At 73.3% G+C, this 57,402-nt stretch carries 44 protein-coding genes (2 of these 44 cut by a window edge); 16 read left to right on the top strand and 28 right to left on the bottom strand.

Features of this window, described 5'->3' with window-relative positions; translation table 11 throughout:
- Positions 1-146 carry the start of a neocarzinostatin apoprotein domain-containing protein gene (locus ACH34Q_RS01435; RefSeq protein ID WP_395980826.1) on the bottom strand. It extends 475 nt beyond the left edge of the window, so only the first 146 of its 621 coding nucleotides appear in the window; the start codon lies at positions 144-146; its stop codon lies beyond the left edge, outside the window.
- Positions 147-269: 123 nt separating this feature from the next.
- Between ACH34Q_RS01435 and ACH34Q_RS01440 the strand changes: the two genes are divergently transcribed.
- Complete coding sequence (locus ACH34Q_RS01440) at positions 270-995, top strand: VIT1/CCC1 transporter family protein (RefSeq protein WP_395980827.1); 726 nt, start codon at positions 270-272, stop codon at positions 993-995.
- Positions 996-1,027: 32 nt separating this feature from the next.
- On the opposite strand, the gene ACH34Q_RS01445 is transcribed toward ACH34Q_RS01440, so the two are convergent.
- Positions 1,028-1,834 carry an IclR family transcriptional regulator gene (locus ACH34Q_RS01445; protein WP_395980828.1) on the bottom strand — a complete coding sequence of 269 codons (807 nt, stop codon included), beginning with the start codon at positions 1,832-1,834 and terminating at the stop codon, positions 1,028-1,030.
- A gap of 195 nt (positions 1,835-2,029) precedes the next feature.
- Positions 2,030-2,680, bottom strand: coding sequence for a response regulator (locus ACH34Q_RS01450; RefSeq protein ID WP_395980829.1), 651 nt, complete (start codon positions 2,678-2,680; stop codon positions 2,030-2,032).
- Between the two features lie 176 nt (positions 2,681-2,856).
- On the opposite strand from ACH34Q_RS01450, the gene ACH34Q_RS01455 reads away from it, so the two are divergent.
- Both ACH34Q_RS01455 and ACH34Q_RS01460 read left to right on the top strand, forming a co-directional pair.
- On the top strand, positions 2,857-3,642 hold the full coding sequence (locus ACH34Q_RS01455) for an SAM-dependent methyltransferase (RefSeq protein WP_395980830.1): 786 nt from the start codon (positions 2,857-2,859) through the stop codon (positions 3,640-3,642).
- Between the two features lie 41 nt (positions 3,643-3,683).
- Positions 3,684-4,490: an SAM-dependent methyltransferase gene (locus ACH34Q_RS01460; RefSeq protein WP_395980831.1), complete on the top strand. Its 807-nt coding sequence runs from the start codon at positions 3,684-3,686 to the stop codon at positions 4,488-4,490.
- A 64-nt stretch (positions 4,491-4,554) separates the two neighbouring features.
- On the opposite strand, the gene ACH34Q_RS01465 is transcribed toward ACH34Q_RS01460, so the two are convergent.
- Both ACH34Q_RS01465 and ACH34Q_RS01470 read right to left on the bottom strand, forming a co-directional pair.
- A complete protein-coding gene (locus ACH34Q_RS01465; protein ID WP_395980832.1) occupies positions 4,555-7,581 on the bottom strand; it encodes an AAA family ATPase in 3,027 nt (1,008 codons plus the stop codon).
- On the bottom strand, positions 7,578-8,735 hold the full coding sequence (locus ACH34Q_RS01470) for an exonuclease SbcCD subunit D (protein ID WP_395980833.1): 1,158 nt from the start codon (positions 8,733-8,735) through the stop codon (positions 7,578-7,580). The genes ACH34Q_RS01465 and ACH34Q_RS01470 overlap by 4 nt, the downstream gene beginning before the upstream one ends.
- A 295-nt stretch (positions 8,736-9,030) precedes the next feature.
- Between ACH34Q_RS01470 and ACH34Q_RS01475 the strand changes: the two genes are divergently transcribed.
- Together ACH34Q_RS01475 and ACH34Q_RS01480 are read left to right on the top strand one after the other, a co-directional pair.
- On the top strand, positions 9,031-9,717 hold the full coding sequence (locus tag ACH34Q_RS01475; protein ID WP_395980834.1) for a RibD family protein: 687 nt from the start codon (positions 9,031-9,033) through the stop codon (positions 9,715-9,717).
- Between the two features lie 7 nt (positions 9,718-9,724).
- Complete coding sequence (locus ACH34Q_RS01480) at positions 9,725-10,177, top strand: dCMP deaminase (RefSeq protein WP_395980835.1); 453 nt, start codon at positions 9,725-9,727, stop codon at positions 10,175-10,177.
- Positions 10,178-10,183: 6 nt separating this feature from the next.
- Here the strand turns inward: ACH34Q_RS01480 and ACH34Q_RS01485 are convergent, their stop codons facing one another.
- The gene (locus ACH34Q_RS01485) at positions 10,184-10,801 is read right to left on the bottom strand and encodes a disulfide bond formation protein DsbA (RefSeq protein WP_395980837.1); all 618 of its coding nucleotides are present in this window, start codon (positions 10,799-10,801) and stop codon (positions 10,184-10,186) included.
- A gap of 150 nt (positions 10,802-10,951) precedes the next feature.
- Between ACH34Q_RS01485 and ACH34Q_RS01490 the strand changes: the two genes are divergently transcribed.
- Positions 10,952-12,385, top strand: a complete 1,434-nt coding sequence (locus ACH34Q_RS01490) for an aldehyde dehydrogenase (RefSeq protein WP_395980838.1) — start codon at positions 10,952-10,954, stop codon at positions 12,383-12,385.
- A gap of 29 nt (positions 12,386-12,414) precedes the next feature.
- On the opposite strand, the gene ACH34Q_RS01495 is transcribed toward ACH34Q_RS01490, so the two are convergent.
- Positions 12,415-13,071, bottom strand: coding sequence for a PleD family two-component system response regulator (locus tag ACH34Q_RS01495; RefSeq protein WP_395980839.1), 657 nt, complete (start codon positions 13,069-13,071; stop codon positions 12,415-12,417).
- Positions 13,061-17,896, bottom strand: a complete 4,836-nt coding sequence (locus ACH34Q_RS01500) for a HAMP domain-containing protein (protein ID WP_395980840.1) — start codon at positions 17,894-17,896, stop codon at positions 13,061-13,063. The genes ACH34Q_RS01495 and ACH34Q_RS01500 overlap by 11 nt, the downstream gene beginning before the upstream one ends.
- A 100-nt stretch (positions 17,897-17,996) precedes the next feature.
- On the opposite strand from ACH34Q_RS01500, the gene ACH34Q_RS01505 reads away from it, so the two are divergent.
- Positions 17,997-19,865: a SpoIIE family protein phosphatase gene (locus ACH34Q_RS01505; RefSeq protein ID WP_395980841.1), complete on the top strand. Its 1,869-nt coding sequence runs from the start codon at positions 17,997-17,999 to the stop codon at positions 19,863-19,865.
- Here ACH34Q_RS01505 and ACH34Q_RS01510 read toward each other — a convergent pair.
- From ACH34Q_RS01510 to ACH34Q_RS01525, 4 genes are all read right to left on the bottom strand, one after another.
- Complete coding sequence (locus tag ACH34Q_RS01510; RefSeq protein WP_395980842.1) at positions 19,843-20,556, bottom strand: long-chain fatty acid--CoA ligase; 714 nt, start codon at positions 20,554-20,556, stop codon at positions 19,843-19,845. The genes ACH34Q_RS01505 and ACH34Q_RS01510 overlap by 23 nt on opposite strands.
- Positions 20,557-20,559: 3 nt before the next feature.
- Positions 20,560-20,796, bottom strand: coding sequence for a hypothetical protein (locus ACH34Q_RS01515; RefSeq protein WP_395980843.1), 237 nt, complete (start codon positions 20,794-20,796; stop codon positions 20,560-20,562).
- Between the two features lie 66 nt (positions 20,797-20,862).
- On the bottom strand, positions 20,863-22,374 hold the full coding sequence (locus tag ACH34Q_RS01520) for a class I adenylate-forming enzyme family protein (RefSeq protein WP_395980844.1): 1,512 nt from the start codon (positions 22,372-22,374) through the stop codon (positions 20,863-20,865).
- A gap of 115 nt (positions 22,375-22,489) precedes the next feature.
- Positions 22,490-24,946, bottom strand: coding sequence for a LuxR C-terminal-related transcriptional regulator (locus ACH34Q_RS01525; protein WP_395980845.1), 2,457 nt, complete (start codon positions 24,944-24,946; stop codon positions 22,490-22,492).
- 330 nt (positions 24,947-25,276) lie between these two features.
- Here ACH34Q_RS01525 and ACH34Q_RS01530 point away from each other — a divergent pair, with 330 nt between their 5' ends.
- From ACH34Q_RS01530 to ACH34Q_RS01550, 5 genes are all read left to right on the top strand, one after another.
- A complete protein-coding gene (locus tag ACH34Q_RS01530) occupies positions 25,277-26,491 on the top strand; it encodes a hypothetical protein (protein WP_395980846.1) in 1,215 nt (404 codons plus the stop codon).
- Positions 26,488-27,777 (top strand): hypothetical protein, encoded by a 1,290-nt coding sequence (locus tag ACH34Q_RS01535; RefSeq protein WP_395980847.1) that lies wholly within the window; start codon positions 26,488-26,490, stop codon positions 27,775-27,777. The genes ACH34Q_RS01530 and ACH34Q_RS01535 overlap by 4 nt, the downstream gene beginning before the upstream one ends.
- The gene (locus ACH34Q_RS01540) at positions 27,774-30,878 is read left to right on the top strand and encodes a chromosome partitioning protein ParA (protein ID WP_395980848.1); all 3,105 of its coding nucleotides are present in this window, start codon (positions 27,774-27,776) and stop codon (positions 30,876-30,878) included. Before ACH34Q_RS01535 ends, ACH34Q_RS01540 begins: the two co-directional genes overlap by 4 nt.
- Positions 30,879-30,903: 25 nt before the next feature.
- Positions 30,904-34,218: a hypothetical protein gene (locus ACH34Q_RS01545; protein WP_395980849.1), complete on the top strand. Its 3,315-nt coding sequence runs from the start codon at positions 30,904-30,906 to the stop codon at positions 34,216-34,218.
- Between the two features lie 204 nt (positions 34,219-34,422).
- On the top strand, positions 34,423-36,078 hold the full coding sequence (locus ACH34Q_RS01550) for a serine/threonine-protein kinase (RefSeq protein ID WP_395980850.1): 1,656 nt from the start codon (positions 34,423-34,425) through the stop codon (positions 36,076-36,078).
- On the opposite strand, the gene ACH34Q_RS01555 is transcribed toward ACH34Q_RS01550, so the two are convergent.
- The 8 genes from ACH34Q_RS01555 to ACH34Q_RS01590 are packed head-to-tail and all read right to left on the bottom strand — an operon-like array spanning position 36,079 to position 44,523.
- Positions 36,079-36,852 (bottom strand): ATP-binding cassette domain-containing protein, encoded by a 774-nt coding sequence (locus tag ACH34Q_RS01555; RefSeq protein WP_395980851.1) that lies wholly within the window; start codon positions 36,850-36,852, stop codon positions 36,079-36,081.
- Entirely contained in the window at positions 36,849-37,883 is a 1,035-nt protein-coding gene (locus ACH34Q_RS01560) for an ABC transporter permease (RefSeq protein ID WP_395980852.1), read from the bottom strand. The genes ACH34Q_RS01555 and ACH34Q_RS01560 overlap by 4 nt, the downstream gene beginning before the upstream one ends.
- The gene (locus tag ACH34Q_RS01565; RefSeq protein ID WP_395980853.1) at positions 37,880-38,869 is read right to left on the bottom strand and encodes a sugar ABC transporter substrate-binding protein; all 990 of its coding nucleotides are present in this window, start codon (positions 38,867-38,869) and stop codon (positions 37,880-37,882) included. Before ACH34Q_RS01565 ends, ACH34Q_RS01560 begins: the two co-directional genes overlap by 4 nt.
- Positions 38,870-38,914: 45 nt before the next feature.
- Positions 38,915-40,780, bottom strand: a complete 1,866-nt coding sequence (gene iolD / locus ACH34Q_RS01570) for a 3D-(3,5/4)-trihydroxycyclohexane-1,2-dione acylhydrolase (decyclizing) (RefSeq protein WP_395980854.1) — start codon at positions 40,778-40,780, stop codon at positions 38,915-38,917.
- Entirely contained in the window at positions 40,777-41,649 is an 873-nt protein-coding gene (gene iolB / locus ACH34Q_RS01575) for a 5-deoxy-glucuronate isomerase (RefSeq protein ID WP_395980855.1), read from the bottom strand. The genes iolD and iolB overlap by 4 nt, the downstream gene beginning before the upstream one ends.
- The gene (gene iolC / locus ACH34Q_RS01580; protein WP_395981069.1) at positions 41,646-42,548 is read right to left on the bottom strand and encodes a 5-dehydro-2-deoxygluconokinase; all 903 of its coding nucleotides are present in this window, start codon (positions 42,546-42,548) and stop codon (positions 41,646-41,648) included. Before iolC ends, iolB begins: the two co-directional genes overlap by 4 nt.
- Positions 42,549-42,580: 32 nt before the next feature.
- A complete protein-coding gene (locus tag ACH34Q_RS01585) occupies positions 42,581-43,480 on the bottom strand; it encodes a TIM barrel protein (RefSeq protein WP_395980856.1) in 900 nt (299 codons plus the stop codon).
- Complete coding sequence (locus tag ACH34Q_RS01590) at positions 43,477-44,523, bottom strand: Gfo/Idh/MocA family oxidoreductase (RefSeq protein ID WP_395980857.1); 1,047 nt, start codon at positions 44,521-44,523, stop codon at positions 43,477-43,479. The genes ACH34Q_RS01585 and ACH34Q_RS01590 overlap by 4 nt, the downstream gene beginning before the upstream one ends.
- Before the next feature lie 246 nt (positions 44,524-44,769).
- Here ACH34Q_RS01590 and ACH34Q_RS01595 point away from each other — a divergent pair, with 246 nt between their 5' ends.
- Entirely contained in the window at positions 44,770-46,350 is a 1,581-nt protein-coding gene (locus tag ACH34Q_RS01595) for a nitroreductase/quinone reductase family protein (protein WP_395980858.1), read from the top strand.
- A gap of 25 nt (positions 46,351-46,375) precedes the next feature.
- Here ACH34Q_RS01595 and ACH34Q_RS01600 read toward each other — a convergent pair whose 3' ends face one another.
- The 3 genes from ACH34Q_RS01600 to lon form a co-directional block, all read right to left on the bottom strand.
- A complete protein-coding gene (locus tag ACH34Q_RS01600) occupies positions 46,376-46,846 on the bottom strand; it encodes a VanZ family protein (protein WP_395980859.1) in 471 nt (156 codons plus the stop codon).
- Positions 46,847-46,882: 36 nt separating this feature from the next.
- Positions 46,883-47,710, bottom strand: a complete 828-nt coding sequence (locus ACH34Q_RS01605; RefSeq protein WP_395980860.1) for a TIGR03619 family F420-dependent LLM class oxidoreductase — start codon at positions 47,708-47,710, stop codon at positions 46,883-46,885.
- A 105-nt stretch (positions 47,711-47,815) separates the two neighbouring features.
- Positions 47,816-50,218: an endopeptidase La gene (gene lon / locus ACH34Q_RS01610; RefSeq protein WP_395980861.1), complete on the bottom strand. Its 2,403-nt coding sequence runs from the start codon at positions 50,216-50,218 to the stop codon at positions 47,816-47,818.
- 266 nt (positions 50,219-50,484) lie between these two features.
- On the opposite strand from lon, the gene ACH34Q_RS01615 reads away from it, so the two are divergent.
- Complete coding sequence (locus ACH34Q_RS01615) at positions 50,485-50,964, top strand: YybH family protein (RefSeq protein ID WP_395980862.1); 480 nt, start codon at positions 50,485-50,487, stop codon at positions 50,962-50,964.
- A 172-nt stretch (positions 50,965-51,136) separates the two neighbouring features.
- Here ACH34Q_RS01615 and ACH34Q_RS01620 read toward each other — a convergent pair whose 3' ends face one another.
- The 5 genes from ACH34Q_RS01620 to ACH34Q_RS01640 form a co-directional block, all read right to left on the bottom strand.
- Positions 51,137-51,673, bottom strand: a complete 537-nt coding sequence (locus tag ACH34Q_RS01620; RefSeq protein ID WP_395980863.1) for a TetR/AcrR family transcriptional regulator — start codon at positions 51,671-51,673, stop codon at positions 51,137-51,139.
- Complete coding sequence (locus tag ACH34Q_RS01625; protein WP_395980864.1) at positions 51,670-52,182, bottom strand: SRPBCC family protein; 513 nt, start codon at positions 52,180-52,182, stop codon at positions 51,670-51,672. The genes ACH34Q_RS01620 and ACH34Q_RS01625 overlap by 4 nt, the downstream gene beginning before the upstream one ends.
- Positions 52,183-52,787: 605 nt before the next feature.
- Positions 52,788-53,126: a DUF3817 domain-containing protein gene (locus tag ACH34Q_RS01630; protein WP_395980865.1), complete on the bottom strand. Its 339-nt coding sequence runs from the start codon at positions 53,124-53,126 to the stop codon at positions 52,788-52,790.
- Between the two features lie 43 nt (positions 53,127-53,169).
- Positions 53,170-53,532 (bottom strand): hypothetical protein, encoded by a 363-nt coding sequence (locus tag ACH34Q_RS01635; RefSeq protein ID WP_395980866.1) that lies wholly within the window; start codon positions 53,530-53,532, stop codon positions 53,170-53,172.
- Positions 53,533-53,580: 48 nt separating this feature from the next.
- Positions 53,581-54,795, bottom strand: a complete 1,215-nt coding sequence (locus ACH34Q_RS01640) for a citrate/2-methylcitrate synthase (protein ID WP_395980867.1) — start codon at positions 54,793-54,795, stop codon at positions 53,581-53,583.
- Between the two features lie 65 nt (positions 54,796-54,860).
- On the opposite strand from ACH34Q_RS01640, the gene ACH34Q_RS01645 reads away from it, so the two are divergent.
- On the top strand, positions 54,861-56,087 hold the full coding sequence (locus tag ACH34Q_RS01645; protein WP_395980868.1) for a hypothetical protein: 1,227 nt from the start codon (positions 54,861-54,863) through the stop codon (positions 56,085-56,087).
- Positions 56,088-56,140: 53 nt separating this feature from the next.
- Positions 56,141-57,402: the 5' portion of an SWIM zinc finger family protein gene (locus ACH34Q_RS01650; RefSeq protein WP_395980869.1), read on the top strand. It continues 109 nt past the right edge of the window; the window shows 1,262 of its 1,371 coding nt (coding positions 1-1,262); its start codon is at positions 56,141-56,143; its stop codon lies off the right edge, out of view.

Consider the following 57,402-nt stretch of genomic DNA (forward strand, 5'->3'; position numbering starts at 1 on the left):
TCGCCGGACGGGGTGACGGTGAGCTCCGGCTTGGCCGCCGAGGCGGACGCGGTGGTGGTGGCGAGCGTGGCCGGCGCCAGGGCGGCGGCGAGCAGGGACGCGGCCAGCGGCCTGGCCCAGGCCGGTACGGGACGAATCGCGGGCATCAGGGGCCTCCCTCGGGGTTCTGCCGCAGGCTCCGAAGGAACCTCGGCAGTGACTTGCGGAACACTGTTTCACGACATAGTGTCGTAAAACAAGACCGGCCGGCGAGCCCCGAGAGGACCTCCATGAGCACCGAGGCACCGCCCTCGTCCCCGCCCGCCGAGCACCATCGCGGGCACCGCGACGTGACCGGCGGCTGGCTCCGCCCGGCGGTGTTCGGCGCGATGGACGGGCTGGTGTCCAACTTCGCCCTGATCAGCGGGGTGGTCGGCGGCGGCGCCTCGTCCGCCACGGTGGTGATCACCGGGCTGGCCGGGCTGGCCGCCGGGGCCTGCTCGATGGCCGCCGGCGAGTACACCTCGGTGGCCTCGCAGACCGAGCTGATGCGGGCCGAGATCGAGGTGGAGCGCACCGAGCTCGCCCGCGACCCCGACGGCGAGCTCGCCGAGCTGACCGCCCTCTACCGGGCCCGCGGGCTGGACGAGAGGACGGCGGGCTCGGTGGCCCGGCAGCTGTCCGAGCGACCCGAGGTGGCCTGGCGCGTGCACGTCCGCGAGGAGCTCGGTGTGGACCCCGACGATCTGCCCTCGCCGTACGTGGCCGCCGGCTCCTCGTTCACCGCCTTCGCGCTCGGCGCGATCATCCCGGTGCTGCCGTTCATGCTCGGCGCCGACGGCCTGCTCGTCGCGGCGGTCGCGAGCACGCTGGCCCTGCTCGCCGCCGGGGCGGTCGTGGCGCGGCTGACCGCCCGCCCCTGGTGGCGCGGCGCGCTGCGGCAGCTCGTCCTCGGCGGCCTGGCCGCCGCCGCCACGTTCGGCATCGGCGGCCTGGTCGGCGCCGGCCTGTCATGAACCTCCCGGCGTCCCACTCGCGACCCGGTCCGTCAGCCGCTGTAGCCGATCTCCGCCGACAGCTTGCGCGTCACTTCGAGCAGGGCCTCGGCGCATTTCTTGGCCTCGCCGCGGAAGCGCTCGGCCGGGCCGCAGACGCTGATGACGCCCGCCGGCCTGCCGTGATGGTCGAGCACCGGCGCGGCGACCGAGGCCGAGCCGGGCTGGCGCTCGGCGATCGACTGGGCGTAGCCGCGCCTGCGGATGGTCTTCAGCTCCCTGCGCAGGGCCTTCTCGTCGACGACGGTGCGCTCGGTCAGCCGGACGAGCGGCGTGCCGGCGAAGTAGGCGTCGATCTCCTCCTCGTCCAGGAACGCCAGGAACGCCTTGGACGAGCCGCCCGCGTGCAGCGGATAGGGGAACCCGAGGTTCACCGACATCATGACCTCGCGGCTCGGGGTCACCTGGTCCACGTACACCCGGGAATCGCCCGTACGGATCGACAGCGTCGCGGTCTCCGACAGCGAGCGGGACAGGCCCTCCAGCTCGGGGGCCGCGATCCGCCGGATGTCGATGCGATCGAGATAGGCCAGCCCGAGCCGCATCGTGGTGACGCCCAGCGCGTAGCGGCGGGTGTACTCGTCCAGCTGGATCAGCCCGCGCACCCGGAGTGACGCGAGGATGCGGTGCACCGCGGCCTTGGACAGGCTCAGCCGCTCGGCGATCTCGGTCACGCCGAGGGTGGTCGAACCGGGCTCGGCGAACAGCACGAGCACGTCCACGGCACGTTCCACGGTGGCGACCGTCTTGCTCGACGACTCGCCGCGGCGGCGGACCGGCTTGGATGTGTCCATGGGCATGGGAGTCCCTACTGGTCGGGCGCCGTGTTCAGCCGGCGATCTCAGCCTTCAGGCCCTGGCGCGCCCGCTCCGGCGACCGCATCCGGTACCCAAGGTAGATCACACTCCCATCCTGGAACAATATTCCAGATGATGGAACACGCTCGGGTGGAGCGAGGAAGCACGGAAGGACCCGAGGCCGGTACGGGGGCTCGTTCAGGAGGGGCGGATCAGGCCGCGACGCGTGGCGGCGGCGACCGCGGCCGTGCGGGAATCGACCTCGAGCTTGGCGTAGATGTGCACCAGATGGGTCTTGATCGTGGTTTCGCTGAGGAACAGGCGCTTGCCGATCCGCCGGTTCGACAGCCCTTCGGCGACCAGGGCCAGCACCTCCAGCTCCCGGCCGGTCAGCGTGGCGGCGGGGGCCCGCAGCCGGCCGAGCAGCCGGGAGGCGACGCTGGGCGCGAGCGCGCTGTCCCCGGCGGCCGCCGACCGGATCGCGGCGTACAGCCGCTCGGGCGGCGCGTCCTTCAGCAGGTAGCCGATGGCGCCCGCCTCGATGGCGGCGAGGATGTCGGAGTCGCCGTCGAACGTGGTCAGCACCAGGACCCGGGGAGCACCGGCACCGGACGCGGTGATCCGCCGGGCCGCCTCGCTCCCGTGCATCCCGGCGCCGAGCCGCAGGTCCATCAGCACGACGGCGGGCCGCAGCCGGCGCGCCTCGGCGACGCCCTGCTCCCCCGTCGCCGCCTCGCCGACCAGCTCGAAGTCGGGCCGGCCGAGCAGCATGGCGCGGATGCCGGAGCGCACGACGGGGTGATCGTCCACCAGCAGGATACGGATCGGCCGCCCCGGGTCCTTCCTCATCTCGCGCTCAACGTAAGCGGCGGGGGACGCGGGCCACATCGATCGAAAGGTTGATTCCGGGCGTCCGGTCGAGCCGGACGAGTATGAAAAATCCAGAAAACGCCGTGCGTAGAGTACTGATTTCGTCGCGCTCCGATGCCAGGATATGACTTCGTGGTCAGTGGACAGGTGATGGAATGACGACGCGCGACCCCCACGGCCTCACCGGCCCGGCAAGCTCCCGTATCTACGACTTCTCGATCGGTGGCAAGGACAACTACACCCCCGATCGCGATGTCGCCTTGCAGGCCTTCGAATCGCTCCCCGCCGCCCGCCTCCTCCCCCGGGAGAACCGCAAGTTCATGCGGCGGGCGGTGCGGTTCCTGCTGGACGAGGGCGTCCGGCAGTTCATCGACATCGGCTGCGGCCTTCCCGGCAACGGCAACGTCCACGAGGTCGTCCACGGCACCGCCCCGGACGCGCCCGTGGTGTACGTCGACAACGATCCGGTCGCCATCGTGCACTACCAGTCGCGGCTGCACTCGGTGCCGGCGGCGACCGCCGTGCACGCCGACGCGCGCGAGCCGGCGGCCATCCTGAAGCATCCCGAGGTCACCGGGCTGATCGACTTCGACCGTCCGGTCGGCGTGCTGATGTGCAGCGTGCTGAGCCATCTGCTGGACGAGGACGATCCCGCCGCCACGGCCCGCGCGTTCCGGGAGGCCATGGCGCCCGGCAGCCGGCTCGCCCTGTGCGACCTCACCGACGAGAACCTCACCCCCGAGGAGGCCGCCATCCGGGACGAGCTGGTCGAGCGCACCGGGGTGATGATCACGCTGCGGCCCCGGGCGTACATCGCCGGCTACTTCGACGGGCTGGAGCTGGCCGATCCGGGCCTGGTCGACGCGCCGGACTGGCGTCCCGACCGGGCGCACGAGGCCGCCACCGGCTGGCTCATCGGCGGTGTCGCACGCAAACCCTGACGTGGTCCCCCGCCTGGCCGCGCCGCCCCTGAGGAACAGCGATGACCGATCCAGACCCGCCCGCCCCCCGCCGCGCCCCGCTCGACTTCACCGTCCCGACCAGTACCCGGATGAGCGACTTCGCGCTGGGCGGCAAGGACAACTTCAAACCGGACCGCGCCATCGCGCAGCGGCTGCTGGAAACGCTGCCCGCGCTGAGCCTGCTGCCCAGGGAGAACCGCAAGTTCATGCGGCGCGCCGTACGCCACCTGCTCGCCGCCGGGGTCCGGCAGTTCGTCGATGTCGGCTGCGGGCTGCCCGGCAAGGGCAACGTGCACCAGATCGTGCACGGCACCGATCCGGACGGCACCGTCGTCTACGTCGACCACGATCCGGTCGCGGTCGTCCACTTCCAGGCGCTGCTGCACCAGGTGCGCGGAGCCACCGCCGTACGGGGCGACGCCCGCGACCCGGCGGCCATCCTGCGGCTTCCCGAGGTCACCGCGCTGATCGACTTCGACCGGCCGGTGGGCGTGCTGATGTGCGGCGTGCTGTCGCAGATCCGCGACGAGGAGGACCCGGAAGGGGTCGTGGCCGCGTTCCGCGACGCGATGGCGCCCGGCGGCCATCTGGCGCTGTGCGACATCACCGCCGACGGCATGCCCGCCGAGGACCTGGCGCGGACCGAGAGCCTGCTCCAGGAGGCCGGGCTGGTGAGCCTGTTCCGGGGGCGCGAACGGATCACCGGGTTCTTCGACGGCTTCGAGCTGCTGGAACCCGGCGTGGTGCCCTCGCCCGACTGGCGTCCCGACCGCCCGTACGACCCGCCCTCGGGCCGGCTGCTCGCCGCCGTCGCCCGCAAGCCCTGAGGACGCCCCGGGATCGGGCGACGCCCGGGGCGGACGGCGGCCGTGATCGGACGGCGCCCCGGGCTCAGACGGCGACGGTGGCGGTGGATCCGGCCCGGCGCTTGGTGATGCGCAGCTGGGCGGGGACCCGGGTGCGCAGCTCGGCGACATGGCTGACGATGCCGACCGCGCGGCCGCCGTCGCGGAGCCCGTCCAGGACGTCCATGACCTCGTCGAGGGTCTCCTCGTCCAGGGTCCCGAAGCCCTCGTCCACGAACAGCGTGTTGATCTCGGTGCCGCCGGCCTCGGCCGTGACCACGTCGGCCAAGCCCAGCGCCAGCGCCAGCGAGGTGATGAACGACTCGCCGCCCGACAGCGTGACCGGGTCGCGCCGCACGCCCGTCCAGCCGTCCACCACGAGCAGGCCGAGCCCGCCGCCGCTCCTGGACCGGTCGCCGGCCGACTTGCCGACCGTGTGCAGCAGCGCGTAGCGGCCCGCCGACATCCGGCCGAGCCGCTCGTTGGCCGCCGCGACGACCTGCTCGAGCCGGGCCGCCAGCACGTACGCCGACAGCGACATGCCGAGCCGGTTGGACGGCGACTTGCCCGAGGCCAGGCCCGCGAGCCGTTCGGCCACGCGGTGCCGCTCGGCGGCGGGCCGCCAGAGGTGGACCGCGCCGGCCAGCTCGCCGCGCAGCACGTCGAGCCGGTCGCAGCGGCGCCGGGCCCGCTCGGCGGCCGTGGCCGCCTCGGAATGCGCCGACTCGGCGGCCTCGACGGCCGCCTCCAGCGTGGCCAGGTCGGGTGCGGGCTCGCGGGCGGCCGCGGCCAGCTCGGGGTCCTTGAGCGCGGACTTGACCGCGGCCTCCTGGTCCTCGAACCGGCGCACCTGGTCGCGCAGCCCGGCCTGCTCCTCGTCGGACAGCGCGGCGGCGCCGACCTCGTCGGGTGACCGGAACCCCTCGTTGGTGGCGGCGGCCCTGGCCTCGGCGCGGGCGGCGGCCAGCTCCCCGGCGGCACGGTCGGCGTCCTGCAGGGTGCGGACGGCCTCGCCCAGCGCGTCGGCCTCGGCGCGCAGGCGCTCGACCCGGGCCTCCAGGGACGGGTCGTCACCGCGCGCCTCGTCCAACTCGGTGCGCATCAGCTCCTGCTGCGCAGCCAGCTCCCCATCGCGCGCCCGGTTGGTGACGAGCGTCCGCGCGATCTCGTCGCGCTGGTCGCGGGCCTGCTCCAGCTCCCGCTCGGCCCGGTGCAGCAGCGCCTCCATGCGCTCGGCCTCGGCCGCCGCCGCCTCCGCGCCGGCCAGCGCCCGCTCGGCGCCGTCGAGCTCGGCGGCCAGGTCGGCGGCGGGCGTCTCGCCGACGCTCTCCAGGGCCGCGTCGCGCTGCGCCCGCAGCGACTCCACCTGCTTGGACGCGTCGTCGCGCCGCTCCTGCGCCTGCTCGTACGCCGACTGGGCGCGGTCCTCGTCCTCCTCGCCGGGGATGAGGCCGAGGGCCGCGGCGGGCTCGGGATGCTCGGCCGAACCGCACACCCGGCACGGCTCCCCGTCGCGCAGATCGGCCGCGAGCGTCGCGGCCATGCCCTCCAGGCGCGCCTGCCGCAGCTCCTGCAGCCGGTCGCGGGCCGCCTGGGCCGCGTCGACCGCCTGCCGCTGCGCGTCCTCGGCGTCGCCGAGCAGGCCGGCCAGCCGATCGCGCCGCTCCGCGTCGTCGAGCCGGCGCCGGACGTCCTGGACGGCGGCCACCGCACCGGGACGGCCCGCCGCGGTGATCCGGGCGTCCTCGTAGAGTCCCCGCTGCGCCTCCACCAGCCCGGGCAGCTCGCCGAGGGTCGCGGCGAGCTCGGCCTCCTTGGGCTCCAGCCGCTCGCGCTCGCCGGCCAGGCCGTGCCGTTCGCCGGTGACCTGCACGAGCCGCCGGGACGTCTCGCGCTTGGCGTCGAGCGCGGCGATGTCGTCGCGCCGCGTCCGCTCGGCCTTGGCCAGAACGTCCTCGGCGGCGTTGGGCCCGGTGAGCACCGCGACCCGGGAACGGGCGAGGGCCGCGCGGTCGTGCGCGGACTTGGCGCGGTGCGTCCGGTCGGTGAGGTTGCGCACCAGCGGCACCACGCGGTCGGCGCGGGCCGCCGCGTCCAGCCGCGAGGTCAGCTCGGCGCGATCGGCGGCCCGCTCCTGGAGCGCGTCGCGGCGGCGCAGCGCCTCGGCGTGCCGCCGCTGCCGGTCGGCGAGGGCGTGCGCCTCGTTCAGCGCGGAACGGGCGGCCTGCTCGCCGTCGGCGGCACGGACGCGCAGCTCCTCGGCGGACGCGCGGATCGCCTCGTGCTGTCCCGCCAGCTCGGCGGCCCAGGCGGGCAGCACCTCGATCTCGTCGAACGGCTCGGCCGGCGGCTCGCCCTGGCGGGGCTTGGGCACCTGGGCCGCGGCCTTGCCACCCGGCGGCGGTGCCCCGGTCGCCTCGGCGACGCGCTCGGCGATGGACTCGGCGCCGGTACGCAGCGCGATCGCGTCGCGGCCGGTGTCCGCGCGCCGGTCGGCCAGCCACTTCTCGACATGCGTGAACACCTCGGCGGCGAAGAGCCGTTCGAGGACCTTGCGGCGATCCTCGGCGCCCGCCCGCAGGAAGCTCGCGAACTCGCCCTGCGGCAGCATCGCCACCTGGCAGAACTGCGGGGCCGTCATGCCGAGCAGCTGACCGATCTGGTCGCTCGCCTCGTCGATCCGGTTGGTCAGCCCGACCCACTCGCCGTGCTCCAGCTCCTCGAGGAGGGCCTTGGGCTTCTCCGAGGTGGTGCCGGTGCCGCGCAGCTTGGGCCGCTCCCAGCCGGGGGAACGGGAGATGCGCAGCCGGCGGCCGCGAATGGTGGTCTCCAGCACGACGCGCGGTGCCGTCTCGGCGGCGGCATGGTCGCTGCGCAGGCCCTTCACCGCGTTGCGCGCCCCGGGCACCTGCCCGTACAGCGCGAAGCAGACGGCGTCGAGCACGCTGGTCTTGCCCGCGCCCGTCTGGCCCTGGATCAGGAACAGCCCGGCCTCCGACAGCGCGTCGAAGTCGATCTCCTCCGTACCCGAGAAGGGCCCGAACGCGGTGACCCCCAGCCGGTGCAGCCTCATGCGAGCGCTTCCTTCCGCCGGCAGCCCTCGAAGGCCTCGTGCAGCAGCTCGCGCTCGGGCCCGGCGGCCGGGGCGTCGCTCATCTCGGTGACGAAGTCGCCCGCGATGTCCAGCTCCGAACGCTCCCTGATCCGCTCGGACCAGGTGCGGCCGCCGTCGCCGGTGCCGCCGTCGGGCTCGAACGCGAGCACCAGCGCGTGCGGGAACCGGCGGCGCAGGCGCTCCATCGCGGCGGACGGACGGCGGGGGTCGGTGAGCGTGACCTGGAGCCAGCACTCCTCGTACGGCTCGAAGCGCGGATGCGACAGCAGCTCGTCGATGCGGCCCGAAACGCGCGCGACGCGGCGCGGCACCGGCGACTCCACGAACGCGGCATCGAGCCCGCCGTCGTGCAGGTCGACCAGCCACGAGCCCTTGACGTGGTGCTCCTCGGAGAACGAGTAGGCCAGCGGCGAGCCGGAGTAGCGCACCCGATCGGTGATCCGCTGCCTGCCGTGCAGGTGGCCCAGCGCCACGTAGTCGATGCCCTCGAACAGGCCCGCCGGGACGCTGGAGGCACCGCCGACGGAGATGTCGCGCTCGCTGTCGCTGGTCTCCGGCTCCCCGCCCGTGCCTCCGGTGACGAACGCGTGCGCCATCACCACCGAGCGCGTGCCCGGCCGCTCGACCTGGTCGGCCCGTACGCGGCGGACGGCCTCGGACAGCACGGCGGAATGGCTGCGCTCGTCGAGGGTCCAGGTGTTCCGGACGATCTCGGGCTCCAGATACGGGATGCCGTAGATCGCGGTGTCGCCGATGACGACCGGCTCCCCCACCCGGGCCGGGTCGGTGCGGATGTGCACGCCGCCGGCGTCCATCAGCGACGAGCCGAAGCCGAGCCGCTGGACCGAGTCATGGTTGCCCGCGATCAGCACCACCCGGGTCAGCTCCGCCAGCCGCTCCAGTGCCTCGTTGCACAGCCGGACGGCGTCCACCGCGGGCAGTGCCCGGTCGTAGACGTCGCCGGAGATGAGGACGGCGTCGACCCGCCGGCCATCGGGCGGAGACCGTACGGTCTCGACCAGGTGGTCGACGAAGCGGCCCTGGGCGCCGAGCAGGTCCTCGCGGTGGAACGATCGGCCCAGATGCCAGTCGGAGGTATGGAGAAGTCGCATGTCGCAGCCACCCTAGGCACCACCCCCGACACTTCCGGCACAGAAACGCCGACGAACCCCGAACGATCACCGATATCTCCGGGCAAACGGGGTCACCGCGGGCCCAATCCCCGAACGGACCGCCTAAGCCACCGCGCGAGCGCGCTACCTGGCCGGGGAGGCGAAGCCGGAGGCGAGCCTCCCCGGCCAGATCGCGAAGCGATGTCGCGCTCGCACAAGGCACGGTCACGGTGGCGAGCCGCCAGGCGAGTCACCGTGGGCCGGGACTTTAAAAACAGGCCCTAGGCTGACGGGCGTGAGCGAGCGTCCTTACGTGCTGCTGAGCTGCGCGATGTCGGTCGACGGGTACATCGACGACGCGAGCCCGGACCGGCTGCGGCTGTCCACCCCTGCCGACTTCGACCGGGTGGACGGCGTGCGCGCGACCTGCGACGCGATCCTGGTCGGCGCCGGAACGATCCGGGCCGACGACCCCAAGCTGCTCGTCCGCTCGGCGTCCCGGCGGCACCGGCGGGTCGAACGCGGGCTGCCGCCCGATCTCACCAAGGTGACGTTGACCACGACCGGGGAACTCGATCCCGGTTCGCGGTTCTTCACCACCGGCGAGTCGCCCAAGCTCGTGTACGCGCCGCCCGGCACCGTTCCCGTTCTGGCCAAGCGCCTGGACGGGCTGGCGGAGGTGGTGGACGCGGGCGACCCGGTGAGCCTGCCGGCGATGCTGGCGGACCTGGCGTCCCGGGGCGTGCGGCGGCTGATGGTCGAGGGCGGCGGCGCCGTACACACCCGCTTCCTCACCGCCGGGCTGGCCGACGAGCTGCAGCTGGTGATCGCGCCGTTCTTCATCGGCGATCCGTCCGCGCCGCGCTTCGCCGGGCCCGGGGTGTTCCCGCAGTCGCCGGCGCGGCCGATGCGGCTGGCCGAGTCCACCCGGATCGGCGACCTGGTGCTGCTGCGCTACCTCGCCGGCGGTTCCCGTGGTTGAGGACCCCGTGGTCGAAGACACCGTGGACGACGAGCGGTGGCTGCGGCTGGCCTGCGATCTGGCCCGCCGCTGCCCGCCGTCGCGGACGGCGTTCTCGGTGGGCGCGGTCATCGTCGGCACGGACGGCCGCGAGATCTCCCGGGGCTTCTCCCGGGAGTCCGATCCGCACGACCATGCCGAGGAGTCGGCCCTGGCCAAGACGGACGCCGCCGTTCTGGCCGGTGGGACGATCTACAGCTCGCTGGAGCCGTGCGGTGAGCGCAGGTCGCGTCCCCTGACGTGCACCGATCGCATCATCGAGGCGGGCCTGGCGCGGGTCGTGTTCGCCTGGCGCGAGCCGGTGCTGTTCGTCGAGGGAACGGGCGCCGAGCGGCTCCTCGCGCACGGCATCGAGATCGTCGAGCTTCCTGACCTGGCCGATCGCGCCCGCGAACCCAACGCCCACCTGCTCGATCGGTGACCCGGCTCAGTAGGTGACGGGTGCCGCGTGCGGGCGGCCCTTCAGCTCGTGGAAGCCCTCGACGGCCGCGACCAGCAGCGTGCCGTCCCACAGCCGCCCGGCCTCCTCGCCGCGCGGGATGCGCGAGATGACCGGGCCGAAGAACGCCGTCTCGGTGCCGTTCTCGTCGGTCACCGCGATGATCGGCGTGCCGACATGGGTACCGACCTTGGCGATGCCCTCCTCGTGCGAGGCGCGTACGGCGGCGTCGTAGTCCTCGGTCGTGGCGGCATCGGCCAGCTCGACCGGCAGCCCGGCCTCGGTGAGCGCGGCGGGCACCGTGTCCTCGTCCCACGCCGCCTCCTCGTCTCCTCGCTGGGTACGGGTGCCGAGGGCGGTGTAGAAGCGGCCGAGTGCCTCCTGGCCGTGCCCGGCGGCGACGGCCGCGCAGATCCGTACCGGCAACCACAGGTAGCCCTCGGGGTCTCCCTCCGGATCGTCGTCGCGGTCCTCGTTCAGCACCGACAGGCTCAGCACGTGCCAGCGGATCTCGATCGGACGGACCCGGGCGGCCTCCAGCAGCCAGCGGGAGGTGATCCAGGTGTACGGGCAGGACGGGTCGAACCAGAAGTTCGCGATCAGCATCCGGCCATGGTCCCATCCCCGAATGAGACTGTAGTCTCATTCCCCTTGCCAAGGCCCAGGGGCGGCATGCGATGCTGTGGGCCAAGCAAGCATTCGGTCAGGCAAGCAGGGGCATCCGGGCGGTGTCCCTGCGCGGGAAGGTACGGCAGTATGCGCGAGCACGATCGGCTGTTCATCGGCGGCGAGTGGACCACCCCTTCGGGCACCGGCACGATCGACGTGATCTCGCCGCACACCGAGGAGATCATCGGACGGGTTCCCGACGGCACCCCCGCCGACATGGACGCCGCCGTCGCCGCCGCGCGGGAGGCGTTCGACCGCGGCCCGTGGCCGCGGATGACGCCCGCCGAGCGCGCCGAGATCCTCGGCCGGCTGTCGGCGATCTACGCCGAGCGGCAGCAGTCGATGGCCGACCTGGTCACCGAGGAGATGGGCTCCCCGATCGGGTTCTCGATCTTCGCCCAGGCCGCCATCCCGCAGATGACGCTGCAGTACTACATCGACCTGGCCGGCACGTTCACCTGGGAGGAAGAGCGTCCCGGGATGCTCGGCCCGGTGACCGTCACCCGCGAGCCGGTCGGCGTCGTCGCCGCGATCTACCCGTGGAACGTCCCGCAGTTCACCTTCATCATGAAGCTCGCCCCGGCGCTGATCGCCGGCTGCACCGTGGTGGCCAAGCCGTCCCCCGAGACGCCGCTGGACGCCTACCTGCTGGCCGAGTGGATCAAGGAGGCCGGGATCCCGGACGGTGTGGTCAACATCGTCCCCGGCGGCCGCGAGACCGGCGCGTACCTGGTCGAGCACCCCGGCGTCGACAAGGTCGCCTTCACCGGCTCGACCGACGCCGGCCGCAAGATCGCCGCCGCCTGCGGGCAGCGGCTGCGCCCGGTCACGCTGGAGCTGGGCGGCAAGTCGGCGGCCATCATCCTGGAGGACGCCGACCTGGCCTCCACCATCGAGGGCTTCAAGCTGGCCTCGCTGATGAACAACGGCGAGGCCTGCGCCGCGCAGACCCGCATCCTGGCGCCGCGGTCGCGCTACGACGAGGTCGCGGACGCGCTCGCCACCATGGTCGGCGGCCTGTCGGTCGGCGACCCGGCCGACTACACCACCGAGATCGGCCCGCTGGTCGCCCGCCGGCAGCAGGAGCGCGTCGAGGGCTACATCCGGATCGGCCAGGACGAGGGCGCCAAGGTCATCGCCGGCGGCCTGGACCGCCCGCACGACCGCGGCTGGTACGTCGCGCCGACCGTGTTCGGCGGCGTCACCAACGACATGCGGATCGCCCGCGAGGAGATCTTCGGCCCGGTGCTGGCGCTGCTGTCCTACGACGACGAGGAGGACGCGGTCCGGATCGCCAACGACAGCGACTACGGCCTCGGCGGCTCGGTCTGGACCGCCGACGTCGACCACGGCGTCGAGGTCGCCCGCCGGATCCGTACCGGAAGCTGCGGCGTCAACATGTACATCATGGAGCCCAACACCCCGTTCGGCGGCTACAAGGACAGCGGTCTCGGCCGCGAGCTCGGGCCCGAGGGCCTGTCGCCGTACCTGGAGTACAAGGCCATCCCCCGCCCCGCCTGAACTCCCACCCGCGCGCCTGCAACGCGCGCTCAGGGAACGGCCTGCTCGCGGCGCCCGAACAGGGCCTCGTACGCGGCACGGAGGCCCTCCAGCTCCTGCTCCAGGAGTTGGAGGGCCTCTTTCGCCGCCACGTCATCGGCCGCGATGTCCCCGACCTGGCCGGCCAGCGCGTCGCGCGCCGACTCGATCCCGGTGAGCCGCTCGCCGAGCGTGCCCACCAGCAGCGCTCCGCGCGACAGCCCGGTCGCGCCGGGGAAGAGCCCGTCCAGGATCGCCGCCCGCTCCCGCGATCTGCGGCGCTCGCGGTGCAGCTCGATGAAGATGTCGACCTTCGAGCGCAGCACCCACGGGTCGAACGGCTTGACCAGGTAGTCGACGGCGCCCACCGCGTACCCCCGGAAGGCCAGGTCGGGCTCGCTGCGCGCGGCGGTCAGGAAGATGATCGGCACCTCGCGGGTCCGGTCCTTGCGCTTGATGTGGTACGCGGTCTCGAAGCCGTCCATCTCCGGCATCAGCACGTCCAGCAGGATCACCGCGTAGTCGCCGGTCATCAGCGCCCGCAGCGCGTCCTCGCCGGAGCGAACCGACACCGTCTCGGCGTCCACGCTCTTGAGGATCGCCGCCAGCGCCAGCAGGTTCTCCTCCTGGTCGTCCACCAGCAGGATCCTGGCCCCGTCATCGTCCATCCCGTCCCCGCTCGGTATCGGTGGTGTCCAGCCAGCGGCGCAGCACCGCGAACAGGTGCTCGATCTCGACCGGCTTGGTCACGTAGTCGGACATGCCCGCCACCAGGCTCTTCTCCTGGTCGCCCTTCATCGCCTTGGCGGTGAGCGCGACGATCGGCATGGCGGCGAACTGCGGCATCGCCCGGATCGCCCGGGTGGTGGCGTAGCCGTCCATCCCCGGCATCATCACGTCCATGAACACCAGCGCGATGTCCTCGTTCTGCTCCAGGGTCTCGATGCCCGTGCGCCCGTCGGCGGCGTAGAGGACCTTGAGGCCCGAGCGTTCCAGCACCGTGCTCAGCGCGAACACGTTGCGGATGTCGTCGTCGACGATCAGCACCGTACGGCCCTCGAACAGCTCGTCCCTGGCGACGACCGGCCCGGGCTCGGCCGCCTCCTCGCCCACCCTGGCCGGCCGCCCGGTCCCCGGCGGGGCCAGCTCGGCGGTCAGCGGGGCGCCGTCGGCACCGCCGGCCTCGGCCGGCCGGCCCGTACGGCCCGGCCGGGCGTTGCGCTCGGGCAGGTAGAGCACGAACGTGCTGCCCTCGCCCGGCCGGCTCGTCGCCCTGATCTCGCCGCCGAGCAGCTCGGCGATGTCCCGGCAGATCGACAGGCCCAGCCCGGTGCCGCCGTACTTGCGGCTGGTCGTGCCGTCGGCCTGCTGGAACGCGTCGAAGATGTCCTCCAGCTTGCCGGGCGGGATCCCCACCCCGGTGTCGGTGACGGTGAACGCGATCACCCGTTCCGCCTCGCGCAGCGGCTCCAGCGCGAAGTAGGCGCCGGCGGCCACGGAGATGTCCAGCCGGACCGAGCCCTCGGTGGTGAACTTGATCGCGTTGGACAGCAGGTTGCGCAGGATCTGCTGCAGCCGCTGCTCGTCGGTGCACAGCGCGGCGGGCAGCCCGGCGGCCGTCGCCACCTCGAACTCCAGGCCCTGCTCCAGCGCGATGTGCCGGAACGTCACGTTCACGTAGTCGACCAGCTTGGCCAGCCGGATCTCCTCGGGATGGATCTCCATCTTGCCCGCCTCGATCTTGGACAGGTCCAGGATGTCGTCGATCAGCTGCAGCAGGTCGCGGCCGGCACCGTAGATCGTCCGGGAGAACCTGACCTGCTCGGAGGTGAGGTTGCCGTCGGGGTTGGCCCACATCAGCTTGGCCAGCAGCAGCAGGCTGTTGAGCGGGGTGCGCAGCTCGTGCGACATGTTGGCCAGGAAGTTGGACTTGTAGCGCGACGACAGGGCCAGCTGCTCGGCCCGCTCCTCCAGCGCCCGGCGGGCCTCCTCGATCTCGGTGTTCTGCACCTCGATCTCGCGGTTCTGCCGGGCCAGCAGCGCGGCCTTGTCCTCCAGGTCGGCGTTGGAGCGGCGCAGCTCCTCCTGCTGGCGCTGCAGCTCGCCGGAGCGCTCGCGCAGCTGCCGGGTCAGCCGCTGCGACTCGGCCAGCAGCGACTCGGTGCGGGCGTTGGCCAGGATCGTGTTGATCGCGACGCCGATCGTATGGACGAACTGGTCGAAGAACGCCAGGTGCACGTCGCTGAACCGGCTGAACGCGGCCAGCTCGATCACGCCGAGCACCGCGTCCTCGAACACGATCGGCAGCACCACCACGCAGGCGGGCGGCGCCTCGCCGAGACCGGAGGAGATCTTGAGGTAGTCGACCGGGGTGTCGACCAGGATCAGCCGCTTCTTCTCCACCGCGGCCTGCCCGACCAGCCCCTCGCCGAACAGGATCTCCTCGCTCGGGCTGCCCTGCCGGCGGTAGCCGTACCCGGCGATCAGCCGCAGCACCGGCTCCTCCCGGCCCTCGTGCTGCACCAGGAAGAACGCGCCGTAGTGCGCGGCGACCAGCGGGGTCAGCTCGCTGAGGATCAGGCTGGCCACCTCGACCAGCTCGCGGTGGCCCTGCATCAGCCCGGCGATCCTGGCCAGGTTGCTCTCCAGCCAGTCCTTGGCGCGGGTGGTCTCGCGCAGCGTGGCCACCATCAGGTTGACGTTGTCCTTGAGCTCGGCCACCTCGCCGCGCGCCTCGACCGAGATCGACCGGGTCAGGTCGCCGCCGCTGACCGCGCTGGCGACCTCGGCGATCGCCCGGACCTGGGTGGTGAGGTTGCTGGCCAGCAGGTTGACGTTGTCGGTGAGGTCCTTCCACGCGCCGGTGACCCCGGGCACCTGGGCCTGGCCGCCCAGCTCGCCCCGGCTGCCGACCTCGCGCGCGACCCGGATCACCTCGGAGGAGAACGCCGACAGCGTGTCGACCATCGTGTTGATCGTGGTCTTCAGCTTGAGGATCTCGCCCTGCGCGTCGACGTCGATCTTCTTGGTCAGGTCGCCGTCGGCCACGGCCGTGGTGACCTGCGCGATGTTGCGCACCTGGTACGTCAGGTTGTTCGCCATCGCGTTGACGTTGTCGGTGAGGTCCTTCCAGACCCCGGACGCGCCGCGTACCCGCGCCTGGCCGCCCAGCTCGCCCTCGGTGCCGACCTCGCGGGCGACCCGGGTCACCTCGTCGGCGAACGCCGACAGCGTGTCGACCATCGTGTTGATCGTGGTCTTCAGCTGGAAGATCTCGCCCCGGGCGTCCACGGTGATCTTCTTGGTCAGGTCGCCGCCCGCCACCGAGGTCGCCACCTGCGCGATGTTGCGGACCTGGTACGTCAGGTTGTTGGCCATCGAGTTGACGTTGTCGGTGAGGTCCTTCCAGACCCCGGACGCGCCGCGCACCTGCGCCTGGCCGCCGAGCCGGCCTTCGGTGCCGACCTCGCGGGCGACCCGGGTGACCTCACCGGCGAACGCCGACAGCTGGTCGACCATCGTGTTGATGGTGTCCTTGAGTTCCAGGATCTCGCCCTGGGCGTCGACCGTGATCTTCTTCGAAAGATCCCCATCGGCCACCGCCTTGGTGATCTGCGCGATGTTACGCACCTGCGACGTCAGATTGTTGGCCATGAAGTTGACGTTGTCGGTGAGGTCCTTCCAGGTGCCGCTGACGCCGCGTACCTGCGCCTGGCCGCCCAGCTCGCCCTCGGTGCCGACCTCGCGCGCGACGCGGGTCACCTCGTCGGCGAATCCGGAGAGCTGGTCGACCATCGTGTTGAGCGTGTCCTTGAGCTCCAGGATCTCGCCCTGGGCATCGACCGTGATCTTCTTCGAAAGATCCCCATCGGCCACCGCCTTGGTGATCTGCGCGATATTGCGCACCTGCGACGTCAGATTGTTGGCCATCGAGTTGACGTTGTCGGTGAGGTCCTTCCAAACTCCGGAAACGCCTCGCACCTGCGCCTGGCCGCCGAGGCGTCCTTCCGTGCCGACCTCCCGCGCGACGCGGGTGACCTCCCCCGCGAAGCCGGACAGCTGGTCGACCATCGTGTTGAGGGTGTCCTTCAGCTCCAGCAGCTCGCCCTGCGCATCGACCGTGATCTTCTTCGAAAGATCCCCGTCGGCCACCGCCTTGGTGATCTGCGCGATATTGCGCACCTGCGACGTCAGATTGTTGGCCATGCCGTTGACGGACTCGGTGAGGTCCTTCCAGGTGCCGGAGACGCCCCGGACCTGCGCCTGACCGCCCAGCCGCCCCTCCGTACCCACCTCGCGCGCGACCCGCGTCACCTCGTCGGCGAACGCCGACAGCTGGTCGACCATCGTGTTGAGGGTGTCCTTGAGCTCCAGCAGCTCGCCCTTGACGTCGACGGTGATCTTCTGGCTGAGATCGCCCTTGGCCACGGCGGTGGCCACCTGGGCGATGTTGCGGACCTGGTACGTCAGGTTGCTGGCCATGACGTTCACCGACTCGGTGAGGTCCTTCCACGTGCCGGACACGCCTCGGACCTGCGCCTGACCGCCCAGCCGCCCCTCCGTACCCACCTCGCGCGCGACCCGCGTCACCTCGTCCGCGAACGCCGACAGCTGGTCGACCATCGTGTTGACGGTCAGCTTCAGCTCCAGCATCTCGCCGGTGGCCTCGACCGTGACCGTACGGGTGAGGTCGCCGCGCGCCACCGCCGTGGTCACCACCGCGATGTCGCGGACCTGCGCGGTCAGCCGGGTGGCCATGTCGTCGACCGCCTCGGTGACCTGCGCCCAGCTGCCGGTGAGGCCGCGGACCTTGGACTGCCCGCCGAGCCGTCCCTCGGTGCCCAGCTCGCGGGCCACCCGGGTCACCTCGGCGGTGAACAGCGAGAGCTGGTCGATCATCAGGTTGGCGGCCAGGCCGGCCCGGCTCAGATCGCCGTGCAGCGCGCGGTTGCCCACCTCCAGGTCGGCCCGCTGCGACAGGTCGCCCGCCGCCACCGCCTCCAGCACCCGGGCGGTGTTGGTCAGCGGGGTACTGATGTGGTCGAGCAGCGTGTTGGCCGCTTCGATGCCGGTGTGCCAGCGGCCCTGGCCGGGGCCGGCCGCCAGCCGCTCGTCCAGCCGTCCCTCGCGGGTGACCTCGCGGCAGACCCGGCCCAGCTCGTCGGCCAGATGCCCGTTGCGGTCCAGGATCTGGCCCAGCACCTCGCCGATCTCGGCCAGCGTGCCCTCGGCCGGCGCGTTGAAGCGCGGCCGGAAGTCGCCGTCGCGCAGCGCCCGCAGCGCCTCCAGCAGCGAACGCAGCCCCGCCTCGGTCGTGGCCGGGGACACCGGCCCGGACGGGGGAACCGGCTGCTCCGCGGGCGTATCGGGCCCCGCCGAAGGGACGGGCTCCGCAGGCGTTCCGGGCTCTGCGGACGGGACGGGCGCCGCGGCGGGTTCGGGTGCGGAGCCCTCGTGCTGGGCCGCTGATGTGGTGCTCGAGGATCCACTCATGGGCGAACCTTGCCGACTCGGCGTATCTGAGCCCGTTCATTCTGTCACTATGTTCCGGCACCTACCCCGCGAATCAGCATGTTCCCTCAAGGGGGTCATCGTGTCGGCTTCGCGAAGAACCGCGGTCTTCTCTCCCGAGCGCACGGCGGTGCCCGCCGCCCGCGAACTGGTCCGCACCGCGCTGCGCGCGTCGGCGCTGCCCCCCGAGCGCACCGCCGACGCGGTGCTGGTCACCAGCGAGCTGGTGACCAACGCGGTCATGCACGCGGGCACCGAGATCGGCGTGGACTGCGCGTTCGACGAGGAGGCCGGGCGGCTTCGCGTGGAGGTACGGGACCTGCTCCCGATGCGCCAGGTGGGCGCCCACCCGCCGCGTTCCCCGGCCGACGAGCCGGCCAGGGACCAGGAGGAGGCCGAACGAGGCCTGCTGCTCACCCAGTCGCTCGCCGACCGCTGGGGCGTCTCGTACACCAAGACCAGCAAGACGGTGTGGTTCGAGCTGGCCGCCGGGCCCGTACCGGCGGAGGAGACCGGGCCCGTCCTTCCGCAGAACGGGCAGCCGAGCGTCCGGCAGCGTTCCGAGCCCCGCGCCCCACTCGCGGCGGGCGTGCCGGTGCCGCGGCCGATCCGCGAGCGCGAGACGGTGGCGCGCCGCGGATACCGCAGCTGGCTCGGCTTTCTCGCCGAGGCCGGCGACCTGCTCGCGGGCACCCTGGACGAGAAGCTGGTGCTGGCCATCGCCGCGCAGCTGTACGTGCCGCGGCTGGCCACCTGGTGCGCGTTCTACCTGGACGACCAGGCCGGATACGGGCGGCTGCGGCATGTCTGGCACGCCGACGAGCGGCGGCTCGGCGCGCTGCGGGCGGCGCTGGAGGCGGCCGAGGACCCCCGTCCCGGCCGTCCGCGCGAGACCCGTCCCTGGGCCGGGCTCGGGACGCTCGGCCCGCACGAGCGCGGGGTGTGCGGCCCGGAGGTGCGCGAGCTGCAGCTGGCCTGGCGCGACCAGCGGCTCGGGGTGACCCTGCTCGGCGGCCCGGCGGGCGGCGAGTTCCGTTCCGAGCCGGTCCGGCTGGCCGAGGACCTCGGCGACCGGGTCGGCCAGGCGCTGCTCACCGCGCGCCGCTACGGCGAGCAGGAGGCCGCGAGCCAGGTCCTGCAGCGCAGCCTGCTGCCCACCCGGCTGCCGGCGATCCCGGGGATCGACTACGACGTGGTGTACGCGCCGGCCGGGCGGAACGCGGCGGCGGGCGGCGACTTCTACGACCTGTTCCCGGCGGGTCCGGGCCGGTGGCGGTTCATGCTCGGCGACGTCGCCGGCACCGGTCCGGAGGCCGCGGCGGTGACCGGCCTGGCCCGGCACACGCTGCGCGCGCTGGCCCGGGAGGGGCACACCGCGGCGGGCGCACTCGACCGGCTGAACGAGACGATCATCGACGACGCCTGGAGCCGGATGCTGACCGTCCTGCACGGCGAACTGGAGCCGGTCATGCCGGACCCGGCGAACACGGCCGACCCGGCGAACACCGTGAACGGATCGAACGGCGCGGGCGGGGTCCGGCTGTCGGTCGCGGCCGCGGGCCATCCGCTGCCGCTGCGGCTGCGGCCGGACGGCGGGGTGACACCGGTCGGCGGCTCGCAGATCCTGCTCGGCGCCGTCCGCGAGAGCACGTACCGGCTCGACAGCGTGCGGCTGGCCCGCGGCGACCTGCTGCTGTGCGTGACCGACGGGATCACCGAGCGGCGCAACGGCGGGCGGCTGCTCGACGATGACGACGGGCTCGCCCGGATCCTGGCGGGCTGCGCCGGGCTCCCGGCGCGGGCGGTGACGCGGCGCGTGCAGACCGCGGTGCGGGGCTTCGCCACCGATCCGCTGGACGACGACATGGCGATCCTGGCGCTGCGGGTCGCCCCGGACGCCGGGGACTACGGCGCCGGGAACGCCGACGTCAGCGGCGCTCGAGAGGCGTGACGGCCCAGCCGTGCCGGTTGCGGCAGGCCCGGACGGCCTCGGGCTCGGGCGTGCCGGTCACCAGCAGCCGTACGGGGGCCCGTTCCGGGACGGCCTCGCTCTCGTAGGCGAGGGTCCGCAGCTTGTCCGGGCTGACGACCGCCAGCGTCGCGCCGTGCACCTGGATCTCCCTGAGCAGGACGTCGGCGTCGGAGTCGGCGACGCCGATGAACGTGGCGCCCTGGATGAGGCACAGGTTCATGAGCCCGAGCCACATCGACGGCGAGCAGTCCCAGGAGCAGCAGGCCAGCACGTCGTGCCGGACGAGTCCGACGTGGTCGCCGAGCGTGCGCAGGTCGGCGAGGCGGTCGGCGTGGGTCAGCTCCTCGGGCGGGTCGCACAGCCTCAGGGCGATGTCGCGGGTGAGGTCCACGTCGGGCGGCGCGTCCCGGGCCGGGCCGCGAGGGTCGTGGTTGTCCACGAGGCGGGCGAAGGGCGTCGCCCCGGGAAGGTCGCCGAACGCGAAGACCTGCCGGACGTAGGAGCGTTCGGTGGCGGCCAGCGCCAGCACGGCCTCCTCGCCGGAGCCGGTCATCAGGAAGCGCGCCTCGCACTCGTTCATCAGCCGCGCCAGTTCCCGGGCGGACGAGTGCGGGGGCAGGGGGGCCGGTACGGCGCCCGCCGCGCTGACGGCGTGCACGGCCAGGGCCATGTCTCAGGCGTCCGCGAGGTGGATCGCGCCGACATCGCCGGGGCGGATCCCGTGCCGGGACAGTCCCGCGGCGGCGGCGGGGACGACCACCGAGAAGCGTGAGTAGCCGAGCTTGCGGCCTGGGCCGACCATGGCGGGACGGCCCGCGCACCTCAGGGCGTTCCTGCGCGCGGCGCCCAGTACGGCCTCGGTGACCGTCGAGTCGGAAACGGCCAGGCGGCCGGAGTTTCCGTCGAACATGGCCCCGACCGTACGCCTCGTGCCCGCCCCGTCACATCCGAAGATGTATGTAGACAGGTATGTAGCTCACTGGGGAAAGCCGGCCCTTGCCAACAGGGCGCGCCGCAGTACCTGCCCGTCGCCGGAACGCGGGATGACGTCGACGACGTGCACGGCGACCACGCCCCGATAGGGCGGCACATGGTCGTTGACGTAGTCGAGGAGGTCGTCCACGTCGATCGGCTCGGACAGCACGGCGAACGCGTAGGGCACCAGTCCGAGCTCCGGATCGGGCGCGGGGGCGACCACCGCGTCCCGTACCGCCGGATGGGCCGCGAGCACCGTCTCGGGCTCGGCGGGCGGCTCGGGCCGGCCCTCACCGAGCCGGCCGAGGATGTAGGCACGGCCGTGGTCGTCGCGGAACGCGGCGTCGCCGGTGGCCGACCACCGGACCGGGCCGGGCCTGGAGGTGCCCGTCGCCGGGAGCCGGACGCACAGCTCGCCCGGCTGGTAGGAGGGCTGCTCGATGCCGGTCGTGGCGTCCACGACCCGCCAGGCCACGCCCGGCAGGCCGCGCCCGACCGAGTCGAGCGTGCCCTCCTCGGCGGCGCGCAGGTTGAGGTGGGTGAGCCCGGCGGCCTCGGTCAGGCCGTACGCCTGCCGGACCGTACAGCCGAGCCGGGCGGCGCAGGCGCGCGCGGTCTCGGCCGCCAGCGGCCCGCCGACGCAGACGACCGAACGAAGCGGGCGCAGCGCGTAGCGCGGCACGACCCGGTCGTACGCGAGCATCTCCACCAGGCGGGGCGTCAGCAACGCGACCGTGACCTGGTGGTCCTGTACGGCGCGCAGCAGGTCATGGCGGCCGGCGCCCGGGTTCGCGACGACGGTGGCGCCGAGCCGCAGCGCGGGGTTGAGCACGCCGTTGAGGACGAGCATGCCGGTGAACGGCAGCGCGGACAGCACGGTGTCGTCCCGGCCGATCATCCCGGAGTCGGCGATCCTGACCAGCCCGGCGACCAACTCGGCATGGGCGAGCGGGACGATCCGGGCGGGCCTGGTCGTACCGCGCGAGCAGGCGAGCAGCGCTCGCGAGCCCGGTGAGGCGGGCTTGGGAAGGGGCTTGGCTCCCGTGGCGGGCGGGCCGGGGAACGCGTCGCCGAAGCACACGAGCCGTCCGGTCCCGGCCGATCCGGCGGCGTCGCGCGCGATGTCCAGGAGCGGCGGCGAGGTGATGAGCAGTTCCGCCTCTGAGGTGCGCAGCAGCCGGGCGAGCTCGACCGCCGGGGCCGACACCCGCAGTGGCAGCGGGATCGCGCCGGCGGCGATGACCGCGTGCAGCGCGACGGCGAAGTCGGGGCCGTCCGCCAGATGCACCCCCACCACCGTCCCCGGCCGTACGTCCTGGGCGGCCAGGCTCGCGGCGGCGGCCATGACCTCGTCCGCCAGCTCGCCATGCGTGAGCGCGCGCCCGGACACCGCGTCCACCACCGCCGGCCGGGCGGGGTCCGCGTTCGGCGCCGCGATGACGGCCTCGGTCACCGTCACCGCCGGGAAGGCCGCCAGAGGGTCCGTGCCGTCGACGCCGCCGCTCGCAATCATGGCCCGAAGCTAGGGCCCGGACGCGGATCGGCGCATGCGCCGGAGTGTGGATCCGGGGTTGTATTCGACGGCCCGCCAATACCGTGCCCGGACGTGCCGCCCTGTGTACACATGGTCATGCACGGGGGCCGTCGCCGAGGTGGTCGACCGCCCAGGCGGCGACCTGGGCGCGCGAGCCGAAGCCGAGCTTGGACAGGATGTTGGTGACGTGCCGTGCCACGGTGGCCGGGCTGATCACCAGCTCGTCGGCGATGCCCCGGTTGCTCAGGCCGCGCGCGACCAGCAGCGCGATCTCCCGTTCGCGCGCCGTCAGCGTGCCCGGCGGTGTCACCGGGGCCGCCACCGCCGCCGAGCGGCCCCGCTGGGATCCCGAACGCGGAACGGGCACCGCGGCCTCCTGCTCCGGCTCGGCCTCCCGTCCCGGCTCCGGCGCGCGCAGTGCCGCGGACACCGCGTCGTCCAGCGGCATGGTCCGGCCCTGGCCCCACAGCTGGGCCACCAGGGGCTCGCCCAGCTGCCGCCGGATCGGCTCCAGCGTCCGCTCGAACCGGGCACCGCCGTCCGGCCGCCGCCCGGCCGACTCCAGCACCGCGTCCCGCAGCGCCGCGGCCGCGCCGCCGATCAGCAGCGCGCGCCTCGGATCGCCCTCGCGCGCGACCAGCCCGGCGAAGGTGTCCAGCGCGCGAGCCACATCGAGCCGGATGCCGGTGGAACGGCTCAGCCCGAGGCTCTCGGTCAGCGCCTCGCGCGCCGCCGCCGGATCGTCCAGGCCCAGCGCGACCCGGCCCCTCCCGGCCAGCGCCCGCGCGATCTCCGGCCGCGCCCCGATCTCGCGCAGGATCGGCAGCGCCTCGCCGTAGTGGGCGCGTGCGGCGGGCAGGTCGCCGCGCGACTCGGCCAGCCGGCCCAGCCCGATCAGCGCGTGCGCGGCGCCCCACAGCTGCCCGATGCCGCGCATCGTCGCCAGCCCCGCCTCCAGCAGCTCCCTGGCCTCGCGCAGCCGGTCCTGCCGGATCCGCAGGTAGCCGCGCGCGATCGCCGCGTACGCCCGGTTCCACTCCTGGCCGGGCTCGGCGGTGATCGCGTCGGCCTCGTCCAGCCGCGCCGCGGCCTCGGCGGAACGGCCCGCGTGAGTGTGCGCCTCGGCCAGCGTGACCAGCGCGGTCGCGGCCATGAACGCGTCCCCGGCCTCCCGGCACGGGCCGAGCGCCGCCGCGGCGAACGCGCCCGCCTGGACGAAGTCGCGGGCGCCGACGGCGATCTGCGCCCGGCCGGCCAGCGCTGGCCCGCGCACCGAGGCGGGCAGGCCGTCGCCGCGCGCCAGGAACCGGTCGGTCCACTCCGCCCACTCGGCCGCCTGCCCGCGCACGATCCAGTACGTCCGCAGCGCCGTGCAGATGCGCAGGCCCTCCTCGATGTCGCCGTGCTCCAGCGACCACGCCAGCGCGCCCCGCGCGTTGCCGGTCTCGGCGTCGTACCGGCTGAACAGGTCGACCCGGGCCGCCCACGACGCCGGGCGCTCGGCGATGCCGATCTCGCCGTGCCGTTCGGCCAGTTCGAGCAGCGCGTCGCGGTGCCGGTCGCGCAGCGCCGCGCCCTCGCCGACCGCGTCCAGCCGCTCGGCCGCGTACCGGCGGATGCTGTCGAGCATCCGGAACCGCACCTCGCCGGCGACCTCGCCGCCCACCACGACCAGCGACTTGTCGACCAGCGCGGTGAGCAGGTCGAGGACCTCGTCCGCGCCGAGCACCTCGTCGGCGCACACCACCTCGGCCTGCTCCAGCGTCCAGCCGGCGAACACCGACAGCCGGCGCAGCAGGATCCGCTCCTCCTCGCCGAGCAGCTCGTGGCTCCAGTCGATCGCCGCGCGCAGCGTCCGCTGCCGGGGCGGGGCCGTGCGGTCGCCGGCGTTCAGCAGCCGGAAGCGGTCGGCGAGCCGGTGCGCGATCTGGTCCACCGACAGCACCGCCACCCGCGCCGCCGCCAGCTCCAGAGCCAGCGGCACGCCGTCCAGGGCCCGGCTGATCCGCTCGACGGCGGCGCCGCCGGTGAAGCCGGGACGGGCCGCCCGCGCACGCTCCTCGAACAGCAGCGCGGCCTCGCGCGGCTCCAGCGGCGGTACGCGCCAGACGTTCTCGCCGGCCATCCGCAGCGGCTCGCGGCTGGTGGCCAGCAGCCGCAGCCCCGGGCAGCGGGCCAGCAGCATCCCGGTCAGGTCGGCGCAGTCACCGACCAGGTGCTCGCAGTTGTCCAGGACGAGCAGCGTCTCCCTGCCGCGCAGCGCGTCGGCCAAGGTGTCGGGCAGCGGCCGCCCCTCTTCAGCGGCCACCCCGAGCACCGCGGCGATCCGCCGGGCCACCGGATCGGGCGGCCCGTCCGCCGGCAGGTCGCCCAGCTCGGCCAGCCACACCCCGTCGGCGTAGGCGTCGCTCACCGTCCGGGCGACGTGCACGGCCAGCCGCGTCTTGCCGATCCCGCCCGCCCCGCACAGCGTCACGGCGCGCATGCTCTCCAGGAGGAGCCGCAGATCCCCCACGTCGCGCTCGCGCCCGACGAAGGGGTTCGGCTCCATGGGCAGGTTGGTCTTCACAGCGCTTTTCACCGAGGTCATGTGCCCACAAGTGTCCGATGGTCCGGCCCGCAGCTCCCGTGCGGTCTGTGCTCGTGTTCCCCGTGTTCACCGTGCTCGCGTCCCTGTGCTCGCGGTCAGTGTGACACCGCCGCGCCCGCAACGTCCGACTTTTGGCGGCCGCCGCCGGCCACGGACCGCACGCCCCCTGACTCCAGCCTTGACCCCATCACCCTCCGGTACCGGCCGTCAACGGTCCGGAAGGCCACGAAGAACACGCCATCCGCACTCCGATTCCCGCCTTGGGCCCAGGTGGCCGTACCGTAGTGCGCCGTGTCCCCCACCTCCGAGAACGCGGCCGGTCCGAGCCTCGACGACGTCCTCGTCGGCGAGGCGGTGCTCGGCGTCTACCGGCAGATGTTCGCCGCGCTGGCGCGCGACAGCGGGGCCGTGGTGGACGATCCCGAGCTGGTGGACGTCGCGGAGACGCTGCTGGCCGCGTTCGCCGACGCGGGCGAGGAGGGGCTGAGCCGCGAGCAGATGCGGTACGTGTGCCGCCGGTACCCGGCCGAGGTCTTCGAGAACCGGCTGCGCGTGCTCAAGGGCCTCGGCGCGATCCGCGAGGTGTTCCCCAAGCCCAACCAGCTGCGCTACCGCGCCTCGTTCACGAGCGTCGTCGGGCTGATGTTCGTCCGCCGGATGATGCTGGACGGCGGGCAGAGCGAGATGCACCGCCTGCTGGCCCTGGAGCAGCTGAACGTGGCCGACCCGCGGATGACGGCCGCGCAGGCGCGGGCCGGCGCCGAGGGCCTGGCCCGGGCGTTCCGCCTCTGGAGCGTGGAGCTGCTCACGCTGGCGAACGGCACGATCGAGGAGCTGCGCGAGCAGGCGCCCAAGCTGTGGGGCACCGAGGAGATCCTGCTGCGCGCCGAACGGCTGCACGGCGCGATCCTGCGGCGCTGGCCCGAGCTCGACCACGCCTGCACCGACCTGCGGGCGGCCATCTACGCCTATGGCGACGCCTCGCGCCGGGCGGCCGCGCGGCTGTCGGACTCGGCGGGGATGACCCGCAACCTGACTCTGCTGCCGCCCGAGACCTGGCGGACCTTCGCCCGTACGGCGTCGCGCGAGGACCTTGCCGGCGTGCTGGACGGCTTCGTGTTCGACGCGGCGGCGCCCTGGCACGAGCCGTCCGCCGTGGTCACCGCCGTCGAGGACGGCCCGCGCACCACTCCCCCGCGTCCCGCCCCGCCGCGCGCCTCCGTACCCGACACCGGCCTGTCGGACGAGACGGGCGGTGACGCCACGGCCCTCGAACGCCTGCAGACCGTCGCCGAGCACGTCCTGCGCGGCCGTGACCGGGTCGCGATCGAGGATCTGCTGGACCAGGACTGGGTGGCGGCCCGCCGCCTGCTCGCCGACCTGTCCTCGGCCCACCTGCATCCCGAGCTGCCCTACCGGCTCGTGTGGTCGGACGGCCTGGCCGCGCGTCCCGGCGGTGTCCCCTCCTGGATGACGCCGGGCGTCTTCGAGAGGACGGGCCCATGACCCTCGATCCCGAGATCATGGCACGCGCGCGAGCCCGCGTCCTGGGCATCCCGTCGGTCCCGGTCTCCGAGCCGATGCCGGCCGGCATGACCGGCGCGTCCGACGGCGAGCGCGTCTGGCTGCTGCCCTCATGGCCCGACGCGGCGACCCCGGCGGTCCTGGAGGAGTACGAGGTCGCGCCGATGCCGCTGGACCGTACCGGCCAGGCCCGGCGCGTCCTGGCCGCGGCGCTGCGCTGCTGCTGGACCCGGCCCGACGACTCGCCCTGGCCCGGCGACCCGGCCGCGGTCGCCGCCGTACTGGAGGTGTACGCCGGGATGTCGCGCGGCGACCCCGAGCTGGCGCGCCGCTGGGCGACCGGCGAGCTGCGCCGGCTGTCCGACACCGGCTGGCTGATCCTGGACGAGGACGCCGGTACGGTCCGTCCGGGCCCCCGCGTCTCCCTCTGGCGCGAGGAGACCCTCGGCTCCCTCCGCGACCTCCTCCGCCGCCTCCCCCAGCCGGGGGGCGTTCCGAGTGAGCCGGAAGGGCGCGCCGTCGCCTGGACTGAGGAGCGCAGGGAGCGAGGAACGAGCGACCGGAGTGACGAGGGAAGGCGGCGGCTTCTCGGCGCCCTGGAGGTGAACGGGAAACACGAATCAGTGCTCCGGTCGTACGACGAGAGGCGGCGGGCGGAGCTGGTCGCGGCGTACATGGCCGTGGAGTACGCGGCGGATCCGGTTCCCGAGGTGCGGTTCACGGCGCTGCGGGAGCCTGCGCTGCGCCGCACGGTCGAGGAGATGCTGCGGCTGGGCGGCCGCACGCTGATCCGTACCGGTCCCAAGGAATGGCTCTCCGGCTACCGCGACGACGTGACCGCCGAGCTGGGCGCCGATCCGGACTGCGTGCCGTCCACGGGCGACCGCGCCGCGCTGGTGCTGGTGCTCATCCATGCGGTGGCGATCCCGCGCGCGGCGGGGCTGCTGGCCGACGACTCGTGGATGTCGACGTTCCCGGCGCCGCTGGAGGAGCTGCGGCGCCGCTCGCAGCTGCCGGTCGGGGAGCTGGAGGCGTCGCTGCGCCGGCTGCGGACGGCCGGGCTGGTGGCGCAGGTGAAGGCGGGCGGCGACGAGGCGGGCGGGTTCGTGCCGGGGCCGCAGTTCCAGCGGCTCACGCCCACCGCGCGGCGCCGCCTGCAGGAGGAGCTGATCCTGGCCGCCGGGCCGGGGTCGCCGCTGGCCGCGGCGATCCGGGCCCGCCGCCGCGGCCGCGAGAACATGCAGGACGCACAGGGGGAGACCGCATGACCGCTGTTCTGGAGCCGCTGGTGCCGGGGCCCGCCGGGGGTGCCGGCGGGGAGAACATCGTCGGTGACCGCACGCTGGTCGCGGTCCAGGCGGTGAACATCTCCCGGCTGTCGACGCATCCGGTGCCGACCGTTCCGGGGACGCTGATCGTGGTCGCCGGGCAGGGGCCCAAGGACTCCAACGGGGCGGGCAAGTCGTCGTTCATCGCGGCGATCACCGCGCTGCTGGGCGACGAGCAGTGGCGGTTCGCCTCGGGCGCGCGGGCGGTGGCGGAGCTGCTGTTCAACGCCGAACTGGCGGCGCAGGGCGACAGCCAGTGGGCCAGCGCGGGCCACGGCTACATCGTCGGTGTCTTCGACGAGCAGGACGCGGTGGACGCCGAGGGCGAGAGCGAGACGGCGCTGACGGTGTGGCTGCGGGTGAACGTGGACGCGCCGCATCTGGAGATCCGCTGGCGGCACGGCGTCCATCTGGCGGCGGCGCCGTCGGAGGCCGAGCGGGTGGCGCTGGCCGACCGGATGTGGGCGGGGCTGCCGCGCAGCGCGGGCCGCCGCGACCTGGTGGCCAAGGACCTGAGCCGGGTCCTGTACGGCGGGCGGGTCAGGTGCGTGTCGTTCCTGTCGACGTCGGTACGGTCCAAGGTCGCGACGAACCTGCTGTCCCAGCCGCTGAACGAGATCACGCCGGAACGCATCTTCAGCGCGATCGCCGCGCTGACCGGCCTGGACCGGGAGCTGGAGGCCGAGCGCACCTCGCGGGCGGAGGAGCACCGCGAGCGGGCGCGGGCGGCGGAGGCGGCCGAGCGGCTGGCCGGGTGGGAGCGAGAGGCGGCGGCGCTGCTGAAGACGTTCGACCGGCGCGACCGGGCGCGCGACGAGGTGGCGGCGTCGCTGCGGTTCTGGCACACGCGGCAGGCGCGGCTGCTGGTGGACGCGGCGCGCGCGGACGGGTCGCACGCCGCCGAGCAGGAGCGGCTGCACGCCGAGAACGAGGAGATCGCGGCGGCCGTGAAGGCGGCCGGCAAGGAGATCGAGCAGCTGACCGGCGGTGCCCTCGAGGCGCAGCTGGGCGAGGCCGGGGCGGCGCTGGCCGAGCTCAAGGGGCAGGCCGACGAGCTGGGCGCGGACAAGGCGGTGGCCCGCAACCGGCTGGAGGAGCTGCGCCGGCAGGTGTCGGCCCTGGAGGAACGGCTCCGCGAGGCCGACGGGCGCGACGCCGAGGCGGCGGGACGGGAGCTGGCCGAGGCGGAGGGGCGCCGGGACGAGGCGCAGCAGGAGTTCGGGATGGCCAAGGGCACCGTGGCCCGGGCCGAGCGCACGCTGGCCGAGGCCGAGGCGGGCGAGAGCAGCGCCCCGGCGCAGATCCGCGCGCTGGCCGGTGCCGGGATCGCGGCGGTGGGCCTGCTGGACGCGGTCGAGATGACGGCGGACGTCCGGGAGCGCTGGGAGGCGGCGCTGTGGCCGTACCGCGAGGCCGTGGTGGTCGGCCCGGACGACCTGCCGGGTGCGGCCAAGGCCCTGCACGCGCTGCCCGGCTCGATGATCGTTCCGGCGGACGGAGAGCTGCGCCCCGACGGGGGCGACGTCGAAGGGCATCCGGACGGGGTGCGCTGCGTCCTGCCGCTGGCCCGGTTCTTCGCCGCGCTGGAAGGCGGCGACGGCACCGGCGTCGTGATCATCAGCGGCTTCCCCGAGCCCGTCACCGGGCGGGTGGCGCGCGTTCAGGCGGCCCGCGCCGCGCTGGAGGCCGCCACGGAGTCCCTGGAGGAGACCAGGCAGCGGGCCGCCGACGCCGCATCCGATGTGGCACTGGCCGGGCGGCGGCTGACGGCGGCGCGGGCGGCGGCCGAGCTGGAGAACGTACGGGAGCGGATGGCCGGGCTGCGCGAGCGGCTGGAGGAGCTGGCCGGCAGCGAGTCCCGGCTGGGTCCGCGGCTGGGCGCCGCCGAGCAGACGCTGCGCCGGCTGCAGGCCAGGGCCGACACCCGTGCCCTGGAAGTGGACCGGCTGCGCGGCCGGCGCGAGGCGCACGAGCGCGACCGCGACCGGATCCGCGCCAAGGTCGCCGAGCTGGCCGACCGGCGCGCCGCGCTCGGCCTGGAGGAGCTGGAGAAGGAGTGGGGCGCGTCCCGCGACGCCGCCGCCGAGTGGCTGGCGACGCTGGGCGAGGACGAGCGCACCTGGACACCGGACGAGTGGTGGCAGAGCGCGGAGAAGCACCTGTCGGAGGGCCTGCGCCGGGTGTTCCCGGACGGGCCCGCCGACGAGGACATGCCCGAGGAGGTCCGTTTCCTGCTGCGCGAGCGTACCGACGGCGAAGGACGGCGTACCGAGCGCGAGCAGTCCACGTTCCCCCGCCTGCTCAAGGCCCTGGAGGCCTACCTGCGCCAGCAGGAGGACTACGAGCGGCACCAGCGGCGGCAGATCGAGGTGCAGATGTCGGGCCGCCGCGCCGACCTGGACAAGGCGCAGAAGGGCGCCACCGAGGCGGCGGGCGCGGCCGAGGCGCACCGGACGGCGCTGACCGCCGCGATCCGGGCGCGGCTCCAGCGCGTGGCCGAGGAGTTCGAGAAGCTGGACGTGACGTACGGCGGCTACGGCGCGACGCTGGAGTTCCCCACGCCCGAGCCGCCCGGCGATCCCGAGCAGGAGTGGCGCTGGCGGGTCACGCCCAAGTGGCGGCGCTCGGACGGGCAGCGGTACGTGCCGTACAACCGGCGGGCCAACACCGCGCTCATGGACGAGAAGGCGGTCAAGCTGGTGTGCGCCGCCGCGCTGGCCAGCTCGGGCGGCGGCAAGCTGTGCCTGGTCCTGGACGAGCTGGGCCGCAACCTCGGCAAGGAGCACCGCAAGGAGGCCGTCTCGCTGTTCCGGAAGATCGGCGAGACGCACGGCATCACGGTGATCGGCGCGCTGCAGGACGACATGGAGCCGTACGCGATCGACGCGTGCGGGCAGTACGTCAAGCTGCGGCGCTCGTCCGACACGATGCCGTACAACGAGCCCCCGGTCGTGGTCGGCTACGACCGGCACGAGGCGCGCGTCCGGCGGCTGGCCGCCCAGATCACCGCCGCCCGGCCGGATATTCCGGATGAATCTTGATCGCTGATCCGGAAGGATGCGCGGCATGCGCGCCACAGCTCTGCTGAAGACGATCGAGCCGCTCACGTACGCGGCCCGCTGCCGCCACCTCGCGGACCTGCGCCGGTACGCGGGCGAGCCGGAGCTGCGCGACCTGCTGGACGAGCTCGGCGAGCGCGGCCACTACGAGCGCTCGCTGGCGCTGTTCGTCGCGGCCGCCGTACGGGACGAGGCGTCCCTCGCGCACATCGCGCGGGCGATGCGCGATCCGGCGGCCGACCTGGCGCTCGCCGCGACGGACTGGGCCGTCCGGCTCGGCCTGCCGTACGAGCACTTCGAGGAGCCGCTCAGGGACGCTCCGTCCGCCCTGCGGGCCGCGACGTACCGGGCGATCAGGCGGTGGCACCGGACCGACCTGGCCGAGCGCCTCATCGACGAGATCGCCGAGCGCTGGGGTGACCAGGAGGCGGCGAGGCTGCTGATCGTGTGCGGCGAGGCGGCGGCGCGCGCCCGGCTGGACGGCCTGGCGCACGCCGTCTCCAGCTGGAAGTCGCTCGGCCGCTCCCATCCCGGCCTGATGCTCGACTTCGCCGAGCGCCGGCTCTCGGAGACGCCCGACGCGCTCCTGGCCCACTGGTGGGAGCGGCACGGCTCCGGCGTGGCCGCCGCCGTCCCGCACGCCCCCGAACGCGTCATCGGGCTGCTGGAACGGCACTGCCCGGCGGGCGTCCTGCCGTACCCGCTGCACAAGCGGTTCGGAATGCTCCTGGACGCCGACACTCCGCGGGTGCTGCGGCTGATGCTCGCCGACAGGCACCGCCGAGGGCTGACCGCCCTGCTCCGCCACCGGCGGGTCCGCGCCCGGCTGGTACCGCTCGGCACGCCCGAGGCCGCCGAGGTGGCGCGGGCCGTCCGGGACGAGAGCCGCACGCTGGCGCGCCTGCTCAGGACGTTCGCGCCGAGCCGCCGCGAGGAGATCTTCACGGCCGCGATGGCCGGGATCGACCTGGCCACCGCCGAGCCCGCACCGGCCGTCATGGAGGTCCTTCCCTGGCGGGCCCGCGCCCGCGAGGCACGGCGGATGCTGGGCCTGCGGCGCGTGGCCGAGCGGCCGCGGCGGGTCTGGGAGGTCACCGCCTACCTCCCGTACGACGAGGCCCTGCCCGTCCTGCGCGAGGTGGCGCGGCGGCCCGGCGCCGACGACCGCGCGATCGGCTACGAGCTGCTCATCGGCTGCGCCGGGCGCGCCCGCGATCCCGAGGTCCTCACCCGGCTGCTGGACGACCTCGGCCGGCTGCGCAACGAGCAGGACCCGGTACGGGCGAGCGCCGTCACCGCGCTGGCCTCGGTCCCCTACAGCCTGCTGCGGCCCGTGCACGCCCCCGCGCTCGCGCAGATCACCGAGGACGCGCTGAACGCCCGGGACTGCTCGTACTCGACCCGTCACCAGCTCACGCAGCTCGCCACCCGGATCTGCCGCCAGGGCGCGGTCAGTGACGACGCCGAACTCCTGGTCTTCGGCCTCGACACGCTCGCCAAGCTGGCCGGGTCCACGGGCTCGCTCGGGCTGCCCCTGATCGGGCGCTCGCTGCGGCGCGGCCAGGAGCACGACCTGGGGCGCACGCTCGCCCCGTACCTGGAGTCGGCCGCGCGCCGCCACGACCACCGGCTCGCGTTCGCCCTCGCCGGCGCGCTCCAGGACCGCGCGTACCACGTCGCCGAGATCCAGGACGCCCTCAAGGCCGCGCTCGACGCCCCCGGCGACGGCGACATCCGGCGGGCCGTCGACCACTGGCTCGCCCCGCCCGGTACCCGCGCCGAACGCGTCGAGCACATCGTGAACAAGGATCCCTCCACGGTGGCGCTGCGCACCGTCTTCGCCGTCATCGCCCGCGAACGCACCGATCTGCTGGACCTGGCCCTGTCCGGCCGTACGCCGAAGGGCCGCTTCCGCAATCCCGACGTGGTGTACGTGCCGGACCCGGAGGTCTCCTGGATGCGCCGCTGGACCTCGCGCCAGCGCGGCTCCTACCTCGCCCTCCTGCACAGGCTGGCACGCGACGAGAGCGCCCCCGACCACACCCGCGCGCGGGCCGCCGCGTCCATCGGCGAGATCCCGGGCGTCGGCGCCGCCGAGCTCGCCCCCTACCTCGCCTCGGACGAGCCGCACCTGCGCCGGGTGGCCCTGACCGCCGCGGTCTGGGGCTCGTCCCCGCAGGCGGTCTTCCCCCACCTCATCGAACTGGCCTCCTCCGACGACGCGCACGTGGCGATGTACGCCGCGAGCCGCGCCGCCCGGTACGTGGCGCCCTCGGCCCTGCCCGGCGCGCTGGCCCCGGTGCTCGCCACCGGCAAGATCACCGCACGCAAGGAGGCGCTGCGGATCCTGCTGCGCAACCGCGTACCGGACGCGATGGCCGTGGTCGCCGCCGCCTGGGAGGAGCCCCGCCAGCACCGGGACGTCCGGGTGGCCATCGCCTCCGCCGTACGGGACCTGCTCGACGACCCCCGCGCGCTGCAGATCCTGAACGAGGCGGCCCGCGGTCCGCGCGAGCTGGCCCTCCAGGTCGTCCGCACGGTCCCGGTCACGATCGAGGACCGGCACCGCGCCGCCTACGCCGCGCTCATCGTCGACATCGCCCGTTCCGAGGACATGGAGGCGGTCCGCGCGGCGATTCCGATGCTCTCACTGTGGGCACCCTGGGCCCCAGGGGCGCCCGCTCTGCTCGCGGGCCGCCTCACCGATCTGGACGGGACGTCCACCTGGCGAGACGCCCTCGACGCTCTCATCAGGTGCGCCCGTTCCGGCCATGGCCTGGCCGAGCTGGCGACGGCCGCCGCGACCCTGGCCGCAGCCGTGCCCGCGCCCGACGCCGGAGCCGAGCGCGACCGTCCCGCCTGGCAGCGCCTCGGCGAACTGGTCAGGAGCGTCCGGCACGGCCACGGCAGCGACCCCGCCCGTTCCGAACCGGTCGTCCGGGCCCTCGCCGGCCGCCTGCCCGAGCCCCTGGCCTCCGAGCTGCTCGCCGCGACCGTCCCCTGGAAGGCCCCGGGGGTGGAGACCGACCTGGACGCGCTGGCGGCGCGCCCCATCGGCGGCGTCTTCGCGGTCGACCGGGTCGCCCGCCTCCTTCCCGTCGACCACTTCGGCCCCGCTCCAGAGCGAATGCTCCCCCATGCGGTCCGCCTCGCCGCACGCGCCGACCTGGCCCCCGGCCTCTTCGCCTGCGCCCTCACCCGCGACTACGGCGAGGAGGCGGGCTGGCCCGAAGAATGGCGCGCCGTGCTCCGCGGCCTCCGCGCCCATCCGCACCCGGACGTCGCGTACACCGCCGGGAGCATCCTGACCGCCCGCGAATAGCCGTACCGTGACGATCCAGGGCCTGTCTCAAAGTGGCCTCAGCCACCGCGCGAGCGCGCTACCTGGCCGGCGAGGTAACGCCGGAGGCGAGCCTCACCGGGCAGATCGCGAAGCGATGGCGCGCTCGCACAAGGCACGGTCACGGTGCGAGCCGCCAGGCGAGCACCGTGGGCCGGAACTTTGAAACACAGCGGAGGGCGGCGGATGACCGACTGGCGGGTACGGGGCTTCCGGGAAGTGCGCGAGCTGGGCCGGGGCGGCCAGGGCCGGGTCGTCCTGGCCCGGCACGAGACGCGCGGTACCCCGGTGGCGATCAAGTACCTTCCGGCCGGCGCGGGCGAGGCGGCGCAGGAGCGGCTCCGGCACGAGGCGAAGATGCTCGGCCGGGTCGAGAACCCGCACGTGGCGCGCCTGTACCGGCTGGTCGAGAGCGAGCACGGCACCGCGATCCTGATGGAGGCGGTGAACGGCGTCCCGTTCAGGGAGATCCTCCGGCGGCACGGGACCCTCGGACCCGAGGCCGCCCTGACCGTTCTCAAGGGCTCCCTGCTCGGCCTGGCCGCGGCGCATGAAGCCGGGGTGGTCCACCGCGACTACAAGCCCGCCAACGTCATCGTCCCGGCCGACGGCCGCAGCAAGCTCATCGACTTCGGGATCGCCACGGCCGCCGGGAGCGCCTCCGCCGAGGGCACTCCGCCGTACATGGCGCCTGAGCAGTGGCGCCGCGAGCCTTCCTCCCCCGCCACCGACGTGTACGCGGCCACCTGCGTCTTCTTCGAGAGCGTCACCGGGCGCCGGCCGTATCCGGCGCGCGGGATGGCGGCCCTCCGCACGGCGCACATGTCGGAACCGGTCCCCGTGGAGAAGGTCCCCGAGGCACTCCGGCCCCTGATCGCCAGAGGCATGGCCAAGGCCCCTGAGGAACGCCCCGCGAGCGCCGCCGAGTTCGTCGGCGAGCTGGACGACGTCGCGCGTTCCGCCTACGGCCCCGACTGGGAGTCGCGGGGCGTCCGCGCGCTGGCCGCGACGGCCGTCGCCCTGGCCGCGCTGTTCCCCCTCGCCGCCGCCGGGCTGGGCTCCGCGTCCGCCTCGGCCGGGGCCGTGGCGGGCTCCTCGGGCGCCGTCGCGACGCTCGGCGCCAAGACCACGGCCGTCGTCGCCGGAACGGCCGTCGCGGGTGCCGCGGCGGGCGGCGCGGGCGTCTACCAGGCGACCCAGGAGGAGGACCCGCCCCGCCGTCCCGCCGCCGTGTCGGCGCCCGCCTCACCGGCGGGAAAGACCGTGACGGTGGGCAGGCTCACCCTCGTCGTCCCGCCCTCCTGGCGCGTCCAGCGGATTCCGGCCGTCCCCCGGTCAGGTGACGACAGTGGACCGGGCGACGGCTACTTCGTCTCCTCCGGCCGGCCGTGCCTCGGCATGCCGAGCGGCTACACACCGGTCCTGCCCGGCCATGCCAGCGATTGCCCGGGGTTCTTCGTCCTCGCGTCGGACTTCCTCACCAACCCCTCCCGCTACATCGCCGGCCCGTACAAGACCGGCGACACCTATGCCTCCCTGTTCGGGCAGGACGAGGGGCTGAGCTGCCCGGGCCGCGATGAGCTACGCGCCGTCGGCGTACGTCATGGCGCCACCCTGCAGACGGCACGGCCGGCGGCGATCGGTCCCCGCACGGCGAACTTCCGCCAGTGGCGCGTGCCCTGCTACACGCGCGGTGGCATCGACGAGTACGGGCCGACCGACCGCACCGGCTTCTCCTTCCTCGAACTCCACTGGCACCTGCCGGAGTCGCGGATCCTCGTCGTCGACCTCTGGGCCACGCCCGGCCTGGCGGGCATCCTCGCCAAGGCCGGCTGGCGCTGATCACTCGTCGGGGACGGCGTTCTCCAGTTCGTGGGCGAGTTCCTCGAGTTCGGCGCCGCCGGACATGAGGGCGGTCAGGTCGGCGATGGTGATCTCGGATTTGGGGTGGTAGCCGATGCTGCGGCCGCGCTTGAGGACGAGGAAGCGGTCGCCGACCGGGTAGGCGTGGTGCGGGTTGTGGGTGATGAAGATGACGCCGAGGCCGTCCTCGCGGGCGCGGACGATGTAGCGCAGGACGACGCCGGCCTGCTTGACGCCGAGGGCGGCCGTGGGCTCGTCCAGGACGAGGACCTTGGCGCCGAAGTAGACGGCGCGGGCGATGGCGACGCACTGGCGCTCGCCGCCCGAGAGGGTGCCGATGGGCTGGTCGACGTCGCGCAGGTCGATGCCCATCCGCAGCAGTTCGGAACGGGTCTTCTCGCGCATGAACGGGATGTCCATGCGGCCGATGCCGCGGCGCTTCTCCGAGCCGAGGAAGAAGTTGCGCCAGACGGGCATCAGGGGGACGACGGCGAGGTCCTGGTAGACGGTGGCGATGCCGCGGTCCAGGGCGTCGCGGGGCGAGCCGAACGCGACCGGCTCGCCCTCGACCTCGAACGTCCCGGCGTCGTGCCGGTGCAGACCGGCGACGATCTTGATGAGGGTGGACTTGCCCGCGCCGTTGTCGCCCAGGACGCAGACCACCTCGCCGGGGGCCACCTCCAGCGAGACGCCGCGCAGGGCGATGATGTTGCCGTAGTTCTTGCCGACGTCGGCGAGCCTGATGAGGGTCAACGTCCTCGCTCCACTCTGCGCCGTACGATCAGGTTCACCACGGTGGCGATGAGCAGCATCGCGCCGAGGAAGAACTTGAACCAGTCGGGGTTCCACTCGGCGTACACGATGCCCTTGTTGGTCATGCCGAAGATGAACGCGCCGATCGCGGCGCCGATCGCCGAGCCGTAGCCGCCGGTGAGCAGGCAGCCGCCGATCACCGCGCAGATGATGAAGAAGAACTCGTTGCCGACGCCCTCGCCGGACTGCACGGTGGCGAACGCGAACAGCAGGTGCATCCCGGAGACCCACGCGCAGAACGCGACGCCCATGAACAGGCCGATCCGGACGCGGGTGACCGGGACGCCGACCGCGCGGGCGCTGGCCGAGGAGCCGCCGACCGCGAGGATCCAGTTGCCGGTACGGGTGCGCAGCAGGATCCAGGTGGCGGCGGCGACCAGCAGCAGCCACCACAGGACCGTGATGTTGACGTTGACGCCGCCGAGCTGGAGGTCGGAGGCGAACACGGCGCGGGCCGAGGCGAAGCCGTCCATGTCGCGGATCGAGTCGGAGGCGACGTTGCCGGTGGCGGCCTTGGTGACGCCGAGGTTGAGCCCGGCCAGCATGAAGAACGTGGCGAGCGTGATGATGAAGCTCGGCAGCCCGGTCCTGTTGTAGAGGACGCCGTTCAGCGCGCCCAGCGCCAGGGTGACGGCGAGGGAGACGGCCACCCCGGCCCAGGCGTTGAGGGTGAGCTGGTAGCTGATCAGCGCGGCGATCAGCGCCGAGGTGGTCACCATGACGCCGGCGGACAGGTCGAACTCGCCGCCGATCATCAGCAGCGAGACGCCGACCGCCATGATGCCGAACGTCGAGCTCGCGTACAGGATCGTCGAGAACGAGCTCGCCTGCAGGAACGCGTCGGCGACGACCGAGAAGAACACGAAGACCGCGAGCGCCCCGAGCAGCGCGCCGAGCTCGGGGCGGCCGAGCAGGCGGCGCAGCGGGGAGTGCCGGGCGACGCGCTCGTCCGCGGTGGCCGCCAGGCTCACCGGGTGCCTCCGACGGCGAACGGCTCGATGGCGGCGGCGTTGTCCTTGGTGACGATCGCGGGCCCGGTCAGGACGGGACGGCCGCCGCCGACGGTGTTGCCGTTGTTCTTCAGCAGCCACAGCTGGTCGACCGCCCCGTACCCCTGCAGGTAGGGCTGCTGGTCGACGGCGAACTGGATGGTGCCGGCCTTGATCGAGGCGACCAGGTCCTTGTTCATGTCGAACGTGGCGACCTTGGCCTTGCTGCTCGTCTCCTTCACCGAGTCGACGGCGGTCGCGGCGAACGGCGCGCCGAGCGTCAGGATGCCGTCGACGTCCTTGTCGGCCTGGAGCTTGGCGGTGATCGACGACTTCACCTGGGGCATGTTGGTGCCCTGGACGAAGAGGTTCTCCATCTCGCCGCCGAAGGTCTTCTTGGCGCCGGCGCAGCGGTCCTCCAGGCCCACGTTGCCCTGCTCGTGGATGACGCACAGCGCCCGCTTCGCGCCGATCGCGGCCAGCTCGCGGCCCGCGGCCTCGCCCGCGATGGCCTCGTCCTGGCCGAAGTGCGCGATCGCGCCGAACTTGGCGGACACGTCGGCACCGGAGTTGATCGAGACGACCGGGATCTTGGCGGCGGTGGCGCGCGCGACGACGTCCTTGAGCGCGTCCGGCTTGGCGAAGGTGACGATGATCCCGTCCACCTTCTTGTCGATCTCGGCCTGGACGAGCTGGGCCTGCTTGCCGCCGTCGGGATCGGCGGAGTAGCTGAAGTCCACGTTGCTCTTGGCGGCGGCGGCCTTGGCGCCCTTCTGGACGATGTCCCAGAACGTGTCGCCGGGGCCCGAGTGGGTGACCATCGCGACCTTGATCCGCTCGGTCTTGGCGCCGGGGTCCTCCTCGGACTCCTTGCCTCCCGAACCGCTGCAGGCCGAGAGCGCCAGCACTCCCGCCGCCGTCAGGGCCAGCAGGCCCCTGCTCTTCAGGTTCTTCCTCACGCGGCTCATGAGGGCTCCGTTCTCCCCGAGGGGGTGGGCTGGGTGAACTGAGACTTACAGGTGGCGCCGCCGGGCCCCGCGCTCCTTGTCGTAGCGCGCGCGGGCCTCGCGGGTGGACTCCAGGGCCGAGACCTCGGCGACCGGGACGTCCCACCAGGCGCCGCCGTCGGGAGCGGGTACCAGCGGATCGGTCTCGATGTGGATGAGGGTCGTGGTGGACGCGGTGCGGGCCCGCCCGAGCGCGGACCGTAGATCGCTGATCGTAGCGGCACGTACCACGGTGGCACCGAGGCTCGCGGCGTTGGCCGCGAGGTCGATCGGAAGCGTCTCCCCGTCCAGGCCAGAGGGGGTACGGGCGCGGTAGCGGGTACCGAAACGGCGGGCCCCGACCGACTCCGACAGCGCACCGATCGACGCGAAACCGTGATTCTGCACGAGCACCACGACGAGCTTGATCCCCTCGGCCACGGCGGTGGCCAGCTCCTGCGCCATCATGAGGTACGAGCCGTCCCCGACCAGCACGAACACCTCGCGGGACGGGTCCTCGGAGTCGAGCACGGCCAGCTTGGCGCCGAGCCCGCCGGCGATCTCGTAGCCCATGCAGGAGTAGCCGTACTCCACGTGGTAGCCCTTGGGGTCGGCCGTACGCCAGAGCTTGTGCAGGTCACCGGGCATCGACCCGGCCGCGCAGACCACGACGTCGCGGGGCCCGGCCGCCTCGTTCACGGCGCCGATCACCTCGGTCTGGGCGGGCAGCGGGGCATGGCCGAGCCGGTACGCGCCGTCGGTGACGGCGTTCCAGCGGGCCGCCAGGACGCGGGTCTCCTCGCGGTAGGCGTCGGGGACGGAGTGGCCGGCGAGTGCGGCGTGCAGGGCCCGCAGCCCTTCGCGGGCGTCGGCGACCAGCGGGACGCCCGCGTGCTTGGCGGCGTCCAGGCGTGCCACGTTCAGGTTGACGAACCGGACGCCGGGACGGGCGAACAGCGTGCGCGAGGCCGTGGTGAAGTCGCTGTAGCGGGTCCCGACGCCGAGCACGACATCGGCCTCGTTCGCCAAGGCGTTCGCGGCGGTGGTGCCGGTCGCGCCGATCGCCCCGACCGAGCAGGGGTGGTCCCACGGCAGGGAGCCCTTGCCCGCCTGGGTCTCGGCCACGGGGATCCCCGTCGTCTCGGCGAACGCGCGCAGCTGGCCGGTCGCACCCGAGTAGATGGCGCCTCCCCCGGCGACGATCAGCGGTCGTTCGGCGCCGCCGAGGAGGGCCGCGGCCTCGTCGAGCGCGGCGGGCTCGGGCAGCGGGCGGGCGATCCGCCAGGTCCGTTCGCGGAACAGCTCCTCGGGCCAGTCGTACGCCTCGGCCTGGACGTCCTGGGGCAGCGCGAGCGTCACCGCGCCCGTCTCGGCCGGGTCGGTCAGCACGCGCATCGCGGCCAGCAGCGCGGATTCGAGCTGCTCGGGACGGTTGATGCGGTCCCAGTACTTGGAGACCGGCTTGAAGCAGTCGTTGACGGAGACGTCGTAGGACCGCGCGTCCTCCAGCTCCTGCAGCACGGGGTTGGCCGTACGTGTCGCGAACACGTCGCCGGGCAGCAGCAGTACGGGCACCCGGTTGATGGTCGCCAGCGCGGCGCCCGTCACCATGTTGGTCGCGCCCGGCCCGATCGACGTCGTGCAGGCGAACGTGGCCAGGCGGTCGCTCATCCGGGCGTAACCGACGGCCGTGTGCACCATCGCCTGCTCGTTGCGCGCCATGTAGAACGGCAGGGCGTCGCCGTACTCCAGCAGTGCCTGCCCCACCCCGGCGACGTTCCCGTGCCCGAAGATGCCGAAGCAGCCCGGGAAGAAGCGGCGGCGTTCGCCGTCGCGTTCGGACCACTGGACGGCCAGGAAGCGGACGAGTGCCTGCCCGACGGTGAGTCTCATCGTCGCTCCTCGGGGGAAGTCAGCGGCAGCCGCCCGTCGAGGGGCTGCTCAAGCCAGGTGTCACGGACCCACGTGTGCGCGGGGTCGTCGCAGATCCGCCAGGCGCGTTCCGGGGACGGTCCGGCCATCACGTTGAGGTAGTAGAGGTGGTGGCCCGGTACCGCCATCGACGGCCCGTGCCAGCCGTGCGGGACGAGCACCACGTCGCCGTCCCGGACCTCGGCCAGGACGTCGATGGGACGTTCTGCGGTGCCGTACACCTGCTGGTACGCCATCCCGGGGCGGCCGCCGGGGCCCGGCGCGACCTCGAAGTAGTAAATCTCCTCCAGCACGGCCTCGGACGGCGTCTCCTCGTCGTGCTTGTGCGGTGGATACGACGACCAGCAGCCGCCGGGCGTCAGGACCTCGCAGGCGATGAGCCGGTCGGCGTACGGGAAGCCCTCGGGCGTACCGAAGTTGTTGACCTGCCGGCTGGCGGGCCCCGCGCCGCGCAGCTCGACCGGGACGTCCTCGGCGGGCACGTAGCGCGGGACGAGGCGGCGGGTGCAGCGCGCGCCCGCGAGCGCGAACCGTCCCTGCCCGCTGACCGTCACGTGCGCGTCGCGCGGCACGTAGGCGAAGTCGGTCACGCGGGAGAAGACGTCGCGCCGCCCGCGCAGCTCGAAACGCTCGCCGTCGCAGGTCACGGTGCACGACCCGGCGAGCGGCAGCACGATCGTCTCGAACTCGCCCGTCCCGAACGCCGCCTCGCCGCCGTCCGGCAGCTCCAGGACGCGGAGCGCGGCGTACGACCAGCCGGCGGACTCGGGCGTGACGACCAGGCCGTACGGTCCGTCGGCGGTGGACCCCGCGGGCAGGTGGTGCTTCATCGGAGCCCCTCGACTTCGGCGGTGTCCGGCATGGCGTCGGCGCAGGCGAGCCGGGACGCGACGATCGCCCCGGCGGTGCCCGCGAACGTGATCACGCGTTCCAGGTCCCAGCCGGCCAGCAGCCCGTGGCACACCGCGCCGCCGAACGCGTCGCCCGCGCCGAGGCCGTTGACGACCTCCACCTCGACGGGCGGGCACTCGACGACGGTGTCGCGGGTGGCGGCCAGCACGCCCTTCGGGCCGCGCTTGACGATGGCCAGCTCCAGGCCGAGATCGAGCAGGGCGCGGGCGGCGGCGCGCGGCTCGCGCTCGCCGGTCGCCATCTCGCACTCGTCGATGTTGCCGACGGCGACGGTGGCGTGCTCGAGCGCGCGCCGCGTCCAGTGCCGCGCGTCCTCCGGGGACGGCCAGAGCATCGGCCGGTAGTCGAGGTCGAGGATGGTACGGCCGGGGTGGGCGGCGAGGGCGTGGAGCGTGGCCTCGCGGCTGGGCTCCTGGGACAGTCCGGTGACCGTGCCCCACACGATCCGGGCCGAACGGATCGCGTCCAGATCCAGCTCCTCGGGATGGATCTCCAGGTCGGGCGCCTTCGGGTAGCGGTAGAAGTAGAGCGGGAAGTCGTCCGGCGGGAAGATCTCGCAGAAGGCGAGCGGAGTCGGCAGGCCCGGAACGGCGGTGACGTAGCGGTCGTCCACCCCGTACCGCTTGAGCGCCTTGTGGATGAACCGTCCGAACGGGTCGTCCCCGGTACGGGTGATGACGGCCGTACGGCGCCCGTACCGTGCCGCCGCGACCGCGACGTTCGTGGGGCTTCCACCCAGGTACTTGCCGAAGGTCTCGACGTCTTCCAGGGGCACGCCCACTTGGCGCGGGTACACGTCCACGCTGACCCGCCCCATGGTGATGAGGTCGTAGGGGGTGGGACCGGGGGTCACCGTTCCACCTCGGCGAGGTAGTCCAGGCAGGTACGGACGTCGGCGTAGGGGCCGCCCTCAGGCGGATCGGGCGGTTCGGTGGTGAGGATGGCGTCCTGCTCCATGACGTACCAGCCTTCGTATCCGGCGACTTCCAGCGTGCGGATCACTCCGGTGATGTCGATGTCCCCTTGGCCGAGGGGCCGGTACAGGCCGTTGCCCACGGCCTCGGTGTACGAGACGCGCCCTTCGCGTACCCAGCCCGCCAGCAGCACGTCCACGTCCTTGAGGTGGACGTGGGCGATGCGCTGTGCGGCGAAGCGGGCCAGCCACAGGGGGTCGGTGCCGCCGACGATGAGGTGCCCGGTGTCCAGGCAGAGCGGGACGCTGCAGCCGCCGAGGACGCGCTCGACCTCGGCGCGGCGTTCCACGACCGTCCCGACGTGCGGGTGCAGCGCCACCCGCCGGCCGCGCGCGGCGGCGGCGATCGTGATGGCGTCCAGGTTGGACAGCAGCGTCCGCCAGGCCTTGGTGTCCAGGTCGGGCCGCTGGTCGTAGCCGTCGATCCCGGTGGCGGCCGCCAGGATCAGCATCGCGTCCTCGCCCGTGCCGTCCTGCCCGTCGAGGTCGTCGAGGTCGTCGAGGTCGTCGAGGGCCCGGTCGATGCCGGGCAGCGGGTCATGTGCGGGATCGTGCAGGACGACCGGGACGAACGCGCCGACCAGCGCGAGACCGTACTCGGCCAGGAGCCGTGCGCGGCCGGCGGGATCGTCCGGCAGGAATCCGGCCGGACCGAGTTCGGTCGCGGTGAGGCCGAGGTCGCGCATCTCGGCCAGCACGCGCCGGGGCGCCATCTGGTGGCCCCAGCCGGGGACCTCGCAGATCCCCCAGGAGATCGGTGCGCCGGCCACCTTCATCGCCGAACCTCCTCCACTCGGACGACCCGGCCCTCGCGCCGGGAGATCTCGCAGGCCTCCGCGAGGTAGAACGCCTCCAGCGCGTCCTCGGGAGGGCAGGGGTTGCCGCGGCGTCCGGCCACCATGTCGATGAATGCCCGCAGTTCCGCGTCGTACGCGGCGGCGAAGCGTTCGAGGAAGCCGCCGTACGCGGGGACGTGCGCGCCGTCCTGGCCCGCCTCGGGTACGGCGCTGACCGGCGTGCGCTCGTCCAGGCCCGCGACGAGGCTGTCCTTGGAGCCGAACAGCTCCAGCCGCACGTCGTAGCCGGCGGCGTTGTAGCGGGTGGCGGCGACCGTGCACAGCGTGCCGTCGTCGAGGCCGAGCAGCGCGGCGCCGGTGTCCACGTCGCCGCACTCGCGGAACATCTCGTCACCGTTGTCGGACCCCGCGGCCACCACCCACGTGACCTCGTGCCCGGTGACGTGGCGGATGGAGTCCAGGTCGTGGATGACGCAGTCGCGGAACAGGCCGCCGGAACCGGGGATGTACGCGGCGGGCGGCGGTGCCGGGTCGAGGCTGCACGACCGGACGGTGTGCAGCCGGCCGAGCCGCCCGGCGGTGACGGCCTCGCGCGCCGCGACGTACCCGGCGTCGAACCGGCGCTGGAAGCCGACCTGGACCGGAACCCCGGCGGATCGGGCGTCCCGGACGATTTGGAACGTTCCATCAATATCCGAGGCCAGCGGTTTCTCGCAGAACACCGGTATTCCGGCATCGACGGCGCGGCCCACCAGCCCGGCGTGCGCGTCGGTCGCGGCGGTCACGACGAGGCCGTCCAGGCCCGCCGCGAACAGTTCCGCCACCGAGTCGGCGACCAGTCGACCCACCACCGGGCGATCGGCCACCATGTCACCGGTCCGCGCGTCCAGCCTGGCGGCCAGCTCGCGCGCCCGGGCCGGATCGGCGTCGGCCACCACCAGCGCCTCGACCTCGGGCATGTCCAAGAGTGCGGCGGCGTGGCGCGCTCCGATGCGCCCCGCGCCGGCCAGCCCGATCCTCATCGGTCCCTCCCGTTCGGCGTGGTCCGGGACGGCGCGCTCTGCGGCGCGGCCCCGGCCTTGCGGTCGGCTTGCGGTCAGGTGCTTGCGGTCGGCTGATTCGGGTGAGCTGAGCCCGAGTGTGCTGGAGCGTTCCATGCGCGTCAACGACCCAGCTGGCATCCTGTCCGTTACGACCTGTCCGCAATAGGCCCGATCCCGGCGGCGGGATGGTTCCCGGCAGGCTGAGCAAGCGCTAGGTTTGTCCCCATGCGGGTCTTCCTCACCGGCGCGTCCGGATTCGTCGGTTCCCATACCGTCCGTGCCCTGCTCGACGCCGGGCACCGGCCCCGCGCCCTGGTCCGCGACCAGGCCAAGGCCGCGAAGGTCCTGGCCAACCTGGGTGTACCCGAAGGCGAGGTCGAGTTCGTCACGGGCGACATGCTCGACCCCGGCGCCGTCAACGCCGCCCTCGACGGCTGCGACGCCGCCATCCACGCCGCCGCCGCGATCGGCGTGACCGGTGCCCCCACCCGGCCGCGCGGCCCCCTCACGGCCGGCGCCGCGTCCGGGCGCGACCCCGAGAGCGCGCTCGTCCAGGTCAACGTCTCCGGTACGCGCAACGTCGTCGGCGGCGCGGTCGCCCGCGGGCTCGACCGGGTGATCCACGTGTCGACGGTCGCGGTGTTCGTGCCGCCCGGCGGGCCCCGCATCACCACCGACGGGCCGCTCGCGACGCCCCGTACCGAGTACGGCCGCTCCAAGCTCGCCGCCGAACGGTACGTACGGGACCTGCAGAAGGAAGGCGCCCCGGTCACCATCGTCTATCCCGGCGGTGTCTGCGGCCCCGACCAGCCCGTCCTGGACGCGCTGATGGAGGGCCTCAGCGCGGCGCTCGACCAGGCCTGGCCGCTGCCGCCCGGCGGGGTGTCGGTGATCGACGTCCGCGACCTCGGCGAGGCGCTCACCCGCGCGGTCGCCACCCCCACGCCCGACCGGCTCCTGCTCGGCGGCCACTACCTGACCTGGCCGCAGTACGCCGACCTGTGCGACCGGCTGACCGGCCTGCGCTGCCGCCGCGTCCGCGTCCCGGCCGCCGTCATGCTCGGCGCCGGTACGGCCCTGGACGCGGCCAAGCGGATCCGGAACTTCGACTACCCGCTCACCCGGGACGCCGCCGAGTTCATGGTCAAGCTCGTCCCGACCGACGACGGGCCGTCCCTGGACGCGCTGTCGATGACGCTGCGCCCGATCGACGAGACGGTCTCGGACGGCCTGCGCTGGCTGGCCGAGACCGGCCACCTCCGCAGGGCCGGCCGGCTGGCCCCCTCCCCCGCCCCGGACGCCCCCAAGGAGCCACCCGTGCCGACCTTCATCGAGCGGGCCTTCGGCCCGACCTTCCAGAAGGTCTCGGGGGCGCGCTGGTTCTCCAAGGTCGGGCCCAAGGTCGTACCGCCGCTGGACCGCGCGCTGCACAAGGTGACCGGGGGCCGCTTCCTGCTCGGCCAGCTCCTGGTCCCGAGCCTGGTCCTGACCACCACCGGCGCCATCAGCGGGAAGCGGCGCCAGACGCCGCTGGCGTGCATGCCCGAGCCGGACGGCTCGTTCATCGTCGTCGGCTCCAACTTCGGCCGCGAGAAGCACCCCGCCTGGACCGGCAACCTGATCAAGAACCCCGGCGCGGAGGTCAGCCACCGCGGCCGTACGGCCAAGGTCACCGCCCGGCTGATCGAGGGCGAGGAGCGCGCCAAGGTGTGGCCGCGCCTGATCCAGGTCTGGCCGGTGTACGACCGCTACGTGGAGCGCGTCGACCGCGAGCTGCGGGTGTTCCGCCTGACCCCGGTCTCCTGACGCTCCCCCGCCCGGCGGCACCGGCTCACGCCGGTCCCCGCAGCGCGCGGGAGACCCGGCGGCCGGCCAGCGCGTAGGCGAGCAGCACGCCCAGCGCGTTGAGGATGACGTCGTCGATGTCGAACGCCCGGCCGAGCACGGCCATGCCCTGGACGGTCTCGATCGCCAGCGAGAGCAGGACGCCCACCAGGGCCAGCCGCACGGGCCCGCGCAGCCGCTTGCTCGCCACCGGCAGCAGGATCCCCAGCGGCGCCAGCAGGATCACGTTGCCGCCGACCTGCAGCAGCGCGTCCTTGATCGGCTGGTCCAGGTAGAACCGCAGCGAGCGTCCCGGGTCGATGTTGCCGCCCGCCTGCCCGTTGTCCTCGACCGGGGTCAGGGTGAGCCGGAACGCGTAGTAGAAGAAGACCACGAGCCCGGCGAGCGCGGCCAGGACCGCCAGCGCCCGCAGGGCCAGCACGTACCAGGGGGCTCGCTGCTCCACCGACTCGGCCATGCGCGGCCTCTGCCCGTTCGGGCGCGGGGTATGCGGTCAGAGGGATTTCCGGAAGGCGGCCAGCCTCCGCTGGTCCTCCTCCGGCGTCCTCGCCGCCTCCGGGGTACCCGGGTAGGTGTCCAGCAGAAGGTGCGTGGCGCCCAGTTCCGCGAACTCCTCCGCCTCGCGGCGGGCCAGGTCCGGATCGTCCAGCCGGATGCGGGGCGCCAGCGCCGGTACGGGGCGCCCGGCCTCCTCGGCGGCGGCGCGCAGGGCCGGCAGTCCCTTCTCCCGGAGCCAGGCCGGGGTGACGTTGATCGGATGCCAGGCGTCGCCGAAGCGGGCGACCCGCCGCAGCGCCCCCGGCGCCTGCCCGCCGACCCAGACCGGCGGGTGCGGCTCCTGCACGGGATGCGGCCTCGGGTCGACCGTCTCACCGCCGTAGCTGACCGCGTCCCGCGTCCAGGAGGACAGGATGACGTCCAGGTACTCGTCGGTGAGGGCCCCGCGCCGCTCGAACGGCACGCCCAGCGCCGCGTACTCGCGCCGCGCCCAGCCGACGCCCACCCCGAAGATCAGCCGGCCGCCGCTGAGCCGGTCCAGGTTGGCGGTGACGCGCGCGGTCTGGAGCGGATGCCGGTACGGCAGGATGGTCACCGTGGTGCCGAGCCGGACCCGCGTGGTGATCCCCGCCAGCCAGGCCAGCGTGGTGAACGGGTCGTAGAACGGCCCCGGATACTGCGCGGCCACGTCCGGCGTGACCGCGACATGGTCGGAGATCATCGCGAACCCGAAACCCGTGTCCTCCGCGAAGCGGGCCCATCCCGCGAACGCCTCCGGAGTGGCGGCGGTGCCGAAGTTGGGGATGTTGATGCCGAGTTCCATATCCGGGACCAACGTCCGCGGCCACGGCGGTGTTCCACCCGAGACGGCGAGGACGCCCGCGCCGGAGCGCGGGCGTCCTCGTTTCCCTCCGGCCAGATCCCCTGGTCAGGCGGCGACGGTGGCCGCCACGCTCGTGGCGGGCTCCAGTGCCAGCTCCAGAACCTCGCGGACATCGCTCACCGCGAAGACCGTCATGTTCTCCAGCACCTCGGCCGGCACGTCCTCCAGGTCCGGCTCGTTCCGCTTGGGAACGATCGCGGTCGTGATGCCCAGCCGGCTGGCGGCCAGCAGCTTCTGCTTCAGGCCCCCGATCGGCAGCACCCGCCCGGTCAGCGACACCTCACCGGTCATCGCCACATCGGACCGCACGGGCCGTCCCGTCAGCAGCGAGGCCAGCGCGGTGGTCATCGTGATGCCGGCGCTCGGCCCGTCCTTGGGGATCGCCCCGGCGGGCACGTGGACGTGCACGCCGCGGTCCTTCAGGTCGCCGACCGGAAGCTCCAGCTCCGCACCCCGCGAGCGCAGGTAGCTGAGCGCGATCCGGGCCGACTCCTTCATGACGTCGCCCAGCTGCCCGGTGAGCGTCACGCCGGTGTCACCGGTCTCCTTGTCGGCCAGCGACGCCTCGATGTAGAGGACGTCACCGCCGGCACCGGTGACCGCCAGCCCGGTCGCCACGCCCGGCACGCCCGTACGGCGCTCGGACTTGCTCAGCTCGACCTCCGGCGTGAACCGGGGCCGCCCCAGGTACTCCTTGAGCCCCTCGGCGTCCACGGACACCGGCAGCTCGGTCTTCTCCAGGGCGACGTTGGCCGCGACCTTGCGCAGCACCCGGGCGATCGCCCGGTCGAGCGACCGCACGCCCGCCTCGCGGGTGTACTCGGCCGCCAGCATCCGCAGCGCGTCGTCACCGAAGGCGACCTCCGACGACTCCAGCCCGGCCTTGTCGAGCTGGCGCTGCAGCAGGTGGTCGCGCGCGATCGTGACCTTCTCGTGCTCGGTGTAGCCGTCCAGCTGCACCAGCTCCATCCGGTCCAGCAGCGGCCCCGGGATCGCCTCCACCACGTTCGCGGTGGCCAGGAACAGCACGTCGCTCAGGTCGAGCTCGACCTCCAGGTAGTGGTCCCGGAACGTGTGGTTCTGCTCGGGGTCCAGGACCTCCAGCAGCGCCGCCGTCGGGTCGCCCCGGTAGTCCGCGCCGACCTTGTCGACCTCGTCCAGCAGCACGACCGGGTTCATCGACCCCGCCTCGCGGATGGCCCGCACGATCCGTCCCGGCAGCGCCCCCACGTAGGTGCGCCGGTGACCGCGGATCTCGGCCTCGTCCCGTACGCCGCCCAGCGCGACCCGGACGAACTTGCGGCCCATCGACCGCGCCACCGACTCGCCCAGCGACGTCTTGCCGACCCCGGGCGGGCCGGTCAGCGCCAGCACCGCGCCCGACCGCCGCCCGCCGACGACGCCCAGCCCCCGGTCCGCGCGCCGCTTGCGCACGGCCAGGTACTCGATGATGCGCTCCTTGACGTCGTCCAGGCCCGCGTGGTCGGCGTCCAGGATCTCCCTGGCGCCCGCGATGTCGTACGCGTCCTCGGTGCGCTCGTTCCACGGGATGTCCAGGACGGTGTCGAGCCAGGTACGGATCCAGCCGCCCTCCGGGGAGGCGTCCGACGAGCGCTCCAGCTTGTCGACCTCCTTCAGCGCCGCCTCGCGCACCTTCTCCGGCAGGTCGGCCGCCTCGATCCGGGCCCGGTAGTCGTCCTCCTCGTCGGCGGGGTCGCCGTTGAGGTCGGCGAGCTCCTTGCGGATGGCCTCCTGCTGCTGGCGCAGCAGGAACTCCCGCTGCGTCTTCTCCATGCCCTCCTGGACGTCCTTGCGGATCGTCTCCGCCACGTCCAGCTCGGCCAGGTGGTCGCGCGCCCACCCGATCGCCAGCGTCAGCCGCTCGACCGTGTCCGGCGTCTCCAGCAGCTCGATCTTCTGCTCGTCGCTCAGGTACGGCGCGTACCCGGCGTTGTCGGCCAGCGCCGACGGGTCGTCGATGGCCTGCACCACGTCCACGACCTGCCACGCGCCGCGCTTCTGCAGGATCACGCTGACCAGGCTCTTGTACTCCTTGGCCAGCTCGTGCTCGCGCCCCGTGGCCGGCGGCACCTCGATCTTGGTGCCCTCCACCCACAGCGCCGCGCCGGGCCCGGTCGTCCCGGTCCCGATCCGCACCCGGTCCACGCCCCGCACCACCGCGCCGGGCTCACCACCGGGCAGCCGGCCCTCCTGCTCGATCACTCCGAGCGTGCCGACGGCCGCGTACTGGCCGTTCAGCCGGGGCACCAGCAGCACCCGCGGCTTGACGGTGGACCGGATCCCCGGCCCCTTGGCCTGGCCGACCGACCGGGCCGCCTCGATCGCCGCGCGCACCTCGTTCTCCGAGAGGTCCAGGGGCACGACCATGCCCGGCAGAACGACCCCGTCGTCCAGGGGCAGGACCGGCAACGTCAGGGTCTCGCTCATGCTCAGCTCCAAGTCTGTAGTGCTCCCGACCCAACCTCGGGTTGAGTCATACTCACTCAAGAAAACGGAGCAGCAATTAATTTCCGCAGCAACGTTCGCTCTCAGCGATCAGCCCGATCCCCCGTCGCCGCGCACGGTGACCGGCATGGCCTGAGTTCCGAAGGGAAGGCCGTCCAAGGGTGTTCACCGGAACGCCCGCCCGCATGGACCTGGTCTCCAAGGATCGGCTCATACGCCTCGCAACGCCATGAAGGGAGCCGGCCGGCGTGACGGCGAGCGGACAGGATCGCGAGCAGATCGCGGCGGTGATCGACACGTACAGGCGCGGCTTCGCCACCATGAACGTCGATGACCTCATCGCCATCTGGGACCAGGACCACGACGACCTGGTCTACGTCGCGATGGAAGAGGCAGGTCCCCGACGGACCTGGAAGGACATCGAGGCCTACTACCGCCACGCCCTCCCCGCCGATCCCACGTTCCACGTCGTGGCGATGCAGGTCGAGACATTGTCGATCGGCCTTCTCGAAGACGTCGCACACGTCCTGTGCCGCTTCCGCTTCGAAGGCGAACAGGAGGGCCAGGAGGACCCCGTCATCGCCGAAGGGCGGGCGACCTTCGTCCTGCACCGCCACCGTGCATCGTGGAAGGTGGTCCACTACCACGAATCCGCCCGGCCGCCCTCCCCGGAGCGGAGGCCGTCCCCAGGCCCCCAACCCGATGGCCGCGACGACGCGAAGTCCTGAGCCCAGGGCCTAGGGCTTGCCTCAGCCACCGCGCGAGCGCGTTACCTGGCCGGTGAGGCGACGCCGAAGGCGAGCCTCACCGGCCGATCGCGAAGCGATGCCGCGCTCGCACAGGCACGGTCACGGTGCGAGCCGCCAGGCGAGCACCGTGGGCCGGGTCTTTGAGACAGGTCTAGGGGGCCGTGAAAGCTCGGGCGCCCTCGGTCCAGGTGCGGTCCAGGTCCGAGTGCTCGGGGAAGCGGTGGTCGATCTCGAGGATCACCATGCCGTGCGCGAACGCGAACAGGGCCTGGGCCAGGTGGGGCTCGCCGGTCGCGCGGAAGAACGGCTCGCCGGCCCACTCTTCGAGGCCCGGGGCGAGGCGGTGGCGAGGGAGCGGCCCGGTGGTGGCCAGCCGGTAGAGGTTGGGGTTGGCGCGGGCGTAGCCGCGGTACGCGCGGAGCAGGGCGGGGACCGGCCGGCCGGTTCCGAGGGCGGCGCCGAGGGTGGTGCCGGTCTCGATGAGGGCCCGCTCGATCAGCGCGACCTCGACGCCTTCCTTGTCGGGGAAGTGCTTGTAGAGGGAGGGGGCGCGGATGCCGATGCGGTCGGCCAGGACCCGCATGGTCAGTGCCTCGCGGCCGGCCTCTTCCAGGACGGCCCGGGCGGCCGACACGATCTCGGCCGCCCGGGGTGTCAGCGGGGTGAGGGACGGCTGCTCGCTGGTCATCCGGCCATCTTCTCAACCCGGGCCTTCAGGGCGGCGTTCATCTCCGCGAAGTCGTCCTCGACCTTCAGCATGCCGCCGACGAAGGGCACCAGGACACCGGTGAACGTCTCGCCCTGGACGAGCCTCGTGCGGCCGCCGGCGATCTCCTGCAGCAGGAAGTAGTGCTCGCCGTCCACGATCCCGGGCATCCCGAAGCGGCCGATCCAGCGCAGCTCCTCGCCGGGGGTCGCGGTGAGGACCTTGGGCTTGAACGTCATGACGCCGCCGTCGTTGGAGAGCTCGTTGGTGAGCTTGGCGCCCACCCGGGCCTCGCCCACGGCACTGATGATGAACGGGTTCCACTCGGGGTAGGCGGGGAAGTCGGCCAGCACCGTCCAGACCTGCGCGGGAGTGGCGTCGATCTCGACCTCGGCGCGGAGCTCGCGGGGGCTGACGCGGGTCCAGACGTACAGCCCGGTGACGAGCAGGACGAGGGCGGCGGCGATGGCGAGAGTGGAACGGAGAAGCATGGCGGCCTCCAGTGGCTAACGTTGTTAGCCAGAACAGTAGCTAACAATGTTAGCCACGGCAAGGCCCCAAGGGCCTGCCGCTTTACCTTCGGCGTTTCTTCGTTGACCTGGGTTTACGCCGCCATGAAGCCGGGGTACTTAACGCAACGTAATCGTGACGCAGGGTGAAGGGCGAACCCGGGGCCGGCAAAGGCCCGGGCCCCCGGACCCCGGTGGACCAGGGAGGGACAGCATGCGGGAGACGGAGATGCCGGACGGGATCGCCGCGCGTGGCCTTCCCGGCGACCCGGTACGGACGGCCGAGGGCGTTCCCGGCGTGTCGCGTCGCTTCCGGCACCGCCCCCCTTCCGCCCTGGTGCCGGCGGCGACGGCAACGCGCCGGGACACACCTCGGGTCCTCGGCCGTCTCGGCCCGGTCTTCCCCGAGACCGATCGTCCCCAGGGAGAGCGAGGTGAGTGCCGGATCCAGCACCGTGTGAACCGTTAGGAGCCGGGCGGCCCTGGACTCTGACCCGACCCCCGTCCCAGGCCGCCCTTCAAGCAGTCGACGTACCGCTGCTATGCCAGGCCCGTGGAGGCGATCCGCCCCCACGGGCCGTGGCATGTCAGGCCCGGCCCTCCGCGGGCCGCGCGCCCTGGCCGGCGGCCAGCTCGGCGCGGGCCTGGCCGACGATCCTGCGCTCGATGAAGAAGGCGAGGAACGGGATCAGGCCCGCCGACACCATGAGGACCATCTGCTTCAGCGGCCAGGCCGCCTTGCGGAAGAGGTCGTACGCGATCGCCAGGTAGATGATGTAGAGCGCGCCGTGGATCGGGGAGATGATCGCCGACGGGGTGCCGTTGCCGCCGATGTAGCGGACCGGCATGCCGACGAAGACCACCAGCAGCAGCATCACGCCGACGATGATGGCCATGACGCGGTACCGGTTGATGGCCGCTTCCACAGTGCACCTCTCTGAGTGTTCGAACGGGGTCCCGGGGGCGAGGTCAGTCGCGCCGGTGGGTCTCGGAGTTGAGCCGCGCGAGATAGCGGTTGTAGGCCGCCAGCTGCGGGTCCTCTTCCTCCTGCTGCCGGATGATGGAGCGCGTCAGCGCGGCCTCGGCGGGCTCCTCGATCACGGCGGGGGCCTTGGTCGAGGGATCGTCGGACAGCTCGTCCCGCATCATCTTGATCCACATCACGATCACGAAGATCGCGAAGATCGGCCATTCGAAGGTGTAGGCCCAGCTACGGTCGTTGCCGGCCTGGGCGCGGTCGAACTGCCACCAGCCGAAGCCGATGAAGGAGAAGCACAGGACGATCGCCACGGCATGCAGCCCGAGCCAGCCGGGGGTGAGGAACCTTCGCACGACTGTGAGCCTACCGCCGGTCTTCCCGAGCCCGGGCCCTACCCCGTACTATGTCCGGCTCGCCGGGGGCGGGCCCGTGTAGACGGCGCGCGGGCGCAGCGGTTCGCGGCCGCCGTACTCCTCCAGCGCGTGCGCGATCCAGCCGGCCGTACGGGCGACCGCGAAGATCGCCTCGCCCGATCCGGGGATCATCCCGGCCACCGTGGCCAGCGTGCCGAGCGCGAGGTCGATGTTGGGCGCGGGCAGCCGCCGCCGCGCCGCCTCCGCCAGCACCGCCTCGGCCACGGCGAGCCCTTCGTGTCCCGGCGCCGCGGCCCTGAGCAGGTCGAAGAGGTACGTGGCGCGCGCGTCGCCGGACTTGTAGACGGTGTGCCCCAGGCCGGGGATCCGCTGCCCGGCGCGCAGCCGTTCGGCGATGACGCGGGGTGCCCGGTCCGGCTCGCCCACCTCGGCCAGCAGCCGTTCCGCGCCGTACGAGGCGCCCCCGTGCAGCGGGCCGCTCAGCACGCCGAGGCCCGCGATGACGACGCCGTACGGGTCGGCCCGTACGGACGCGGCCACCCGTGCCGCGAGTGTGGACGCCGCCAGTTCGTGATCGGCCAGCAGGACGAGTGCCGCCTGCAGTGCGCCGGAGAGCCCCGGTTCGGGCGGCGCCGGGCACAGCCTGGTCCACAGCCGTGCGGCGATGGGGCCGTTCCGCTGGGGAGGCGGGGTGTCTCCGGCCGGGGGAAGCGCCTCGACCATGCCGGTGATCAGGGTGCGGGCGGTAACGAGGACGCCGTCGCGGTCGAGGTGGAAGCGGAGCGGGTCGGTCGCGGCCAGCGCCGCGATGATCACCTGAAGGCGGTCCCGGGGCAGCAGGTCGGCGGGAAGCCCCGACTGGGCGGCGATCGCAGGACCCACTCCGGCGGGCGGCGTCCAGCCGTCGCCGCCTTCGAGCTCGCCCGTCCAGAGCCAGCCGGCGACCTCCTCGAAGCCGTGTGCGGTGGCCAGGTCGAGCGCGTCACGGCCCCGGTAGTACGGCCGGTCCGGGCCGAGCGCGGTGATCGACGACTCGATGGCCAGGTCGCCCGGCCCTGGCGGGCGGCGCGGCTTGCCCCGCCGCGCGAGCTCCTCCACCTGGGCGGCGTCGAAGAGGCTGCGGCGCCCGTCGGCTGCGCGCCTCCTGCGCAGGACGCCCCGGCTCACGTACGCGTACAGCGTGGCGGGCTTCACCCCCAGCCGCTCGGCGGCGGCGGCCGCCTCGATCCATTCCTCGGCCAATGCATCCCCTCACATTGATTTTGATCAATATTGATACATGTGGACGGGAGTGTCAATCTGGGGGCATGCCAGCGATCCATTTCCTTGACGTCACCAACCGCGACGGCGTCCAGACGGCCCGGACAGGGCTGTCGAAGTTCGGCAAGACGATGGTCAACCTCTATCTGGGCCGGCTGGGCGTGGCGCAGTCGGAGATCGGCTTCCCGTTCCTGTTCCACGAGGTCCCGTACGTACGGGCGCAGGTCGCGCTGGCCGAGGCGGGCGCGTTCGGCGGGCTGCGGCTGTCGGGCTGGTGCCGGGGCGTGGCCGCCGACGTGGAGAAGGCGCTGCCGCTCGGGCTCGCGCACTACAACCTGTCGATCTCGACCTCCGACTACATGATCGCCAACAAGTTCCGGGGCCGGCTGGACCGCGACGCGATCGTCAGGGAGATGGTCGCCGCCGTCCGTACCGCCAAGGCGGGCGGAGCGCTGACCGTCGGCGTCAACGCCGAGGACGGCTCCCGTACCGACGACGGCTTCCTCACCGAGTTCGCGCTCGCGGCCAAGGAGGCGGGCGCGGACCGGGTGCGCTACTGCGACACGATCGGCGGGGACACGCCCGGCCGGATCCGGGATCGGTTCGCCACGCTGGCCTCGGCGGTCGCGATGCCGGTCGAGACGCACTGCCACAACGATCTCGGGCTGGCCGTGGCCAACTCCCTGTCCGGCGCGCTCGGCGATCTGGAGGCCGGGCAGGACGCCTGGATCAACACCTGCGTGAACGGGATCGGCGAACGGGCCGGGAACGCCGACCTGCTGTCGTCGATCCTGGCGTTCCGGCACGGATTCGGGCTCGAAGGGCATGGCGCCGAGATCGGGGACCCGATCGACCTGTCCTGGGCGCGGCGGTTCGCGCTGTGGGCGGCCTATGCGCTCGGCCAGCCGCTGCCGTACAACCAGGTCGGTACGGGACGGAACGCGTTCGCGCACGAGTCCGGCATCCACGCCGACGGGGCCCTCAAGGACCACGGCAACTACGAGCTCTACGACGAGAGCACGCTCGGTCCCTTCCCCGACGACCGGCACGCGCGACCGGGACGGGCCGTGCTGACCGGCGAGTACGGGGGCAAGGCCGGGTTCCGGCACGTGATGGAGGGCCTCGGGATCGAGCCGGCGGACGAGGACCTGGCGTTCACGCTCGTCCAGCTGTGCAACGCCATGACCGGACGCCCGCTGACCGATGACGAGCTGGGACTGATCGGCTCCCACCCGTACGAACTGTCGCTGATGTTCCCTGGACAACTCGGCTGAGGAGATCGCCGGACTTGCCGGAAAGTGTCGGGACCCACCTCTAGGTTCAGGGGATGGCGACCAGCACGGCGGCGGGCCCGGCCCAGGCCTACACCTACCCGCGTCCTTCGGGACTGGCCGGCGGACTCCTCGGCCTGTCCACCTCCGGAGGGCTCACGACGACCGGGCCCAAGGAGCACCCGCACTTCTTCAGCGGGCTGCTCACCCAGGCCGCCCCGGCCGCGGCGGCGCTGCTGGCGGTGGCCGACGTCGCGCGGACCCGCTACCACCAGCCGAGGCCCGCGTCGTCCCGCGATCCGGTGGTGACCTGCAACGGCGACCGGCTCCGGCTGGAGTCGTTCTCCGCCTGCTGCGGCGTGTACGCGCGGCTGGACGTGCTGCAGCCCGCCCTGGACGGCGAGGTGCACGAGCGCGGCACCACCAACGTCGACGTCAACGGCCCGCTGCGGGAGGCGCTCGCCCGGGTCGGCGGCTCCGATCCGCTGCATCTGGCGGTCGGCGCCGAGGAGCTGGCGGTCACGACGCTCGACGGCGCGGTGGTGGAGAAGAAGGTCCCGCTGCCCGAACGCTGGCTGCGCGGCTTCGCCGAGGTCCAGGTCATCACGTCCGGCTTCGACCCGCGCGCCGAACTGGTCGCGGCCGAGGCGGTGCGGTTCCTGCGCGGCCTGCCCGCCGCTCGGTCGCGGGGCGTGCTGTGGGTCGTCCCGGCCGGGCGGGGCCTGCGGATCACGTCCAGGCCCGTACCCGGCGCGGTGTGCCTGCCCGGCCCCGATCGGCTCCGGACCATGCTGCCGCTGCTGCGCTTCGCCCGTGCCCTGCGCGCGTACGGTCCCATCGTGACGCCGGGAAGCGGTCCGGCGGCGAGCGTGTGGGAGCTGGAGCTTCCCGGCATGCGCTACGTGCTGGCCCTCTCCCCCGAGCCGCATCGCGGGTTCTCCGGTGAGGGCGCCGTGCTGGACGCGCTGGCGACCGACGAGGCGGCCGACGACGCCGAACTGCTGGGCGCGCTGCTGTCGTTCGAGCCGCGCGTCGAGCCCGACCTGCTGGCCGAACGGGCGGGCCTGGACCTCGTACGGACGCGTGCCGGCCTCACCCAGCTCGGCACGGCGGGCCGCGTCGGCTACGACACCGCCGAGGCCGGTTTCTTCCACCGGGAACTGCCGTACGACGCGGAACGCGTGCTGGCGATGAACCCGAGGCTGCGCAACGCCCGGGCACTGGTGGACGGCGGGCACGTCACGTTCAGCGCACCTGACATGGCGAGTGTGGACGCAGGCGGGACGCCCCGCCAGGTCAGATTCACCGGCGACGGCGC

Source organism: Actinomadura sp. 9N407, assembly GCF_044326315.1.
Classification (GTDB): domain Bacteria; phylum Actinomycetota; class Actinomycetes; order Streptosporangiales; family Streptosporangiaceae; genus Spirillospora.

What these genes read in the sequence shown, in the direction of transcription:
- ACH34Q_RS01455 (WP_395980830.1), top strand. Translation starts at nt 2,857, where the DNA reads ATGACGACGCGCGACCCCCACGGCCTCACCGGCCCGGCAAGCTCCCGT.
- ACH34Q_RS01550 (WP_395980850.1), top strand. Translation starts at nt 34,423, where the DNA reads ATGACCGACTGGCGGGTACGGGGCTTCCGGGAAGTGCGCGAGCTGGGC.
- ACH34Q_RS01445 (WP_395980828.1), bottom strand. Translation starts at nt 1,834, where the DNA reads ATGCCCATGGACACATCCAAGCCGGTCCGCCGCCGCGGCGAGTCGTCG.
- ACH34Q_RS01470 (WP_395980833.1), bottom strand. Translation starts at nt 8,735, where the DNA reads ATGCGACTTCTCCATACCTCCGACTGGCATCTGGGCCGATCGTTCCAC.
- ACH34Q_RS01490 (WP_395980838.1), top strand. Translation starts at nt 10,952, where the DNA reads ATGCGCGAGCACGATCGGCTGTTCATCGGCGGCGAGTGGACCACCCCT.
- ACH34Q_RS01520 (WP_395980844.1), bottom strand. Translation starts at nt 22,374, where the DNA reads ATGATTGCGAGCGGCGGCGTCGACGGCACGGACCCTCTGGCGGCCTTC.
- ACH34Q_RS01440 (WP_395980827.1), top strand. Translation starts at nt 270, where the DNA reads ATGAGCACCGAGGCACCGCCCTCGTCCCCGCCCGCCGAGCACCATCGC.
- ACH34Q_RS01545 (WP_395980849.1), top strand. Translation starts at nt 30,904, where the DNA reads ATGCGCGCCACAGCTCTGCTGAAGACGATCGAGCCGCTCACGTACGCG.
- ACH34Q_RS01620 (WP_395980863.1), bottom strand. Translation starts at nt 51,673, where the DNA reads ATGACCAGCGAGCAGCCGTCCCTCACCCCGCTGACACCCCGGGCGGCC.
- ACH34Q_RS01605 (WP_395980860.1), bottom strand. Translation starts at nt 47,710, where the DNA reads ATGGAACTCGGCATCAACATCCCCAACTTCGGCACCGCCGCCACTCCG.
- ACH34Q_RS01515 (WP_395980843.1), bottom strand. Translation starts at nt 20,796, where the DNA reads ATGTTCGACGGAAACTCCGGCCGCCTGGCCGTTTCCGACTCGACGGTC.
- ACH34Q_RS01645 (WP_395980868.1), top strand. Translation starts at nt 54,861, where the DNA reads ATGCCAGCGATCCATTTCCTTGACGTCACCAACCGCGACGGCGTCCAG.
- lon (WP_395980861.1), bottom strand. Translation starts at nt 50,218, where the DNA reads ATGAGCGAGACCCTGACGTTGCCGGTCCTGCCCCTGGACGACGGGGTC.
- ACH34Q_RS01540 (WP_395980848.1), top strand. Translation starts at nt 27,774, where the DNA reads ATGACCGCTGTTCTGGAGCCGCTGGTGCCGGGGCCCGCCGGGGGTGCC.
- ACH34Q_RS01485 (WP_395980837.1), bottom strand. Translation starts at nt 10,801, where the DNA reads ATGCTGATCGCGAACTTCTGGTTCGACCCGTCCTGCCCGTACACCTGG.
- iolB (WP_395980855.1), bottom strand. Translation starts at nt 41,649, where the DNA reads ATGAAGCACCACCTGCCCGCGGGGTCCACCGCCGACGGACCGTACGGC.
- ACH34Q_RS01595 (WP_395980858.1), top strand. Translation starts at nt 44,770, where the DNA reads ATGCGGGTCTTCCTCACCGGCGCGTCCGGATTCGTCGGTTCCCATACC.
- ACH34Q_RS01585 (WP_395980856.1), bottom strand. Translation starts at nt 43,480, where the DNA reads ATGAAGGTGGCCGGCGCACCGATCTCCTGGGGGATCTGCGAGGTCCCC.
- ACH34Q_RS01500 (WP_395980840.1), bottom strand. Translation starts at nt 17,896, where the DNA reads ATGAGTGGATCCTCGAGCACCACATCAGCGGCCCAGCACGAGGGCTCC.
- iolC (WP_395981069.1), bottom strand. Translation starts at nt 42,548, where the DNA reads ATGGGGCGGGTCAGCGTGGACGTGTACCCGCGCCAAGTGGGCGTGCCC.
- ACH34Q_RS01510 (WP_395980842.1), bottom strand. Translation starts at nt 20,556, where the DNA reads ATGGCCCTGGCCGTGCACGCCGTCAGCGCGGCGGGCGCCGTACCGGCC.
- ACH34Q_RS01625 (WP_395980864.1), bottom strand. Translation starts at nt 52,182, where the DNA reads ATGCTTCTCCGTTCCACTCTCGCCATCGCCGCCGCCCTCGTCCTGCTC.
- ACH34Q_RS01535 (WP_395980847.1), top strand. Translation starts at nt 26,488, where the DNA reads ATGACCCTCGATCCCGAGATCATGGCACGCGCGCGAGCCCGCGTCCTG.
- ACH34Q_RS01600 (WP_395980859.1), bottom strand. Translation starts at nt 46,846, where the DNA reads ATGGCCGAGTCGGTGGAGCAGCGAGCCCCCTGGTACGTGCTGGCCCTG.
- ACH34Q_RS01450 (WP_395980829.1), bottom strand. Translation starts at nt 2,680, where the DNA reads ATGAGGAAGGACCCGGGGCGGCCGATCCGTATCCTGCTGGTGGACGAT.
- ACH34Q_RS01495 (WP_395980839.1), bottom strand. Translation starts at nt 13,071, where the DNA reads ATGGACGATGACGGGGCCAGGATCCTGCTGGTGGACGACCAGGAGGAG.
- ACH34Q_RS01460 (WP_395980831.1), top strand. Translation starts at nt 3,684, where the DNA reads ATGACCGATCCAGACCCGCCCGCCCCCCGCCGCGCCCCGCTCGACTTC.
- ACH34Q_RS01565 (WP_395980853.1), bottom strand. Translation starts at nt 38,869, where the DNA reads ATGAGCCGCGTGAGGAAGAACCTGAAGAGCAGGGGCCTGCTGGCCCTG.
- ACH34Q_RS01590 (WP_395980857.1), bottom strand. Translation starts at nt 44,523, where the DNA reads ATGAGGATCGGGCTGGCCGGCGCGGGGCGCATCGGAGCGCGCCACGCC.
- iolD (WP_395980854.1), bottom strand. Translation starts at nt 40,780, where the DNA reads ATGAGACTCACCGTCGGGCAGGCACTCGTCCGCTTCCTGGCCGTCCAG.
- ACH34Q_RS01525 (WP_395980845.1), bottom strand. Translation starts at nt 24,946, where the DNA reads ATGGAGCCGAACCCCTTCGTCGGGCGCGAGCGCGACGTGGGGGATCTG.
- ACH34Q_RS01465 (WP_395980832.1), bottom strand. Translation starts at nt 7,581, where the DNA reads ATGAGGCTGCACCGGCTGGGGGTCACCGCGTTCGGGCCCTTCTCGGGT.